Raw genomic sequence first — 43,116 nt, 5'->3', positions numbered from 1 at the left:
TGATCCACCTCCGCTTCGTCGACGAGCGCACCCAGCAGGAGATCGGCGAGGAGCTCGGCTGCTCGCAGATGCACGTCTCCCGGCTGATCTCCCGCGTCGTGAAGAAGCTCCGCGAGGGCCTGCTCGCGGCCGAGTGACCGGCTTGTGAACGCGCGGCCCGTACGGCGATGAATCCCGCCGTGCGGGCCGGTCTGCATCTCCGACAGTGCCGCCGCCGCACCCGAGGAGAGCACCATGACCGTCACCTACACGTACGACGTCTTCGCCAGCCTCGACGGCTTCGCCGCCGCCGGCGGGAACTGGACGGGATACTGGGGCAAACAAGGCCCCGAGCTGCTCGAACACCGCCTCGGCCTGTACGAGGAGGACCAGCGCATGGTCTTCGGGGCGCGCACGTACCGGCTGTTCACGCAGATGCTCGCCGCGAGCACCGAGGACTCCGACGTCCGCGACCCCTGGGTCACACGTATGCGGGACCTGCCCGCGACCATCGTGTCGAGCACCCTCGACGCGGCGCCCGACTGGCCGGACGCCACCGTCGCACGCGGCGACGCCGTGGACGTCATCGGCCGGCTCAAGGAGAAGTCCGAGGTCCCGCTGCGCTCCCACGGCAGCCTCTCGCTCAACCGGGCGCTGATGGCCGCAGGGCTCGTCGACCGGGTCCAGGTGACCCTCTTCCCGGTGATCACCGGGCGGACCGGCCTCGAACCCGTCTTCCAGGGAGCGGCCGACTTCGACCTCGAACTGATCGAGCGCCGCACCCTGGACCGCGACATCCAGGAGCTGGTCTACCGGCCGACCCTGCACCCGTAGCCGTAGCCGTAGCCGTAGCCGTAGCCGTAGCCGTAGCCGTAGCCGTAGCCGTAGCCGTAGCCGTAGCCGTAGCCGTAGCCGTACAGCGGAGTGACCGGTTCTACTTGTCGTACGCCTTCGTGTAGAGGTCGCCCGTGTAGTAGTCGGCGGGGTCGGGGTTCTTGTCGAGCTGCTTGTTGCGGACGAAGAAGTCACCCAGCTTCTTCAGCCACTCGTCCACCTCACCGCTCCTGGTCTTGTCGGCCAGTTCCTCGGTGGAGAGGGTCTGGACGTGCGAGGCGTCGGCCTTGGTCTGCGCCTCGGTGACCTCCAGCATCCTGGCGGTCAGCGTGATGGTCTCGTCAGGATGCTGTGCGCGCCAGTCGTTGGCCTGCTGCAACACCTTGATGACCTTGCTGTTCTTCGACTCGGGCACTTTGTTGCCCGCGACGAACGCGGTGGGGAAGGAGTCCCCGGTCTCCTTGGTGTCGGCTATCTCCGTCAGGCCCGGGACCTTCTTCTTGATGGTGTCGATGGCGGGGTAGAAGAAGCCCGCGCCGTCGATCTTCCCGGAGGAGAAGGCGGAGACGATGGTGGACGGGTCCATGTTGACCTTGTCGATGTCCTTCGTCGTCATTCCGGCCTCCGCCAGGGCGATGTTGAGGACCATGTCGCCCGAGGTGCCCTCGGGCACGCCGACGCGCTTGCCCTTCAGGTCCTTCATCGACTTGATGCCGGGCTGGCCGATCACCCGGTCCGCGTAGGTCAGGGTGTCGATGGCGATGACCTTCGACTTGCCGGAGGCGGGCAGCCACATGGCGCCGGGGCCGATGTAGCCGTAGTCGAGGTCGCCCGCGCTGAGTGCCTGGATCTGCACGGGGCCGTTGTTGAACGTCGTCACCTCGGCGGTCAGGCCCGCCTTCTTCCACAGGCCCTGCTTCTCGGCGATGGCCAGGAGGCTGGCTCCGTTGTAGTCGCCGATGTAGCCGAACCGGACCGTGGCGTCGTCCCCGGAGGCGTCGCCGGAGCAGGCGCCGAGGGTGAGCGAGAGCGCGAACGCGACGGGCAGCGCGACGAGGGCGCGGCGGGCCGTGCTTCTGGGCATGCGGGAGTGTCCTCTCGGGGTGGTGCGCGAACTCGGGAAGTGAGGGGAGGGCGGGGCGTGTCAGGCGGCGCTGGGCGGTGCTTCCTGGTGGTACACGGACGTCCACACCTCGTTGCGGATGCGCCGGAACTCGGGCGAGAGCCGGATCTCCTCGGTACGGGGATAGGGCAGGTCCACGTCGATGACCCGGTGGATCCGGCCGGGCCTCGCGGCCATGACGACGACGCGGCTGGCGAGGTAGACGGCCTCGTCCACGTCGTGGGTGATGAAGAGGACGGTGCGCTTCTCCTGGCTCCAGGTGGCGAGGAGCTGGTCCTGGAGCTGTACGCGGGTCAACGCGTCGAGCGCCCCGAACGGCTCGTCCATCAGGAGGACCTGGGGGTCGACGGCGTACGCGCGGGCGATGGCGCAGCGCTGTTTCATGCCTCCGGACAGCGTCTTGGGCAGCGCGTCGGCGAACTCGCCGAGGCCGACGAGCGCGATGGCCTGCTCGGCCCGGCGGCGCCGTTCGCCGGCGGGAAGCGAGGCGAGCTTGAGCCCGAACTCCACGTTCTGCCGGACGGTGAGCCAGGGGAAGAGGGCGTACTGCTGGAAGATGACGCCGCGGTCGGGGCCCGGCCCGGTCACCGGTGTGCCGTCGACCAGGACGGTGCCCGAGTCGGGTTCCTGGAGCCCGGCGGCCATGCTCATCAGCGTCGACTTGCCGCAGCCCGAGGGGCCGACGACGGTGACGAACTCCTGGTCCGCGATGTCCAGGCGCACCCCGTCGAGCGCGGTGAACGTCGCGCCCTTGAGCGGGAAGGTCTTCACCACGTCCCGGAAGCTGATCTTGCTGTTCATCGTCGCTCCTGCCAGCCGGTGAGGCGTCGCTCGGCCAGCAGCAACAGCCGGTCCATGACGAGCCCGAGGATGCCGATCGTGATCAGGGACACGAAGATCGTGTCCATTTCGAACCAGGTGGACGCCTTCTGCATGCGGTAGCCGAGGCCCTCCTGCGCGCCGATGAGTTCGGCGGCGACCACCGTGGCCCAGGACGCGCCGAGGCCGATCCGCATGCCGACGAGGATGAACGGGGTGGAGGCCGGGACGACGACCTTGGCGAAGATGGTGCGGTCCGAGGCGCCGAGCACCCGGGCCGCGTTGATGAGCGTCCTGTCGACGTCGATGACGCCCTGGAAGGAGGAGAGGACGCACGCCATGAACGACGCCAGGAAGATCACCGCGATCTTCGGCACCTCGCCGATGCCGAGGAGCACGACCGCGAGCGGGATGAGCGCGAGCGGCGGGATCGTGCGGAAGAACTGGATGTACGGCTCGACCAGGGCGCGCACGGTCGGGTACCAGCCCATGAGGAAGCCGACCGGCACGGCGACGACCACGCCGAGCGCGTAGCCGAACAGGACCCGGCGCAGGCTGGCGAGCGTGTCGGACACGAGAGTGCCGTCGGCGATCATGTCGCCGGCCTTCTCCGCGACCGCCGCCGGCGCGGGCAGGTTCTCGACCCAGCCCAGGGCGGCCACGACGCCCCACACGGCGATGCCCGCCGCCACCGCGACGACGTTGAGCACCAGGGGCCTGCGCCGGGAGCGGCGCGGCTGCCGCCTTCGTGCGTCGGTGGCGGTCTTGTCGACCGGAGCGATCACAGCCATGGGTACCTCGCCGGTGACTTCACGCGTTCTCCTCGGATGCGGGCCGCGGGTAGTGGGAGAGCAGGGGGGATTCGTGGAGGACGAGGGCGATGCCGCCCAGCGCGCTGCCGGTGTCGCCGAGCGTCGCGCGCCGCACGTCCACATGGCGGCGGGCCAGCGGCATCAGCCGCTCGCGCAGGGCGCGCTGGACGGGTTCCAGGAGGGCGGGTCCGGCCTCCGCCAGTTCGCCGCCGACGACGATGACACCCGGGCCGACGGCGTGGCACACCGCGGCAAGGACGCCGCCGATGTCGTGGCCCACACGTGTGAGCACGTCGAGCGCGCACCGTTCACCGGACGCGGCGGCGGCCAGGAATTCGGCGAGATCGTCGGCCCGGCCCCCGGCCTCGCGATACCGGAAGAGGACCGCGTCCAGTGACGCCCGCGTCTCCAGACAGCCGGTGCCGCCGCAGTCGCACGGCCGCCCGGCCGGATCGACGGTGATGTGTCCGAACTCCCCGGACAGACCGTAGCGGCCGCGGTGCAGGGCGCCGCCCACGACGAGGCCGCCGCCGACGCCGTGCGACAGACGCAGGTAGAGCACGTCGCTGCTGTCCTTCGCCGCGCCCCACACCGCTTCGGCGAGCGCCGCGAGCCGGGTGTTGTTGTCGAGGACGACCGGCACGCCGAACCGCTTGCGCAGCAGGTCGGGCAGGCCGTCGATGCCCTGGGAGCGGGCGTTCTCGCTGCCCGGGTCGGTGAGCGGCCCGACCACGCCGACGCCGATCGCGGAGAGCGCGTCGAGGTGGACGGCGCCCGATGTGGCGAGCAGCCGGTCCGCGATGTCGATCCGCTCGGGCCAGGACAGGTCCGCCGCGTGTGCCTCGCTCGCCGAACCGATCACTTCGTGGGCGAAGTTGACCGCCGCGACGTGCACGGCGCGGCGCGCGAAGTCGATGCCCACCGCCGCACCGGCGGCGGGGTTGAGGCTGAGCTTCTCCACCGGCCGCCCGCGCTTGCGCACCTCGGCCTGCGGTGTGCCCGCGACGACCGAGCCGCTGCCGGTCAGCCCGGCGACGATGTCGTGCAGCGTGGTCCGGGACAGGCCGCTGCGGGTGCCCAACTCGGCGCGGCTCAGCGGTCCGTGCCTGCGCAGCAGCTCCAGGACCGCTTGCTCGTGGCCGCGTCGCAGACGTGTCAGCGGGCCGTCGTGTTCGTGCATGGAGGACAGCATGTGAGCGGGACCTATTTTCGTCAATGACTCGAAACAAATTGTTCATATGAACGCGATGTCACAAGTGGCCGTTGGCCCTCACCGAGTTGACCTGCGGCCCCGTACGGTGGGTGAGCGCCCGACGTCCGCCCCTGCGGCCGGTTCCGCTCGATTTATGTACGCACTCTTGACTTAAATCATCGCGGCGCCGGAGCATGCCCGGACCGACTGACCCGAAAGGCCCCCGTGCGCCACAACATGCTTTTCCTGATGACCGATCAGCACCGCGTCGACACCTTGGGCGCGTACGGCAACCCCCACACACGGACCCCGCATCTCGACCGGCTCGCGGCCCAGGGCACACGTTTCGACAGCTTCTACACACCCACCGCGATCTGCACCCCGGCCCGCGCCAGCCTGCTCACCGGCGCGGCCCCGTTCCGCCACAAACTGCTCGCCAACTACGAGCGCAACGTGGGCTATCTGGAGGACCTCTCCGACGGCCAGTTCACCTTCTCCGAGCAACTGCGCTCGGAGGGCTACAACCTGGGCCTGCTCGGCAAGTGGCACGGCGGCGTCCGGCGCACCGCCGCCGACTACGGCTTCGAGGGCCCGGACCTGGCCGGCTGGCACAACCCCGTCGACCACCCCGACTACCTCGCCCACCTGGACGAGAACGGCCTGCCGCCGTACCGCATCACCGACCCGGTGCGCGGCACGACCCCCAACGGCAGCCCGGGAAATCTCCTCGCCGCCCGTCTCCACCAGCCGGTCGAAGCGACCTTCGAGTACTACCTGGCGACCCGCACGATCGAGATGCTGCACCGCTTCGCGGCCCAGGAGGACGGGGGAGGGGGCCCACCGTTCTTCCTGGCCACCCACTTCTTCGGCCCGCACCTGCCGTACATCCTCCCCGAGGCGTACTACGACATGTACGACCCGGCGCTGGTCGAACTGCCCGCCTCCATGAGCGAGACCTTCGCGGCGAAACCGCCCGTCCAGGAGAACTACAGCAAGCTGTGGGCCTTCGACACCATGTCCCTGGAGGAGTCCCGCAAGCTGATCGCCGTCTACTGGGGCTACGTCACCCTCGTCGACGAGCAGATCGGCCGCATCCTCGACGCCGTGGAGGAGTTGGGCCTCGACGAGCGGACGGCGGTCTTCTTCACCGCCGACCACGGCGAGTTCACCGGCGCCCACCGCCTGCACGACAAGGGCCCGGCGATGTACGAGGACATCTACCGCATCCCCGGCCTCCTCAAGGTCCCCGGCGCCCCGCAGGGGCAGGTGCGCGACGAGTTCGTCTCGCTCACCGACTGCACCGCCACCATTCTGGACCTTGCGGGAAGCGAGACCGCCCCGGCGGTGGACAGCCGCAGCCTGCTGCCCCTCGCACGCGGCGAACACCCCGAATGGGACGAGCACCACCTCGCCGAGTTCCACGGCCACCACTTCCCCTACCCGCAGCGGATGCTGCGCACCAGACGCCACAAGCTGGTGATCAACCCGGAGTCCCGCAACGAGCTGTACGACCTCGACGCCGACCCCGACGAACTGCACAACCGCTACGACCACCCCGAAATGCTCGCCGTCCGCACCGAGTTGACGCGGCGCCTGTACGACCTGCTCCGCGCGCGCGGCGACAACTTCTACCACTGGATGACACCCATGTACGACGTGGAGACGGACTACGACACGACGCTCTCCGCGTTCGAGACGAGCAAGTCGAGCGACACAAGCAAGTCGCGCGACACAAGCAAGTCGAGCGACACGAGCAAGTCCAGCGACACAACCAAGTCGAGCTGTACTACCAAGGAGAACTGACGAGATGACCTCACCCGGTGACGCACTTCCCCTCGGCCGACGCGCGCTCATGGCAGGCGTGGCGGGTTCCGTGGGCGCGGTGGCCCTGTCCACGGGCACGGCCCAGGCACAACCCGGCGCCCCTGAAGCGGCCAAGCGGCGCTACCCGGAGAACTGGCCCGCCCAGGAACCGTACGGCCGCGCGGACGCCCGCGAGGAGCTGTGGCCGCGCGACGACAACTCCTTCGTCCTCCCGCTCGAACTGCGCCCGCGCGACGAGGAGCTGGGCCGGGTCTGGATGCGGGACACGTATGTCAACTGCTTCGAGGTCGACGGCCGCCCCCTCTACGTCGCCACCGGCACCACCCGTGTGCCCGGCCTCACCGCCGCCGGCCCCTGGAACGACGGCATCTTCGTGTGGACGGCCCGTTCCCTGCACGGCCCGTGGAAGCTGGCCGACACCACGAAGATCCGGCCGGACGCCGAGCGCGGAAAGGTGTGGTCGCCCGAGTTCGTCGGGGAGAACCGGCCCGGCCGCACGGTCGTCGCCCCGTGGCAGGAGTACTGGTACGACGACGGCCAGTTCGGCAAGCGCGGCAACGCGTGGGCGCCCGAGCTGCACTACTTCCGCGGCAAGTGGTACCTCGTGGCGTGCATGGGCGACCACTCCGTAAAGGTCGGCTCGTTCGTGCTCGTGAGCGAGGGCGGCGTCGAGGGCCCGTACCGCCTCATCGAGGGCAACTACGACAAGCCCTTCGGCGAGTCCTTCATCGGCGGACCGTCGTGGATCAAGCCGGGCGCGTACTTCCACATCGACGGCAGCATCTACACCGAGGGCAAGGACGCCTGGCTGGTGCTGCACAACCACCTGTACGCCAAGTTCCGCCCGGACATGGAGGACATCGAACCGGCGACGAACCTGCCCCTCTTCCAGCAGAAGCCGTACACACCCGAGCCGTACCTCGAAGGTGCGTACGTGTTCAGACATGGCGGCAAGTACTACCTGCTGCACGCCGCGTGGGACCGCACGTCGATCGACGCCTACGGCAGCCCCCGCTACGCCTACGAGGCCGGGGCCGCCGGGCGGACCCAGTACCAGTACGACGTGATCGTCGCCGTGGCGGACCGCTTCGAGGGCCCGTACTCCGAGCGCTGGACGGCGGGCGTCGGAGCCGGGCACAACAACTTCTTCGAGGACCGGGACGGGGAGCTGTGGGCGACCTTCTTCCGTAACCCGGCCGCCGGGTACTGGGCCGATCCCTCCCGGGTCGACGACGCGGCGGTACCCGGCGTCGTACGCGTGGAGTGGACCGGCCCGAAGGGGAACCGCCTGTACGTCAAACGGTGACCCTTCACCGCCCCGGCGTGATCGTCACAGCTCCCTGAGCGTGGGCGCGGGGGCTCCCTCGGAGGTCTCCACCGTCACGGCGCCGTCGCCGCTGTCCGCGTTCCGTCGTACGCGGTACGCGGCGGCCCGGCGGCCGTGGTGGTCGGGGACCGTCACCGTCACGTCCTGCGCGTCCGGGGCGACGAGCAGCGTCAGGCCCTCGGTCCAGTCGCCGTCGGGGCGCTGCTCGTCCGCGCCGAGCGGCAGCACCGCGCCGGGGCGCACGTACAGCGGCAGGCTGTCGTAGCCGTGGGTCTCGCGGCGCCAGGCCGGGCCCTGCACCTGTTCGCCGGTGAGCAGGTGCGTCCAGGTTCCCTCCGGCAGGTAGAACTCGACGGAGCCGTCCGTCGAGAAGACCGGGGCGACGAGGAGGTCCGGGCCGAGCATGTACTGGCGGTCCAGGGCGCGGCTGGTCGGGTCGGCGGGGAACTCCAGGAGCATCGGCCGCATCAGCGGCACCCCCGTCGCGTGGGCGTCGGCCGCGACCCCGTAGAGGTAGGGCATGAGGCGGTGCTTGAGCTTGGTGAAGGTGCGGGCCACGTCGACCGCCTCGTCGCCGAACTCCCACGGCACCCGGTACGAGCTGGAGCCGTGCAGACGGCTGTGCGAGGAGAGCAGGCCGAAGGCGAGCCAGCGCTTGAAGACCGCCGGGTCGGGGGTGCCCTCGAAGCCGCCGATGTCGTGCGACCAGAACCCGAAGCCGGACAGGGAGAGGGAGAGCCCGCCGCGCAGCGACTCGGACATGGCGCCGAACGAGGAGAAGCAGTCGCCGCCCCAGTGCACCGGGAACTGCTGGCCGCCCGCCGTCGCCGAACGGGCGAAGAGGACCGCCTCGCCGGCACCGCGCTCCTTCTCCAGGAGTTCGAAGACGACCTGGTTGTACAGGTGCGTGTAGTAGTTGTGCATGCGCTCCGGGTCGGAGCCGTCGTGCCAGACCACGTCGGTGGGGATGCGCTCGCCGAAGTCGGTCTTGAAGCAGTCCACGCCCTGGTCGAGCAGGACCTTCAGCTTGGCCTGGAACCAGGCGCAGGCGTCGGGGTCGGTGAAGTCGACGAGCCCCATGCCCGCCTGCCACAGGTCCCACTGCCAGATGTCGCCGTCGGCCGTCTTCACCAGGTAGCCGCGGGCGGCGGCCTCGTCGAAGAGGGCGGACTTCTGGGCGATGTACGGGTTGATCCAGGCCGAGATCCGCAGGCCGCGCTCCTTGAGCCGGGCCAGCATGCCCTCCGGGTCCGGGAAGACGTCCGGGTCCCAGGTGAAGTCCGACCACTGGTACTCGCGCATCCAGAAGCAGTCGAAGTGGAAGACGCTGAGCGGGATGTCCCGCTCGGCCATGCCGTCGACGAACGACGTGACCGTCTCCTCGTCGTACTGCGTGGTGAACGAGGTGGTCAGCCACAGGCCGAACGACCAGGCGGGCGGGAGCGCCGGGCGGCCGGTCAGCGCGGTGTAGCGGCGCAGTACGTCCTTCGGGGTCGGGCCCGCGACGACGTAGTACTCCAGGGTCTGGTCCTCGACGCTGAACTGCATCTGGCCGACGGCCTCGGAGCCGATCTCGTAGCTGACCCGGCCCGGGTGGTTCACGAAGACGCCGTACGCGCCGGCGGGGGAGAGGTGCAGGCTGAACGGCACGTTCTTGTACGCCTGCTCGCTGCTGGTGCCGCCGTCGGCCTGCCACATGTCGACGGTCTGGCCGTTCTTGACGAACGGGGTGAAGCGTTCGCCGAGGCCGTAGACCTGCTCACCGACGCCGAGCGTGAGCTGGGCGCCCATGTGGTGCCCGCCGTCGGCGGTGGTGAAGAAGGCGGTGCCCTTGCGGCCCGCGGTGGTCACCTCGCGCCCGTCGGTGCCGCGGAAGGACAGTGTCCAGGGCTCGGCCGTGTCGAGGCGCACCGACAAGGCGCCGCTCGTCAGAGCGACAACGTTGCCATCCCGTGTGACGTCCCCGGTCGGGGTGTCCGCGCCGAGCAGGGCGAAGTCGGGTCCCGGGTGCCGTCTGCCCGCGTGGTGGGTCGTGCGGACGCCGATCACCCCCTCTGCGGGGGAGAAGCACTCGGTGGTCAGGAGCGGGGTGTTGAGCGTGTCGCCGCGGCGCTCGACGCGCTTGACGGACGCGTAGGCGGTGAAGCGGCCGTTGTCCGTACGGACGTCGCGGACCTCGGTGGCGTACGAGGCGTCGACCCCGTCGCGCATCAGCCAGAAGCCGTCGGTGAACTTCATGATCTTCCCTGGGGGCGGAGGGCGGTTCAGACCAGCATTCGACCGCACGGATGGCGAAAGATCAAGGCGTGTGGGGAAAAATTGTCGAAGCGCTTCGACAGTTGTTTTTCCAGGGCGAAAACCATGCGGACAGGGCACGGATCGGAAGCCGGGGTCTAGCGCTTCGACGCCTCATGGCGTATTAGTCAATGCAGAAAACAAACGCCGGGTGGCCGGGCCGTGCGCCCTCTTTCCAGGGTGCGTGGACCCTCGGCGGAACACCGGAGTTCCGCCCGGGGCCGGTCATCCCTCCCACGCAAGGGCAACCACCGTGACAGCAGTTCCCCCGCCGGACGTGCCGCGCGCCAGGCGCCGTCGCCCCGGCCGCCGGGCCCGACGAGCCGCGGCCCCGCTCACCGTTGTCTCCGTACTCGTCGCCGGTGCGGCGCTGGCCGGCTGCGGCGCGCAGCGCGACGACGACGTCTACACCGTCCTCAACTCCTCGACCGACGACTCGTACCACGGCTGGGACGCCGCCACGCTCGCCCGCTGCAGCGAACAGCTCGGCATCCGCATCGAGCAGCAGAGCGTCCCCGCCGCGCAGGTCATGACGAAGTCGCTGCGCATGGCGTCGTCGAAGTCGCTCCCGGACGTCATCCAGTTCGACGCCTCGGAGATGCCGACCTTCGCGGAGGCGGGCGGCCTGGTCGACCTGCGCTCCCTCGGCCTGTCCACGAAGGACATTCCCGAGGGCATCGTCGACTTCGGCTCGTACAAGGGGACGTACTACGGTGCCGCGCGCACGGTGAACACCCTCGCCCTGTTCTACAACAAGGACATCCTCGACAAGGCGGGCCTCGATGTGCCCACCACCTGGGACGAGATGCGGGAGACCGCGAAGAAGCTCACCCAGGGCAAGCAGTACGGCATCGCGCTGAGCGCGGGCGGCGCGGAGGACGGCGTCTTCCAGTTCACCCCGTTCATGTGGTCCAACGGCGGCGACGAGACGAACCTCGCGACGCCCGAGGTCGCCGGGGCGCTCGACTACTGGAAGGGCCTCCTCAAGGACGGCTCGTTGTCCAAGTCGACCGTGAACTGGACGCAGGCCGACGTCAACGACCAGTTCATGGCGGGCAACGCAGCCATGATGATCAACGGTCCGTGGCAGGTCGAGACCCTCAACACCAAGAAGAGCCTGCACTGGGAGATCGCCCAGATCCCCGTGCCGAAGGCGGGCGACGACTCGGTCGGTCCGCTCGGCGGCGCCGTCCTGACCGTCCCGAAGACCGGTGACACCGCGCGCCAGAAGACCGCCGCGAAGATCATCAGCTGTATGGCGAGCGAGAAGGAACAGATCTCCTACGCCCGCAACAGCTGGATGGTGCCGGCCAACGAGAAGGCCGCCGCGCTCTGGCGCAAGGAAGTGCCCGAACTCGACGCCCTCGCCGACCAGGTGGCCACCGCCCGCTCCCGCACCACGAAGGTCGGCGCGCGCTGGTCGTCCGTGTCACTGGCGCTGCAGAGCGCCTTCCAGTCGGCGCTGACCGGGCAGTCCAGCGAGGCCGCGCTGAAGAAGGCGCAGAGCCGCGCCACGAGCGGGAACTGAGGGGACGCACGCGATCATGTCGACCACCACCACGGCGCCCGTCGCCCGCCCGGCCGCGGCCACGCCCGCCAAGCCGCGTGACACGCGGCGCCGCCGCAAGCTCTCGCAGTGGGGCTTCATCGTCCCCGCCGTCCTCTTCATGCTGCTGTTCTTCGGCTACCCGCTCGTCCGCAACGTCGTGATGAGCTTCCAGGACTTCTCCCCGTCCACGTTCTTCGACGGCAAGTCCCCCTTCAACGGCACCGACAACTGGAGCAAGGTCTTCCAGGACGACCTCTTCGGCAAGGCGCTGTGGCACACCATCGTCTTCACGATCGGCTCGCTGATCGGCCAGTTCGGCATCGGCCTCGCGCTCGCCGTGTTCTTCACGAAGCGCTTCCCGCTCAACGGCGTCCTGCGCTCGCTGATCCTGCTGCCCTGGCTCGTGCCGATGGTCGTCTCGGGCATCGTGTGGCGCCGCATCCTCGACCAGGACACCGGTGTCCTCAACTCCTTCCTCGACACCCTCGGCCTCGGCGGCTCCACCCCGTGGCTGACCAGCCCGAGCATGGCCCTGTTCTCCGTGATCATGGTGAACATCTGGATCGGCATCCCGTTCAACATGGTGATCCTCTACGGCGGACTCCAGGAGATCCCGAAGGAGCTGTACGAGGCCGCGTCCCTGGACGGTGCCTCCGCCTGGCGCACCTTCCGCTCCATCACGCTGCCGCTGCTCAAGCCGGTGATCACGGTCGTCCTCGTGCTCGGCTTCATGTCGACGGTGAAGATCCTCGACCTGATCCTCGCCCTGACCGACGGCGGCCCCGCCGACTCCACCCAGACCCTGGGCACGCTCACCTACCAGAACTCCTTCGTCCAGCTCGACTTCGGCGCGGGCGCCGTCGTCGGCAACGTGCTCATCCTTGTCTCCGCCGTCTTCGCGGTGTTCTACCTGCGGGCCAACCGCACCGAGGGGAAGTGACCGGCATGGCGACCGTCTCCGCTGCCACCAGCGCGACCACCGGGCCGAAGCGCCGCTGGGGCGCCACCGTCGCCGGTGTCGTCATCCTCGGCGTGATGCTCTTCCCGCTGTACTGGATGATCAACACGGCCCTCCAGCCCGAGTCCGGGCTGCTCGAAGTCGCGCCCGTCCCGCACTCCCTCGACCTGTCCGGCTTCACCTCCGCCATCAGCGAGCAGGGCGGCCACCTGCTCACCTCGCTCGCCGTCGCCCTCGGCGCCGTCGTCATCTGCCTCGCGATCGCCGCGCCCGCCGCGTACGGGCTCGCCCAGTTCCGGCTGCGCGCGACCCGCGCCATCGTCTTCGGCACGCTCATCACGCAGATGGTGCCGGGCATCGTCATCGCCAACGCCCTCTACAGCGCGTACGTCGATCTCGGCCTGGTCAACTCCTACTTCGGCCTGATGCTCGCCGACGCCTCGCTCGGCATCCCCTTCGCGATCGTCCTGATGCGCTCGTTCATGGTGGCCATCCCCAAGGAGGTCATCGAGGCGGCCGAGGTCGACGGCGCGGGCAAGCTGCGCACGTTCGTCCGGGTCGTGCTGCCGATGAGCCGCAACTCGCTGATCACCGCGGGCCTGTTCTCCTTCCTGTACGCGTGGAGCGACTTCATGTTCGCGCTCACGCTCAACACCACCGACGACGTCAAGCCCGTCACGCTCGGCATCTACCAGTACATCGGCGCCCACGTCGGAGACTGGGGCTCGGTCATGGCCGCGTCCGTCCTGTCCGCGATCCCCGCGGCCGTGCTGCTCGTCCTCGCCCAGAAGTACATCGCCGCCGGCATCACCGGCGGATCCGTCAAGTAAGGCCTGTTTCATGAGCGACCTGCCCGTTTTCCCCGAAGGCTTCGTGTTCGGGGCGGCCACCGCCTCGTACCAGATCGAGGGCGCCGTCACCGAGGACGGCCGCGGCCCGTCCATCTGGGACACCTACAGCCACACGCCCGGCCGCACCGACGGCGGCGACACCGGTGACGTGGCCTGCGACCACTACCACCGCTACCCCGAGGACGTGGCGCTCCTGCGCGACCTCGGCGTGGACTCGTACCGCTTCTCCATCGCCTGGCCGCGCATCCAGCCGACGGGGCAGGGGCCCGCGAACCAGAAGGGCCTCGACTTCTACTCGCGCCTGGTCGACGAGTTGTTGGAGGCGGGCATCGAACCCGCCGCCACGCTCTACCACTGGGATCTGCCGCAGGCCCTCGAAGACAAGGGCGGCTGGCGGGTCCGTGAGACCGCCGAGCGGTTCGGCGAGTACGCGGCGATCGTGGCCGAGCACCTCGGCGACCGCGTGCCGCGCTGGATCACGCTGAACGAGCCGTGGTGCAGCGCGTTCCTCGGCTACTCGGTCGGCCGCCACGCGCCCGGCGCGCAGGAGGGTACGGGCGCGCTCGCCGCCGCCCACCACCTGCTCGTCGGCCACGGCCTGGCGATGAAGGCGCTGCGGGCAGCCGGTGTGCGGGAGGCGGGCATCACGCTCAACCTCGACCGCAACGTCCCCGCCACCGACTCGGCCGCCGACCGCGCCGCCGTGCTCCGCGCCGACACCCAGCACAACCTCGTCTGGACCGAGCCGATCCTCGCGGGCCGCTACCCGGCCTCCGACGAGGACACCTGGGGCGAGCTGATCACCCGCCAGGAGTTCCGCCGCGACGGCGACCTCGAACTCATCGGCCAGCCGCTCGACTTCCTCGGCGTCAACTACTACCGCCCCATCGTCGTCACCGACGCCCCGCACCGCGAGGCGGACCCGGCCGCACGCGTCGCCACCGACAACCGCTACGCGGAGGTCAGCTACCCGGATGTCCGGCGCACGGCGATGAACTGGCCGGTCGTCCCCTCGTCCTTCACGGACCTGCTGACCGACCTCAAGGCCACGTACGGGGACGCCCTGCCGCCGATCCACATCACGGAGAACGGCTCGGCCGAGCACGACGTGGTCGCCGAGGACGGCGCGATCCACGACACGGACCGCGTCACCTACCTCCACGACCACCTCGCGGCGCTGCGCACGGCCATGGACAAGGGTGTCGACGTACGCGGCTACTACGTCTGGTCGCTCCTGGACAACTTCGAGTGGGCGCTGGGTTACGCCAAGCGGTTCGGCATCATCCGCGTCGACTACACCACGCAGGAGCGCACCCCGAAGGACAGCTACCGCTGGTACCAGCAGCTGATCGCGGCGCACCGCTCAGCGGGCTAGCCGCTCAACGGGCTAGCCGCTCAGCGGCGGCGTGCCACCAGCCGGGCGGCGAGGGACCATCGACCTCGGCGCCCGGCTGGTCGGGGCGGAGCCCGAGCCGCCGCAGCGCGTCGGCGCGGACGTGCGCGGCGAACCAGCCGCGCCACTGCCCGTCGCGGCCGGGGCCACAGGCCAGGTCGATCAACACCTCGGACATCGGCCGGGCCGGACCGGCAGGTTCTCGTAGGCGGCGACGGTGATCCAGTCCGTGCTCGGCGCGTCCATGGCGCCCATGATGGCCGAGCCGGGCCCGCCCGTGCTCGCACCGTCACTCCGTCAGACGCGCTACGGACTCGCCGCCGAAGGGATGACGGTCGGTTGCCGGAGGGCGGGTGACCGATATGAATGGAGGTTCCCGACATCTAGGAGGATGTTCCATGTCGTCTCGGCTCCGCCCTGTCCTGGGCACGACCATCGGTGTCTCGCTTCTGCTGGCCGCCCCGGCGGCGACGGCCGCCGAACCGTCCGAGTACGTCAAGGTCGACCCGGTCGGAAAGATCGCCGAGGACGGCACCGTGACCCTGTCGGGCACCTACCGCTGCGTGAAGAGCACCTCCGTGACCTTCGTGTCCTCCTCCGTCAAGCAGGGCACCGGCAACACGCGCTACGGCATCGGCGGGTCCACGGCCCTGTGCGACGGCGCCGAGCACACCTGGAAGAACAGCGGAAAGGCCCACACGCTCACGGGCACGGACAAGATCCAGCCGGGCGTCGCGCACATCGAGGCCACCGTGATGGAGATGCGCATGCACGGACTGGTGCCGCTGCCGCACTTCCACGCCGTGCAGCAGCAGGACGTGACACTGCAGCGCTGAGAGCCTGTCCTCGCGCATTTCCGGCCCGCCATGACCGAGCCCCGGCTCACCGAACGGGTGGTGGACCGGGGCGAGGTGTTCCGAGGCTTTCCGCTGGTGGTTCTGGAAGAGAAGTGAGGGGTGTGCTCAGCGGCGGCCCTTGAGCTGTTCGACGCCTGCCACGCCGACCGCGGCGAGACCGACCTGGATGGCCAGTTCGATCCAGTCGACGCCGTCCGTGTCCGCGACCCCGAAGGCGCCGGCGAGGGCCGTGCCGACGAGCGCGGCGATGATGCCGACCGCGATCGTCCAGAGGACTCCGATGTGCTGACGGCCGGGCAGCACGAGGCGACCCAGCAGCCCGATCACGATGCCGATCACGATCGCGGTGATGATTCCGGAGATCTCCACAGCGCCCGCCTCCCTTCGGCTTCCCTGCGAAGCCGTCCGCGTACGAGTGCCCCGGCGCGGCGGGGCCACTCCGCTGCGCGGCTCAGCGCCTCGCCCCGACACCTCCTGCGCCGGCACCCGGGGTGGGCCGTCACCGCCGCCCACCTCGCCGGTCCGGCCGACGCGCCTCCGCTCGCGGCGTGCCCCTCGCACCCCTGTCTCGTTGGTCTGTGTGTCTGACACCTGTTCGATGAAGAGGAAGGCGACGCATTGACGCGTACGAGCAAGCAGCTCAAGAGGAGCGGCAAGAAGAGCAAGAAGAAGGGCCGCAGGCACCGGACGGTCAACCGGACGCCCCGCCCGGTGGGTTCGTCCGGCCCGGCGGGCCAGTCCCACGCGGCACCGCCGACCCCCACTAAGTCGTCCCCCACTCCGGACAGCGAGCGCAGACAGGCCCCGGCCGTCCCGGCCCCCGCCACCGAGGCACAGCACGACGGTGAGCGGGGCAGGGGCGACGCCGAGGTGGTCGCCAAGCTGAACCGGACCACCCACACCACCTGGTCGTGGCTGCAGCAGGCGGCGCCGGAGCGCGCCTGGACGGTCGAAGAGGTGAGCGAAGCGGTCGGCTTCACCCCGCGCACCGTCTCCCGCCACCTCCAGACCCTGGCCACCCACGGTCTGGCGGGCCAGGACGCCGACGGGGCGTGGAGGACCACGACCCCGGTCGCCGTTCCTTAGCGGCCCCGAGGACGCGTGCTCGGTGGGGCCGGGCCAGACGCCACACGGGGTCCGCCCCGGCCTCACCACCGCACGACGACATCCGATTCCGGCCGGCGGGGCACAGCCGTACCGGTCGGACTCGCCGTACGCGACCAGCTGACCCGACGCACAAATTTGGCCAACTGGTCCACCGCGTCGGCATCGCGCCCGGCCCCGGCCGGGAGGAACTGGCGCGCCGCGCCTTCCGTACCGTGTGCCGACTGGTGGCACGGCCCGCGCGGGGCTGCGTCTGGCGAGGGTCGACGCCGGCTTCGCCTTCGCGCAGGACGGCACGGCCGAGGACGCCTCCGGTGCCCGGCGCCTCCTCGGCCGGACCACCGAGCGGTACTGGCTGAGCGCGAGCGTCTGATCAGGTGGTGGTGGCGCGACGGTTCCCGTCGGCGTCGCACGGGATCTCGCCGGCGGAGCTGTGCGCGAGGAAGTCACGTTCGGCCTGCCGCTCCGTCTCCGTGATCGCGGTCGAGTCCACCGAGGTGATGCCGCCGAAGGGCCGGTCCACGTCCCGGATGATGCACAGGGCCGTCGTGAGGAGCGCCGTGATGACGGCGAGCGTGATCAGCTGGCCCCGGTTGTTCTTGCGGGGCAGGCAGACGCCGAGCGCCATGACGGTGACGATCAGCGTCACGAGGAGGAACCAGAAGATGGCGCTCGGAATGCTGGCCGTCGCCTGGGTGAGCCGTTCGTCGCGCTCCTCGGAGCGCTTGTTGTCGGCGGCCGTCAGCATGCCGAACACCGGCTTGCCCTCCAGCTTGCCGAAGGTGCGCCGCAGGTCCGTCGACCAGACGCTCGGCGCCGCCGAACCGTGCCCGTCGCTCATCGCCGGCCACTCCTGGCGGCTGACGGCGCGCGCGTAGCAGACCGCGTCGGCCTGCACCTTCGACCGCTGTTCCGCGGGCGCGTACTCCGCGCTCTCGACGAGCTGGTCCACCGCGCGGGCCTCACCGCGCGAGGCGACCTCGGCCTTTCCGTACGATCCGGAGGCCGTGACCAGGACGAACGCGAGCAGCAGCACGGTCAGCGTCAGCATGGGGCCGACGAGGTCCTTGACGGCCATGCCTTCGTCGTCGGCGACGCTGAGCAGCCGGGGCCGCAGCCAGCGGTTGGCGGCGAGCCCCGCGAGCAGCGCGAGTACGGCGACGACGATGACGACGACCACGGGACACCTCCGGTGCGGGGACGCCCCGGAACCCGGGGCGGGCGTGATGAAGGTTCCCCTGGCACATGCGGCCGCCACGGCGTGCGCGTCCCGTGCCTTCGAACGGGTTACGCCGCTTGCGCCACCGGCACCGGTGGCCCCGCCGACTGCCTGCGGCAAACATGGGTACCGGGAGTGTTTCCACACATACCGACAACACGTACCGACAACACATACCGGCACCACGTATCGACAGCACATGTCGATCACGCATGTCGACCACGCACAACGACCGCACATGACGTCAGTCCGGAGTGAGACATGGGCAGCAACGACCAGAGCGAGACGGCCACGATGAAGGCCGTCACCTACGACAAGTACGGGGGCAACGGCGTCCTGTCCCTGACCGAGCGGCCTGTGCCGAAGGTGGGGCCGGGCGAGGTCCTCGTACGGGTGCGGTACGCGTCCGTGAACCCGGTGGACTGGAAGGTGATGTCCGGCGGCCTCGACGCGATGATGGACACGTACTTCCCCGTGATCCCGGGCTGGGACGTGTCCGGTGTCGTGGAACGTGTGGGCATCGACACCCCGGAGTTCACGGCGGGCGACGAGGTGTACGCGTACGCCCGTAAGGACTATGTGCACGCGGGCACGTTCGCCGAGTACGTGACGGTCCCCGTACGGGCCGTGGTCGCGAAGCCGCGCTCGCTGAGCTGGGGCGAGGCGGCCGGGGTGCCGCTGGCGGGGCTGACCGCGTACCAGTCGCTGACCCGGCTCGGCACGGGCGGCGGTGACACGGTGCTCATCCACAACGCGGCGGGCGGTGTCGGCACGTTCGGCGTGCAGATCGCCAAGGCGCTCGGCGCGCGCGTCATCGCCACGGCGTCGGAGGGCAACCACGACCGGCTGCGTGAGCTCGGCGCCGAGCCGGTCGCTTACGGGGACGGCGAGGTCGACCGGATCAGGGAGCTCGCGCCCGACGGCGTCGATGTGGTCGTCGACTACATCGGCGGTGTCCTGGACACCACGCGCGCGGTCCTGCGCGAGGGCGGCCGGCACGCCTCGATCGCCGATCCCGATGTCCTCGAGGCGGGCGGCCAGTGGCTGTGGGCCCGCCCGGACGCGGAGGGTCTGCGCGCCTTGGCCGACCTCGCTGACCAGGGAAAACTCCGGGTCCCCGTGGCCGAGACGTTCCCCCTGGAGCGCGTCGCGGACGCCTTCGAACTCAGCCAGGGAGGACACGTCCACGGCAAGATCCTGATCCGGGTCTCGGACGAGTAGGACCCGCTACGAGCCGACGGGGCCGTGAGAGCCGCTACCCCGCCTCGCGGCCCGTGGCGGAGCCGAACCCCAGCCACGTGTGCCGGTTGCCCCACCAGCACCAGCCGACCTTCGGGGCGCCGCGCCGCTCGCGGCCGTCCCGCCCCGTGCCGTTGCTGATCCAGATCGCCGGGGTACGGGCGTCCGGGGCCCCGTCGGCCTTGCGCAGCCGGGAGCCGATGGTCATGAAGCACCGGTTCCGCTCGAGGGCCGCGGGCTGCTGGAGCACCCAGTGGATGCCCTCGGTGAGCAGCAGCGGTGTGCGGTTCTCCTCGGCGAGGGCGGGCAGCGCCTCCTCCGGGCTCCAGTTGGCCATGCGGTCACCCCGGTCGACGCCGGTGACGAGGTAGAGAGGCGCGTCGGGCACCTCGACGCCGCTGGGGACGAACGCGTCGACATCGGCCATGTCGACGACGACGAATCCGGGCTTGCCGTCGCGGCGGAGCAGCGGCGCGAGCGCGGAGGCGGGGGCGCGGTCCGGACGCACGGCGAGCAGAACGTCACCGTCCGCCGCCCCCTCGCTCCCGGCGGGAGCCAGGGCGGAGGCGAACGCGCGCAGTTCGTCGGCGGACATCCCCGCGGTCTCATGCACCCGGAGCTCGATCAGACGCTCCGCCTGGGCGGCGAGCGGCGGAAGCGACGGAAGAGGGGGAACGGTGACGGCGGGCGGGACGGACGAGGTTTCGGGCAAGGCACTCCCTCGGTTCACGGTACGGAGCAGCGTGGGCAGCGGTGGGCAGCGGTGGGCAGCGGTCCTGAGAGGCTGTCCTCGACCCCCAACGGGCCGGACCGCCCCGGCGTTCCCGGTTCCGCTTACCGCGCGGGGGACTTCGCCCTGGCGGCCGGGTAGCGGTACGGGGGCGACGAGGCCGGGATGTCGCGCAGGGGGAGTTGGTCGCGGACGGCGCTGCGGGACAAGGCGGTCTCGACGCAGCGGCTGGGGTTGGCGAGGGTGAGGCTGCCACCCGCTTGGTGGATGGCGTCGCGCATGCCCAGGAGCGTGTAGAAGGTGGCGTTGTCGCACCGGGTGACCGCGGACAGGTCCATGATCAGGTGGCGGCTGCCCTCGGCCAGCACCTCCGACGTCGCGTCGCAGAGCGTGGGGATGCTGCTGGTGTCCAGCTCACCTGTCAGGGCGAACGCCATGAAGAAGCCGGGTGTGTCGGGGGTGCGCCGCACCGCCATGCGCGGGCTCAGGCCGCACCGCCCGCCCGGATCGGCGACCACTCCGCCTCACGCCCGCGCGAGCGCGCGTCGGGGTGGGGCGGCGGCGGCGAAGTCGTGCGCCGGCGCACTCTGTTCGAGATCGGTCTCGGATGTACGCATGAGGCCCCCAGGGGTGCAGCACGTCCATCGTCCCACCGCTCGGAACCGGCCATCCACCCGATGAAGCCCCATCACTCTCCCTGGCACCGCCGTGTCCGAATCGTTATCCCGCCGCGGTTCCCGAAGCAGCCCGGCGGAGCCATTCCCGTCGACGTGCCTGGGGCCCGGGTCCGCGGGATACCGTGCGGGAGAGGTTGGGACCACAGCCTCGGTTTCCCGGGACTGCCAGGCAGTTCCGGGAAACCACGGACCGGCGCCGCGCCGGGTGCGCCCGCCCCGTTCGTGTTCAACGATGGGTGCGGAGCGCGGGCGTCCGGGCAGGCGGCGGCTTCGCCGGAGGGCCCCGTACTCGTACGACGCGTCGGCGGCACGGTCCGGACGGTCCGTGCGCGCGCCAGGCGGCCCAGGGCCTGCGCGACCGCGAGCTGCCCGCCGCCGTCCAGCGCTGCCACCCGGCACACTGCGGCAGCCCCGTTGGGGCCGACGGGAAGCTCAAGGAGTCCTCGACCCTGATCCTCGTCAGCTGAGGACACGGCGGCACGCGGAGGGATACGGCAGGTGAGCACGGGTACACCGGAAGACCTGGTGACGTTCGGACACAGCACGGCGGGCCCCGACGCCCCTGTCGAGCTCCTGCGGAGCGCGGCGGTGCGCTCGGTGGCCGACGTGCGCATCGGTCCCGGCAGCCGCCGCACCCCGCACCTGGCCCCCGACCGCCTCGCCGAACGGCTGCCCGAGGCGGATGTCGACCACCGCTGGGAGAAGGCCCTGGATGGTTTTGGCGAGGCGCCGCCCGACTCCCCGGACGCCATCTGGCGCAACGAGTCCTTCCGGGGTTACGCCGCCTGCACCGGCGACCCCGGCTTCGTGGCCGCCATGGACCGGCTCCTCGCGGACGCCGCCCGTACGCGGGCGGCCGTGATGTGCAGCGAGGCGGTCTGGTGGCGCTGCGACCGGCGGCCGACCGCCGACTTCGCCGTGGTGGCCCGCGAGGTGCCCGTCCACCACCTGACGCATGACGGCCGCCTGGTGCCGCATCCACCGACGCCGGGCATGCGTCCGCGCCGGGACGGTCTGCGGGTCTACGACGACGTGGAAGCAGCCGGGGAAAGACACATGACGAAGAAGGAGCCCCCATGCGCGCGGTGACCGTCCGGCCGAACCATCCGGACTCGCTGGAAGTCGGTGACGTACCCGAACCGGACCCGGGCGACGACGAGCTGCTGGTCGACGGGCTCGCCGTCGGCGTGTGCGGCACCGACAAGGAGATCGTCGCGGGCGACTACGGCTGGGCGCCCGACGGCCACGACCGGCTCGTCATCGGCCACGAGTCCCTCGGCCGGGTGCGCCGGGCCCCGCGGGGGAGCGGGTTCAGCGCCGGTGACCTGGTGGTGGGGGTGGTGCGGCGGCCCGACCCGGAGCCGTGCCCGGCGTGTGCGCACGGCGAGTTCGACATGTGCCGCAACGGCGACTACACCGAGCGCGGCATCAAGGAGCGGGACGGATACGCCTCCCAGGTCTGGACGGTCGAGCGCGACTACGCCGTGAAGCTCGATCCCGGGCTCGACCGCGTAGGGGTGCTGATGGAGCCCACGACCGTGGTCGCCAAGGCGTGGGAGCAGGTGGAGCGGGTCGGGGCGCGCGCCTGGTTCGACCCCCGGCGCGTACTCGTGACCGGCGCGGGCCCGATCGGGCTCCTCGCCGCGCTGCTCGGTGTGGAGCGCGGCCTCGACGTGCACGTGCTCGACCAGGTCGACAGCGGCCCCAAGCCCGCCCTGGTCGGCGACCTCGGGGCGAAGTACCACAGCGACGGCATCGAGCGGGCCGTGGAAGCGGTCAGGCCCGACGTCATCATCGAGGCCACCGGCGCCAGCCACATCGTCTTCGAGGCCATCGCGGGCACCGCCGCCTTCGGCGTCGTCTGCCTCACCGGGGTCTCCCCGAAGGGCCGACGGATCACCGTGGACGCGGGCGCACTCAACCGCGAACTCGTCCTGGAGAACGACGCGGTCGTCGGCTCGGTCAACGCCAACCTGCGCCACTACCGGCAGGCCGCCGACGCCCTCGCCCGCGCCGACCGCGGCTGGCTGGAACGCATGATCACCCGGCGGGTTCCCCTGGACCGCGCCGCTGAGGCTTTCACGGCACAGGACGACGACATCAAGGTCGTCATCGCCCTGGACACCCTTGACGAGAACGCGTAGCGACGCGAAGGAGCACAGACGATGGACCACCACATCATCGCCGAGCGGACCGAACCGGGCGGCGAGAGCCTCAAGGAATGGCACATGGTCCGCGGGGGAGAGCCGACCGCGATGTGCGGCCGGAAGATCGATCTCGCGGAGACGCGACTGCCCGCCGAGGCGTGGGGCACGGAGGAGGCGAAGCCGTTCTGTCACTCGTGCGGCGCGCTGTTCCTGCGTGAGTCCCCGTGAACGGCGCGAATCCCGTGAACAGCGGACGGTATGAAACGTCCCGCGCGGGCTACTGATGCGTCATGGCACATCATGATCTCGCCGTGATCGGTACAGGCTCCGGGAACGCCGTCGTCGACGACCGCTTCGCGCATCTGGACGTGGCGATCGTCTCCGAGGGCCCCTTCGGAGGCACCTGTCTCAACGCGGGCTGCATCCCCAGCAAGATGCTGTCCGTCACGGCCGACGTCGCCGACGCGGTCCGGGACAGCGAGCGGCACAACGTGACGGCCCCGCTCCAGGACCTCTCCTGGCCGCAGGTGCAGGAGCGGGTGTTCGGCAGGCTCGACGCGCACGCCGTGGAGAGCGAGCAGGGCAGGCGCGACACGTCGTGGGTGACGGTGTACCGGGGGCGGGCGCGCTTCACCGGCGACCGCGAACTCCTCGTCACCACCGAGTCCGGCGAGGAACGGGTGTCCGCCGACCGGTTCCTGGTGGCGGGCGGCGGCCGTCCGGTCGTGCCGCCGCCGATCGAGGACTCCGGTCTGCCCTACGAGACCTCCGACACCGTGATGCGGATGCCGTCCGTACCGGGACGCCTCGTCGTGGTGGGCGGCGGATACATCGCGGCCGAGCTGGCACACGTGTTTCACACGGCGGGTGCGGGGATCACGGTCGTGGAGAAGAGCGGCCGGCTGCTCTCGGGCGCACAGGACGAAGAGGTCTCCCAGGCGTACACGGACCACGCGCGGACCCGCTGGGACCTGCGGTTCGGGCGTGAGGTGACCGGGTTGGAAGGCGCCCCGGGCGATCTCACCGTCGTCCTCGACGACGGCACGCGCCTTCCCGCCGACACCCTGCTCGTCGCGGTGGGACGCCGCCCCAACACGGACTCGCTCCATGTCGACGAGGCGGGTATCGCCTGCGACGACAAGGGTTTCATCAAGGTCGACACCCAACTGCGCACCAGCGTCGACGGGGTGTGGGCGCTCGGTGACATCACCGACGGCGGCCCTCCGCTCAAACATGTCGCCAACCGCCAGGCGGAGGTGGTCGCACACAACCTCCTCCACCCGGACCGGCCGCGCGAGATGTCCTACGAAGTGGTCCCCTCCGCCGTCTTCGCGCATCCGCAGATCGGACAGGCCGGCGTCACGGAGCAGGACGCCAGGGAGCAACGCCTCGACTATGTCGTGGGCCGCTGCGCCTACGAGGACGTCGCCTACGGGTGGGCCCTGGAGGACACCCAGGGTTTCTGCAAGGTCCTCGTCGACCGGGACACGGGGCTCATCCTCGGCGCACACGTGCTCGGCCCGCAGGCGGCCACACTCGTCCAGCCGCTCAACCTCGCCATGTTCCACGGCATCTCCGCCCACGACCTGGCCGAGGGCCCGCTGTGGATCCACCCGGCGCTGACGGAGGTCGTCGAGAACGCGCTGCGCGACGCCCTCGACCGCCTGGGGTAGGGGAGCTACTCGGCGACCGCTCCGGGTGTGTCGCGGATACCCATGCGCAGGTGCTCGACGTGGTAGAGCGCCTGGTCGAGAAGTTCGGCGACGTGGTTGTCGTAGAGGGCGTAGATGATCGAGCGCCCGTGCCGTTCGCCGGTGACGAGGCCGAGGTTGCGCAGCAGGCGCAGTTGGTGGGAGCAGGCGGACGCCTCCATGTCGACGGCCTCCGCCAGCTCACCGACCGAGCAGGACCCTTCCTGGAGGCGGGCCAGGATCCGCAGCCGTGAGGGGGTGGCGAGGGCCTGGAGGGTGGCGGCGACGTCAGCCGTGCCGACGGCGTCGAGGCGCTCGCGCGTGGTGGCGCTGCTTGCGGTGTCCGTTCCGTGGCCCATGGAGGCATCATACCGGCCACATGTGAAGACCTGTTCAGGTATTCCTGTATGGTGTGCGCGTCGGCCGGCCCCCACCCGGCCTCCCCACGGTCCCCACCCGCGAAGGGTTGCCCCGCCATGCCTTCAGTCCTCGATCAGCGGCCCGCACCGGCCGCCGCGGGGCCACGCCCCACGACACCGCGCCGGCGCACCCGCGCCCTGGCGCTGCCCGAGGCGCGGTGGGCCCTCGCCGCCCTGGCCCTGTTCCTGCTCGCCCTCCCCCTCGACCTGCTCGGCGCCCCCGCCTGGACGTGGGGCCCGCTGTACGCGGCCGTCTACGTCACCGGTGGCTGGGAGCCCGGCTGGGAAGGGCTGAAGGCGCTCAGGGACAAGACCCTGGACGTCGATCTGCTGATGGTCGTCGCGGCGCTCGGTGCCGCCGCGATCGGCCAGCTCCTCGACGGCGCCCTCCTCATCGTCATCTTCGCCACCTCCGGCGCCCTGGAGGCGCTGGCGACCGCCCGTACCGCCGACTCGGTGCGCGGCCTGCTCGACCTCGCCCCGACCACCGCCACCCGCCTGCTGTCCGGCGGCGCCGAGGAGAACGTGCCCGCCGACGCGCTGGCCGTCGGCGACACGGTCCTGGTGCGGCCCGGCGAGCGGATCGGCGCGGACGGCCGCGTCCTCGACGGCACCAGCGACGTGGACCAGGCCACCATCACCGGCGAGCCGCTCCCGGTCGCCAAGGGGGCGGGCGACGAGGTCTTCGCGGGCACCGTCAACGGCACCGGCGCCCTGCGCGTCCGCGTCGAGCGCGACCCCGCGGACTCGGTGATCGCCCGCATCGTGAGGATGGTCGAGGAGGCCTCCGGGACGAAGGCGCCCACCCAGCTGCTCATCGAGAAGGTCGAGCAGCGCTACTCGCTCGGAATGGTCCTGGCCACCCTCGCCGTCTTCGGCATCCCGCTGGCCGTCGGCGCCGATCTTCAGTCGGCCCTGCTCCGCGCCATGACCTTCATGATCGTCGCTTCGCCGTGCGCGGTGGTCCTCTCCACCATGCCGCCGCTGCTCTCCGCCATCGCCAACGCGGGCCGCCACGGTGTCCTCGCCAAGTCGGCCGTGGTGATGGAGCGCCTCGGCGCGATCGACACCGTCGCCCTCGACAAGACCGGCACCCTCACCGAAGGCACCCCGCACGTCACCGACGTCCGCCCGCTGCCCGGACCGGGGCTGACCGAGGACGGCCTGCTCGCGCTCGCCGCCGCGGCCGAGCACCCCAGCGAGCATCCGCTGGCGCGCGCCGTCGTGCGGGCCGCCCGCGAGCGCGGACTGACGCTCGGCGAGGCGGACGGCTTCAGCTCCGTACCCGGCAAGGGTGTCACCGCCGTCATCGACGGACGCACGGTCGAAGTGGGCTCCCCGGCACGCCTCGCCCCGGCCCTCACCGACGCCGTCGAGTCCCTCGAGGAAGCGGGCCGTACGGTGATCCTCGTGACCCGCGACGGAGAACCCGCCGGGCTCCTGGGCATCGCCGACCGGCTGCGCCCCGAAGCCGCCGCCACCGTCGCCGCGCTCACCGCGCTGACCGGGCGGGCACCCGCCCTGCTGACCGGCGACAACGAACGCGCCGCGCGCCACCTCGCCGCCGAGGTCGGCATCACCGACGTACGGGCCGGGCTGCTGCCTCAGGACAAGGTCGCGGCGGTCCGCGCGTGGGAGGCCGAGGGGCGCCGGGTGCTCGTGGTCGGCGACGGGGTCAACGACGCCCCGGCCCTCGCGGCGGCGTACACCGGGATCGCGATGGGCAAGGCCGGCTCCGACCTCGCTCTGGAGACCGCCGACGCCGTTGTCGTACGCGACGAACTGGCCACCGTCCCCGCCGTCGTCACCCTCGCCCGCAAGGCCCGCCGCCTGGTCGTGCAGAACCTCGTCGTCGCGGGGGTGTTCATCACCGTCCTGGTCGTCTGGGACCTGGTCGGCACGCTGCCGCTGCCGCTCGGCGTCGCCGGACACGAGGGCTCCACCGTCCTCGTCGGCCTCAACGGGCTCCGCCTGCTGCGCGACTCCGCCTGGCCCGGGTCGCGGGGCGGACGGGCGTGACGCGTCATGCTGGACGCATGATGATTCAGCCCGCTCTCGTTTTCGACGGTGACTGTGGTTTCTGCACCACGTCGGTGAAGTTCGCCGAGCGGTGGGTCCGGCCACGCTGCGAGATCGTCCCGTGGCAGTTCGCGGACCTGGACGCGCTCGGCACCACCCAGGAGCGCGCCGAGTACGAGGCGCTCTGGGTGACCCCCGCGGGCACGGTCTACGGCGGCTCCCGGGCCGTGGCCAAGGCGCTCCTGAGCGCGGGCGGGGCCTGGCCGGTCCTCGGCGCGCTCCTCACACTGCCCCCGGTGAGCTGGGCCGCGCACGGCGTCTACCGGCTGATCGCGGAGAACCGGCACCGGCTGCCCGGAGGGACGGCGGCCTGCGCCGTGGCAGGCCGCCGTCCCTCGGAGCGGCTGTAGCCCCGGGGCTGCCGTGGACCGGTCACGCCTCGGCCCCGTACGTGCCGTACTCCGGGCGCCCGGTCGAGGCGTACGTGTGGATCGCGAGGCCGCCCGGGGTCGTCGTGCTGCTCAGGAGCCGCAGGCCGGCCGGGGCCCCGCCATCGGGGAAGAGGCGGCGGCCGGTGCCGACGACGACCGGGGCGATCACGAGGCGCAGTTCGTCGACGAGGCCCGCGGCCAGCAGGGACTGCGCCAGGCGGCCGCTGCCGTGGATCTGCAGTTCGCGGCCGGGGCGCCGCTTCACCTCGGCGACCTGGGCGGGGACGGCGTCGGCCAGGATCGTCGTCGGATTCCAGCCGGCCCGGGTGAGGCTGCGGGACGCGACGTATTTGGGCAGGCCGTTCAGGTACTGGGCGCAGGGGTGCTCCGTCATCTCGGGCCAGTCCCGGGCGAAGCTCTCGTAGGTGCGGCGCCCGAACAGGAGAGCGTCGGCCCGGCCGAGCCAGTCCACCGCCTGCTGTTCGAACGCGGCGTCCAGATGCGGCACGAACCAGCCGCCCCGGGTGAACCCGTCACTGGTGTCCTCGTCCGGGGACCCCGGGCCCTGGCAGACGCCGTCGAGGGACAGGAATTGCTGCACCACCAGTTTCATCGCGCGCCGCTCTCTCTCAGGAAGGGGACAGCTCCGCCCCACCTTGCAGACAGCGCGCCGCGCGGAAACTCATCGGTGTCTTCTGCCTCGGCTCAGGCCGCAAGGAGGGAATCGTCCTCGGGGCGGGCGCCGGGAAGGCGGTGGCGGGCGGCGATGAGGGCCGCGTCGATGTCGGCGGTGCCGGTCGCGATGCACAGGGTGTACGCCACGTCGTCCATGCGCTGCTGCACCCCTTCGCTGCCCTCGGCGGCGTTGAGGGCCTGCAGCGTCTCGTACTGCTGGACGAGGTCGTTGAGTACGGCGGGGTGAGCCATCAGCATGGCGGGGGTCTCCTTCGGGTGCGGAGCGCGGGGGCGCGCCGGGCGGTTCGACGCCCCAGTGCCCCCGCCCGCCCCCCTCACACCCGCATGTGCCGACTCGGATGCCGTCGCACTCACAGGAGTTGCAGCCCGAACCCGCGGCACTCCGGCTTGAAGTCCTTCGGCCCGTCGGCCAGGGCGTTCATGGTGATCTGCAGGGTCGGATCGTCGTTGAAGAGGCCCATGTGCCCGGCGCGGTCGGTCGGGCAGGCATCCTGCAGGACCACGTTGTCGACGTCCTCGCCCTTCAGCGCCTGACTGGTGTACGGCGTCACGACGGTGTCGTACTTCGTCATCACGACCGTGTAGCGCGGACCGGCCGGGACGGTGTCGCCGTCCGCCCACATCTCACGGGTGTACGTGGAGGTGTTCGTCTGCTCGACGACGCCCGGGAACCGCGCCACGTTCGACAGGTGTGTCACGAACCCCATGAGGTTCAGCTTCTCGCCCAGGTCGACGATGCCGTTGAGGTTCGTGCCGTGCGAACTCGGCGCCCAGCCCACGTACTTGTCGACCTTGCGCGCGCCGTCCATCTTCTTCATCCACCACATCGGCACGCTCCCGCCGAGCGAGTGCCCGACGATGTTCACCTTCCCCGCACCCGTCGACGCGAGGACCCTGTCCACGAACGCGTCGAGCTGCGCCGCCGACTCCCGGTTCGGCCCGAGCCCCCCGACGCGGTTCAAGGACACCGGGGTGAAGCCGTAGTTCATCGCGTAGACGCAGTATCCGGCGTTCTTCAGCCGGGGCGCCGCCTTCACGAAGTTCGCGCCGAAGTTGAAGAACGTGCCCGGCAGCAGGACGACCGGCTCGGGGTGCTCGGCGCTCGGCCGGCACGACCAGTCGTTGGCGCCGGGCACGGCGTCCGGCGAACTCACGTAGTTCCACAGGGCCTCGGCCACACCCCCTTCGCGCAGCGGGGCGGACTCCCGGGCCTGCGCCGGGGCGGCCGACGCGACGGTGAGGACGGTGGCGGCACAGACGGCCGCCGAGGTCAGCCCCGCGCGGAGCGTGCGCGCGGACGACATGGTCACTGGCATGGGGTCTCCCGAGTGCGTGGTGGGGTGGCGTGTCCCAGAAGACTGAGGGACCAGCCGCCCCACGGACCCCGGCTGTCGTCCAGACATCAAGGGCACCGTTTGTGAGCCGTCACAAAGGAGGATCCGCTCCGAGACCTCCCTCACACCAGCCGCCACGCCCTTGACGCCCCGCACGGGGCCAGCGACTTTTGCTACCGCCACGCATGGAACGATCTCGGACCGGACGGGAGGAGGGCGGCCGTATGGAGCGGGAGAACGGCACACCGCTGCCCCTCGCCTTCGACGGTGTCGTCCTCCACCAGCGCCTCAGCGACGCCCTCCCCGTCCTCGCGGGGCGCGTGCTCGAGCGGCTCGTCGACCATGTACCGGTCTACGACACGATGCCCGCCGAGCAGCTCAGAGGGGAGATCCGCCGCGTCGTCGAACAGGGCATCGGCTCCTTCGCCGCCATGCTGCGCACCGGGCGGCTCCCCACGGAGAACGACCTCCTGGCACTACGGCAGTCGGCCGCCAAACGGGCGGAGGAGGGGGTGCCCGTCGAGGCCGTCGTGCGCGCCTACCACGTCGGCGCGCAGGAGTGTCTGCGGCAGATGCTCGGCCACGCCACGGCCGGCGACCTGGAACACGTACAGGCCGTCACCGTCCTCGTGCTGCAGTTCCTGGAGCGGATGACGGTCACCGTGGTGGCCGGTTTCTTCGCCGAGCGCCAAGCCGTCCTCGGCGAGGAGCAGTCGGCACGGCAGGCGCTCCTCACCGCGCTGGTGGAGGGCGCGGACGCGGCGGTCACCGCCGCCCACTGGGGCCTCGACGTGCCTCCCTGCTACCTCGTCCTGGACCTCGCCCTCGGCGCGCACCCGGACGAGGCGCTCGACGGGGTCAGCCCGGTCATCGCGGGGAAACGCAAACTGCGCCGCATACGTGTGGAACTCGACCGGCACGTCGACGGCACCGTCCTGTCCGCCCTGTCCGGTGACGGCGGCCTCGCGCTCGTCCCGTGCCGCACGGCACCCGACCAGGTCACCGAGCAGGACTGGGCGCGGGTCGCCGCCGCCCTCACCCATATGCGGCGGGTCGCGGGTGTCGACGTCACGGCGGGCGCGGCGGCCGCCGCGCCCGACGACGTCCCCGACGCCGTGGCCCTCGCCCAGGAGGTGCGCCGGGTGGCGGCCGCCTCGGAGCGGCCACCGGGCCTGTACCGGCTCCCGGACGTGCTGCTCGAGTACCAGCTGATGCGTCCGGGACCGGCGCGGGACGAACTGGCGCGGCTCGTGCGGCCCCTGACGGCCCGCCCCGAACTCCTCGACACGGTGCGCGCGTATCTACGGTGCGGGCTCAGCCGGCGCTCCGCCGCACGGGAGTTGTGCGTGCATCCCAACACCGTCGACTACCGGTTGCGCCGCGCCGCCGAGATCACCGGGCTCGACGTGACGAGCGGCCCGGACGCGCTGCGGGTCCGGGCCGCTGTCAGCGCCCTCGACGCGGCGGAGGGCGCTATCGGGACGTCACCGTCGGCAGCGAGATGAAGTCGGCGAGCGCCTGCTGACCGGCCACGTTGACATGGACCCCGTCCCCGGTGTCGTAGGCGGGATCGATGCTGTTCGGCTTCACCGGGTCCTTGAGCACCTGGTCGAAGTCGAGGACTCCGTCGCAGGTGCCGGAGCAGTTCCCGTACTTCTTCACGAAGCCGCCGACCGTCTGCCGGTCCCGGTTGTTGGCGTCGGTGTAGCCGGGGCGCGGGGTGATGGGGGTGACGTAGACCTTGATCCCGGCTTCGTGCAGCCGGGCGAAGGTCGCGCGGTAGCTGCTGATGATCTGGCCGGCGTCGCACCCGGCCGCCAGGTCGTTGGTCCCGTAGTAGAAGAGCACGGCCTTGACGCCGTGCAGCGACAGGACATCGCGGTCGAGGCGGGCCAGGGAGTCCAGGCCGCGGACATCGGCGCCCATGCCGGGACAGTCGGCGTAGCTGGTGGTGCCGCTCACGCCCGCGTTGGCGACGGTGAACTGGCGGCCGGCGGGCAGTTCGGCGCGGATGCGGCGCGCGAGGTCGTCGGTCCAGCGCCGGTTGTTGCCCAGCTCGGTGCAGCCCGGGCCGCAGTTGGTGGATCCCGTGCCGTCCACGACGGAGCTGCCGTAGGCGACGAGCGTGCCCTTGAGGCCGCTGTTGCGTACGTCGACCGCGCTGACCAGGTAGGTCGACTCGGTCGTCTGCGTGTAGGCGCCGCCGCCCGTGTCACCGGTCCGGTCGCCGGAGCCCGGCGCGGAGAGGTAGTTGGTGCGGAAGGCGGAGCCGTGGCGGCCCGCGTCCGCCTGCCCGGACACCGACAGGGACACCGCCACATCGCCCTGGGCCCGGGCCCGCATCGGGACCGGATCGCTCCACACCTCGGCCCCGGCCGGCACCACGACCGCTCCGCGCCCCTTGAACGTGACCGTGCGGGCCGGTCCTCGCAGCGCCGCGCTCTTGCCGTCGCTGTCCGCGACGGTGGCCGCGCCGATGGACAGCGGGCTCTTGGAGAAAGTGTTCTGCACGCGTATCCGCAGCGCGTCCCCGCCCTGGCTCAGGTGACTGATCATCCGGACGGACTGATCGCGCAGCGGCGTGGGCGCGAGGCTGTGCTGGGAGTTGGCCCACGAGGTGTGCCAGGAGCCCTTGGACGCGGGCCGCTCGGCGGCGGTGTCCGGTGCCTCGGCTGACGCGACGGTCGCGGTGCAGGTCAGCGCGGCGGCGAGCAGTAAGGCCGATGCGGCTCGGAACATGAGCGCTCCTTCGACGTGATGGGGGAGGGGAAGGCCCGGCTCACGGGGAGCCGTGGGCGGCATGAAAACACACGGGTCCCTGGTACGAGTAGGGCGCGTGTGTCGTCCTGCCGCCGTCGGGGCCGGTGCAGAGGTGACATCGGCTCCGTCGCGACACCCGCTGTAGGCGGACCGGCAAACATGCGGGGTGACCTTGGTGGTGGCGGCCGTTCAGGGCCGCCCAGCGCTGCTGGGCGACACGGACCGCGTAGCGCCGGGCGGTGCTGTCGCCCCCGCCGTTGTACGGGTTGGTCGCGTCCTGTTCACCGTGGACGGAGAGGACCGGGACCGCGCGCGAAGGTGTGCACGACGACGGGTCGGGACGGGTCCCGTCGGCGGGGTCGGGGCGGCCCGCCCTGACACCTGCCCGGACGGCGGAAGGCGCGGCGGGCGTGGCGGACGCCCTGGGTGCGAGGCAGGTGGCGGGCGCGGCTCGAGTACGCCGTCCGGCCCGCCGCCGCGCCCCACGCGCCATCCGAGGAGCGCCCGTGCGACAACTGGGCCGAGCACCCCTTCGACTTCAACGCGCACGTCGAGGCGGGGGAGGACCCCGAGCCGCGCTACCCCTTCGACCTCCTGAAGCCAGCGGCCGCGAAGTGGATCTCGGGCACCGTCACCCTCCGCGGTGACCCTCGCCGTGCACGGCGAGCAAGGGGTGTCCGCCCGCACTACGCTCTCCGCCATGCACCACGACGTCTTCTCTTCGGCGCCGACGTGACGGAGACCCTCTTCGCCGTCATGCTCCGCAAGGAGGCGGCCTCCCACCCGGCCCAGGCACCCAGCCTGATACCGCGCGGATCGACCGCACCGCCGACCGGCTAGGGCCGACCCGCTACGTCCGGCCGCAGGACCACCGGCAGCTCCATGTGCCCGTTGGAGATGAACGACCCCGCCGAACGCAACGTCCCGGCGGGGACCGCGAGGGCGAGGTCCGGGTAGCGGGTGAACAGGCCGCGCAGCGCCGTCTCGGCCTCCATGCGGGCCAGTGCCGCGCCGAGACACACGTGCACACCATGGCCGAAGGCGAGATGGGCCTTGCCGACCCGGGCCACGTCGAAGGTGTCGGCGTCGGTGCCGTGGAGCGCGGGGTGGCGGCCGGCCGCGGCGTAGGACGCGAGGATCGCCTCGCCCTGCCGGATCACCAGGCCCTCCGCCACCTCGATGTCCTCGACCGCGTACCGCATGGGCAGGTGCGCGACGGGCGCCTCGTAGCGCAGCGTCTCCTCGACGACCTCCGGCCACATCTTCTCGCCGTCCCGCACGAGGGCCAGCTGGTCCGGGTGGGCCAGGAGCGCGGCGATGGCCTGGTCGAGGAGGTTGACGGTGGTCTCGTAGCCCGCGCTGATCACGAGGAGCAGCGTGTCGAGGAGTTCCTGTTCGGTGAGTGCGGATCCGTCGTCGTCGCGGGTGGCGATGAGTACGGAGGTCATGTCGTCGCCGGGCCGTGCGCGCTTCGCCGCGACCAGGCCGGCCATGATCGCGTACAGCTCCTCGGCGTTCGCCGCGGCCTCCTCGGCGTCGAGCCGGGTGTCGAAGACGTTGTCCACGGTGCGGCGGAAGCCGCGCTGCGCGTGTTCGGGCAGGCCCATGAGTTCGCTGATGACCCGGATCGGCAGCGGATACGCGAACCGCTCGCGCAGATCGGTGACCGCACCGGCGGGGGCGGCGGCGAGCTCGTCGAGCAACGTGTGCGTGATCTCTTCGATGCGCGGCTGGAGCGCCGTCATGCGGCGCGCGGCGAAGGCCGGGCTGACCAGCCGCCGCAGGCGCCGGTGGTCGCCGCCGAACGCGGTGAACATGTTGTCCACGGCCACCCACAGGGCGAGGGGCCAGCTGCCGACGATCTTGTCGGGGAACATCGGCCAGTGCCGCCGGGGGTCCTTGGAGACCCGCGCGTCGGTGAGCAGCTGCTTGAGCAGGGCGGGATCGGTCACCGCCCATGCCTCGACGCCCAGGACGTCGACGCGGGTGGCCGGGCCGCGCGAGCGCAGCTCGGCATCCTCCGCGTGCCGGTCGGTCCCGGCGGCGTCCAGGACAAGGATCTGCGGCTGGTGCATGCGAGGCTCTCCTCAGAACGCGGCTGAGTGGCGGACGTGCACAGCGGGCCGGTCGCGGCCGGCGCACACCTCGGAGGAACAACTCGGAGGAATAACGCGGAAGAACAACTCGGAGGAGCAACTCGGGCGCAATCCACAGTAGTTGGCCGTCGCGAGCCGGTGAAGGGCGCTTCGCGGTGTGGGGCGGGAGGGACGAGGACGCGTGCGGCCGCGCCGACGAGGCCTGGCCCGACCCGACCTGGCCCGACCCGACCCGACCCGACCCGAAGCGACCCGACGCGATCGGGCACAAATTGTCGGGTCCGGGCAGGCGGCCGCTGCCTAGCGTGGTGAACGCCGAAAGGAAGGAGGCCGGGAGTGCTGGAGCGGCTCAACCAGGCCCTGGAGTACATAGAGCACCGCCTCGATCAGCGGATCGACGCGGCGGAGCTGGCGCGGATCGCGGCCACGTCGGAGTACCACCTGCGCCGGATGTTCTCCGCCCTCGCGGGGATGCCGCTGTCGGAGTACATCCGGCGCAGGCGCCTCACCGTGGCGGGCGCGGAGGTGCTCGCCGGACGGGGATCGCTCCTGGAGACCGGGGTGCGCTACGGCTACGGGTCGGGCGAGGCGTTCGCCCGCGCGTTCCGTGCCATGCACGGGGTCGGCCCCGGCGAGGCCCGGCGCGACGGCGCGGCGCTCGTGTCACAGCCCCGGCTGACTTTCCGTCTCACCGTCGAAGGGAGCAGCAGCATGCGCTATCGCGTAGTGGACAGGCCGGACTTCTCCGTGGTCGGTCCGATGACCCGGGTGCCACTCGTGCACTCGGGGCCCAACCAGGCGATCATCGACTTCGTCCGCGGGATCGACCCGCGGGTCCTGGAGCGCCTGGAGAAACTGTCGGACCAGGAGCCGCGCGGCATCGTCGCGGTCTGTGACGATCTGGACCCCAGCCGCGCCGAGGGCACGGAGCTCGACTACTACCAGGGGGTCGTCACCTCGGCGGCCGCCCCGGAGGACACCGCCGTACTGGCGGTGCCGGCCGGAACGTGGGCCGTCTTCACGACGTCGGGCCCGGCCCCGCAGGCCATCCAGGAGCTGTGGCGGGACGTGTTCACGGAGTGGTTCCCGTCGAACCCGTACCGCAGCAGGCCCGGCCCGGAGATCCTGCGGACCGACATGTCGGCGGACAGGTCGCGTGCCGACGCCGAGCTGTGGCTTCCGGTGGAACGGGAGCAGCTCTGACGGCGTCGGCCGATGTGTCGGCCGACGCGGTGACGGTCGCCGCGCCGGATGCGGTGCGGTGACCGGCCGCGGTGACCGCACCGCGACGGCCCGGTCGGCGGAGGGCCGGTCAGTCCGTGGAGAGGGCCTCGACCAGACGGCCCGCCTGCGGCTCCTTCAGGGCCCGCGCCGCGTCCGCGAGGGCGACCATGCCGACGAGGTCGGTACCGTCGATCACCGGAAGACGCCGCACCTTGTGCCGGGTCATGGTCGCGAAGATCTCGTCGGCGCCGTCGTCCGCGCCGATCGTCACCGCCTCGCCCTGCGCCAGGGTGCCGGCCTCCACCTCCGCCGGGTCGAGCCCCTCGCCGAGGACCTTCACCACGATGTCGCGGTCGGTCAGGACGCCGACGAGCCGGTTGTTCTCCCCACAGATGGGCAGGGCGCCCACCCCGTACTCCTTGAGCTTGTGCGCCGCGTCGCGGACGCTCTCGTGCGCCCCCACACACTGCGCTCCGCCGGTCATGATGTCGCGCGCCGTAGTCATGATGTACAGCCGTCCCTTCGTCACGTTCGCGGATGTCGTGGGTCTGCGGGTGACCGTGTGGGCGACGGCTGAAACAAGGGGATTCCAAGGGACGGCGGCAAGGGTGGGCCGACAGGTGTCACACGCGCCAGGTCGAGCACTCGGTGCGTATGACGCACTGGAAGATCGCCATAGAGACGGAGAACGAGGGCGGCCTGGTCACGGCCGTCGAGCCGGACGCCGTCGCCCACGCCTTCGATGTCGACGGGGGCGAGATCCCGCACCGGGTCTCGTCGCCGTACGCCCTCAAGCAGAACGTCGACTGGGAGATGCCGCTGCAGCGCGGCAAACGCTGTCCCGTCTGCGCGGACACGGTTCCGCCGAGCAGGGATTCCTGACCGGGCTGACGTGGAGAGCGGCCGAACGGCCTGAACGGCCGCCGCCACGATCGTCGGATCCGACGGTTCGGGGCGAGCGGCCGCTCAGGAAGGGCTACCTTCGACGCCGACTGTGTCAGTCGTCGTCGTGACCGTTGTCGAAGTCGTAGCCGTGCTCCCAGTGGTACCCGCCGGCGTTCTCGAAGCCGGCCGCCGCCATGCCCATGTTGGTGACGCCGAGCGGGCCACCGACGTTGGACGCCCACTGGCCGGCCGAGTGGCCCTCGTTGTAGTAGACAGCGTCGCCGCGCGAGCCGCCGTCGTCGTCCGAGTCGGCCATGGCCGGTCCGGCCGCCAGGAACCCGGCGAAGGTGGCGACGGCGAGGGCGGTTGCAATGCGATTCAGCACAATTTTCTCCTTGTGTGCGAGTGGAGTGGATCCCTTACACAAAAAGCCGTCCTGAGCTGCGCCGCATCTTCTCTGGACCAGTTGGCTGACCCTGCGGCCACGGCTTGCGCGGGTGCTGGTGGTGCAGGATGGCGCCATGACGACGACGGAAGACGCGGGCGAGATCGTGCTGAGCAAGCCGGAGCTCCGCGCGGTCACCGGGTTCGCCGCGGTGTGCGCCGAAGCGGTGCTCGACGTGTTCGAGGCGGACCGGCCGGACGACGCCCGCCCTCGCGAAGCGATCGACGCCGCGCGGGAGTTCGCCCGGGGCGGCGAGCGCGGAAAGGCGTTGCGCGACACCGCGTCGGCCGCTCTGAAGGCGGCGAAGAGCGCGGAGAGGCCGGCCGCCCGTGAGGCCGCGTGGGCGGCGATGTCCGCGGCGGGCTCCGCCTATCTGCATCCGCTGGCCAAGGCCACCCAGGTCAGGCACATCCTCGGAGCCGGTGCCTACGCGGCCAGGGCCGCCGAACTCCGCGCGGGCGACGATCACGGCGTCGGCGCCGACCACGTCGAGCGGGCGGTACGGCGTGCGACGACCGTCGTCATCGACGTACTCACGCGCTATCCGGCGGCTCCCGGCGGAGGCGGACGCGTGGGGGAGCTGGTCCGGGCGCTGGATGCCGGTCTCCGCTCACGCGACTTCGGCGAGCAGGTCATGCGAGCGCGCGCCGGTACCGCACTTCCGTCAGCGTGATCCCGTCGTAGACGTCGTCCTGCGCGCCGCCGTCGGCCCGGTAACCGGCCCGCTCGTAGAAGCGCCGCGCTCGTAGGTTGTCGCGGAGCACCCACAACGCCGACACGTCGAAACCCAGCGCCTTCATGTGTCCGTGCGCCTCGTTCAGGAGGCTGGTTCCGGTGCCCTGCCCGAGCAACTCCGGTGCGACGTACAGGGCGTAGACCTCGCCGTCCCGCCCCGCCGCGCCGGGCACCGCGCCTCGGTACGGTCCGAAGCGGACCCAGCCCACCGGTCCGCCGTCGCCGAGCGCGACAAGGTCTTCCGAGTCCGGCCGGGGCCGGGCGAACATCTGCCGTCGCCGCACGGCATCGGCCTCGACCGTCATCGCGTCCAGGTACGTCCCGGGGACGAGGCCGGCGTACGCCGTCTGCCAGCCACGGACCCGGATCGCCGAGACGGCCGCGATGTCGGCTTCTCTCATCTTTCGCACCCGCGTCATCGCGCCAAGGTACGGCCGTGAGGTGCCGCGAGGCGAGCACTTAAGTGTCGCCGGCGTCCGGACCCAGGAAGTGAGGTCACTCGAAGAACTTGAGGCTCCATCCTGTGTCGGTCTCGGCGCCCGGCACGTTGGCGCGCTTGTAGGTGGTGTCGCCCCACCAGACGAACGAGCCGCTGTACCAATGCCGGTTCTCCCAGGAGTACGGGGTCCCCTTGGGGACCGCGTGGAACATCGAGGGGAACTTCTGCCCGGCCGGCGGGCTCGTGCCGATGTCGCCGTCGAGGAGGACGAAGCTGTGGTGGCCCGGGCCGTCGACGTACAGCGTCGGGTCCCAGCCGGTCATCATCGTCTCGCGGTGCGAACCGAACAGGCAGCCGTTCGACTTGTACCAGTCCCATACGTACGTCGGGTCGCCGCCCGCCCGCAGCCGCAGGTCGGCCAGGCAGTACTGGTCGCTCCAGCTGCCGTTGGCGGAGTAGACGATGTGCAGCTGCCCGTTCGGGTCCTTGATGGCCTCGGGGGCCTCGTTGATGTACGGGTTGCCGACGACGCGCTCCCAGCCCTCACGCGGCTGCGAGATGATCGACCGGCCGCCGGTCGGGGTGGTCGGGTCGCTCATCCTGGCGATGTACAGGTTCTGCTCGACGTTGGTGTCACCGGCCCAGCCCGACCAGACGAACCAGCGCCGGCCCTGGAACGTGAACAGGGTGCCGTCGATCGCCCACTTGTCGTCCGGCAGCGCCAGCTTCTTCGCGGCCGAGTATCCGCTGTCCGGCGAGGCCGAGCTGATCACGTACATGCGGCGGGCGCCGGCGCGCTCGGCCGCGAAGTAGATGTAGTACCGGCCGCCGTCCCGCACGATCTCCGGCGCCCAGACACCCCCGAGCCCGCCCGTGTCCGACCAGACCTTCTTGGCCGGGGCGGACGCGAGGCCGTCGAGCGACGACGCCTGCCGTACGACGATCCCGCCGTCGGCCGACTGAACGGCGGTGTAGGTGCTGCCGACGCGCAACACGCTGGGATCGGCGGCCCGCAGCCCGGTCGCGCCCTGCACTGCCCCGGCCCGCTCGGGCGCCGCTCCTTGCGCGGTGTCGGGCACCGACAGGGACAGCGGGACGGCGAGCGCACCCGCCAGTACGAGAGCGGCGACAGCGGAGGAGCGTCTGAGGATTCCCATGGGCTTCTTCCCTTGTGGGGGCGCGTGTGGGGGACGCGCGTCGGGACGTGGGCGGGGATCGATTACATCGTTGGAAGAGCGCCCCCACAGGCTCCCGAAGCACATGAGCCATGTCAACGGCGGCGCTGTCCCGGACCTGCACATCGATCTTGGGGCCGTAGAACGCGGCTTCGCCCTCCGCCGCCCCGTACGGGAGCCCGGAGCGGTCGAGTACGTCGGTGAGCAGCGCGGTCGAGCGCTGACACTTCTCCGGGCGGCGACGTACTTCCCGCCGGGGCCCGGGAGGGAGAGGCGGTAGCGGGCCGGGACGATGCCGAGCGCCTCGTACGCCCGGCGGATCAGTCCGAGCGCGGCCCGCGCCTCCTCTGCGGCCTGGTCGAGGGTGCAGAAGACATGGGCGTCGTTGAGCTGGAAACGGCCCGTCTTGCTCGCGGTCGGCTCCGCTGATTGGCTGGCCCGCACGACCTGCAGGCCGCCGGCCTTGACTCTCACACCGTGTCAGACGGTCAGCTCGGAGACCTCATGTTCACCATCGGAGATTTCGCCCGCCACGGCCGTGTGTCCGTACGGATGCTGCGGCACTACGACGCCACCGGCCTGCTGCGGCCGGCCCGCGTCGACGCGGTCAGCGGCTACCGCCACTACACCGCCGCCCAGCTCGCCCGCCTCAACCGGATCATCGCGCTCAAGGACCTCGGGTTCACCCTTCAGCAGGTCCGGGACATCGTGGACGAGAAGGTCGGCGTCGAGGAGCTGCGGGGCATGCTGCGGTTGCGGCAGGCCGAGCTGGAGACGGCGGTGGCCGCCGCGGAGGCGCGGCTCGTCCAGGTCGAGGCGAGGCTCCGAGCGATCGAGAGCGAGGGGCACATGCCCACCAACGACGTTGTCCTCAAGAGCGTTCCACGGGTCCGGGTGGCGGAGCTGACCGCGACCGCCGCGGGCTACGAGCCGGCCGACATCGGCCCGGTCATCGGCCCGCTCTACGACGAGCTGTTCCGGCACCTGAAGGAGGCCGGGATCGCCCCCGCGGGGCCGGGGATCGCCTACTACGAGGACGCCCCGGAGGGCGGTGGCCGCATCAGCGTCCACGCCGCCGTCCAGGTCTCCGCGCCGCTCCAGGACGGCGTTTTCCGCGTCCACGACCTGCCGTCCCTCGACCGGACGGCGACGATCGTGCACCGCGGCTCGATGGAGACCGTGCTGCCCACCGCCCAGACCCTGGCCCACTGGATCGACGCCCACGGGTACCGGTCGACCGGGTACCCGCGCGAGATCAGCCTGGAGTGCCCGGAGAACCGCGACGACTGGGTGACGGAGCTGCAATCGCCGGTGACACCGATGAGCTGACCCTGAGCCGCTCCAACGCGGCGCGCAGATCGCCGGGGTCGCGGTAGAGCAGGCCGCTCATGCCGAGCGCTGCCGCGGCCTCGACGTTCTCGGACCGGTCGTCCACGAACAGGCACCGGTCCGCGGCGACCCCGGCGCGACGGGCCGCGATCTCGTAGATCTCCGGGTCCGGCTTGGCCACCCGTACCCGTGCGCTGCTGACGACGTGGTCCGCCAAGTCCGTGAGCCCCAGCGTCTCCAGGTCGTCCTCGAGGTCCAGGGTCGCGTTGGTGACCAGCACCAGCGGCACAAGCGCCCTCGCCGCGAGCAGCAGCTCGACCACGACCTCGTCGGCCCGGAACGGCGCACGGGCCAGCGCCGTCGCCAGCTCACGCGCCCGCGCGCGAGGCACCCGCCCCACGAGACCGGCCGTGACCGACTCCACCCACTCCTCCGTGGTGATCGCGCCGAGCAGCAACGGCAGATCCGTCTCGGGCGCGTAGGCCACGCTCTCGGTCGTCCCGACCGGCAGCCCGGCCGCCCGCTCCAGATCCGCGAGCTCCGTCGTGTCGTAGAAGCGGATCACGTTGTCGAGATCGCAGAGCACCGCGTCGAAGGGTCTGCGGGGAGCTTCGATGGTTGTCACGCTCATGATCTAACACGGACCCGCCCCGGCCCCTGTACTGCGCGTCGCGGGGCCGCCGTTCGCGGCTGTCCGGGACGGCAGTCGGCGCAACGCAGGCGCACAGGCATGACGTCCCAGCTGCCGGCGGTATGCACCGACGCGAACCCGCGCTGCTCGCCGACCCCGAGGGCAACGAGTTCTGGCTGGTGACAGCCGTATGACCGGCCGGTCATACGTCGCCGACGGCGGGGCGGCAGCGCCGTAGTTCGCGGACGGGCGCACCCGTCACGAGTTCCTCCGCGACGAGCCGTCCGACGGTCGGCGCCAAGGTGACGGCGGAGTGCATGACGGCGACGTAGACGGACCGGTCCGGCGTGACGTGTCCGATGACGGGCCCGTGCGGCGGGACCGGCCGCCCACGTGTGCGGCAACTCAGCAGGCGGCACTCCTCGGCGCCCCGGAAGAACGTCCGCAGGCGGTGGAGCGCGTCCCGCGCGGCCGACTCGGACCCGATCGTTCCGCCGCCGCCCAGGCCCTGTGCCAGCGGCATCCACAGCTCACCGTCCCGGACCTCCCGGACCTCGAACTCCGGTGTGGCCACGATGGACTTGACCAGTCCGGGCGGGGCGCCGACCCGTACGAGGGTGGCGGGGGAGGAGGTCACAGCCAGCCCCGGCGCGACGGGTGCGCAGAGACGCGGAACATCGGTTCCGGCGGCGAGGACGACGGTCGCGGCGGTGTGGTGACCCGCCGACGACACCACGCCCCTCACACGTGTGCCGGACAGGTGCAGTGCGGTCACCGCCGTGTCGTGGAGCACGGTCGCGCCGTACGCACCGGCCGCGGTCACGAGTGCGCGGGTCAGCGCCGTCGGGTCGACGCCCACGTCGCCCGGTGTGTGGATCGCCTGCTCGGGAGGGTTTTGGAGGTGGGGTTCGAGCGCCGCGATGTCGCTCCGCCCGACACGGAAACGGCCCGGCGCGAGCCGTGGAGCCGCACCCGGCACTGCGTCGTCCGCGTCCCAGGTCAGCGAACCGGTCCGGCGAACGGTCACGTCCGGCAGTTCCGCCTCCAGACGGCTGTGGTCCGCCAGAACGTACTCGCGCAGTTCCCGCGCCCCGCCGGGCCGGTCGCCGCCCGCCCCGCTGATCCAGGCGAAGGAGTCCCCGGTGACGTCGGCGGCCGGTGCGGGCCCGCGCTCGATCAGGGTGACCGGGACGCCTCGACGCGCCAGGTGGTACGCGACGGAGGCACCGACGATCCCCGCACCCACGACGACAACGGCTGACATACGGTCCTTCCGGTCGCGCTGGAGAGCCGGTCTTCGAGGGTACGGGCTAAGGTCTCCGCCCGGCCGGCCCGCGCTGACCCGGGGCCGACACCTCCCTGCCCCACGCCTCCAGCAGCTCCCGCTCGCGCGCGCCGCTGAGGCCCGCGCGGCGGGGGCGGTCCAGACCCTGCTCGCGCTCCCAGCGCAGTGTGTCCGCCAGCATCTCGGGCCGGGGACGGTGCCGGAGGCCGGCCGCGCGGGCGGCGGCGCCGGTGCGGGCGCTGAAACCGGCCCAGTCGGGGTCGGCCATCCACATCGCCAGCGACTCCGGGCCCATGAACTGCGCGACCTTCCGCCCGAGCAGCCAGTCGGCGTCCGGTTCCACGACGGGGCCGGTGTGGCCGCCGATCTCCAGCGACAGCGCGACCCACTCCGCGAAGGGCATGACCGGGCCGACCGCGTCGTACGTACCGGTCGTTCCCTTCTCCGCACAGTCGAGCAGCCACGCGGCGAGGTCCCGGGCGTCGACGGCCTGGGTGAGGATGCCGTCCGGAGCCGGTACGAGCAGGGGTGCCAGCGGCTCGCGCGCCGCGCGCCCGACCCAGTACCCGGTACGGCAGCTGTGGTCGCCGGGG

47 protein-coding genes and 1 pseudogene (1 of these 48 cut by a window edge) are annotated in these 43,116 nt (G+C 71.3%); 24 read left to right on the top strand and 24 right to left on the bottom strand.

The window, feature by feature from the left end; all coding sequences use genetic code 11:
- Positions 1–137: sigma factor-like helix-turn-helix DNA-binding protein (locus tag ACH4RC_RS27820; RefSeq protein ID WP_398205790.1), on the top strand; the 137-nt coding region annotated here is incomplete at its 5' end.
- Positions 138–234: 97 nt separating this feature from the next.
- Complete coding sequence (locus ACH4RC_RS27815) at positions 235–813, top strand: dihydrofolate reductase family protein (RefSeq protein ID WP_398205777.1); 579 nt, start codon at positions 235–237, stop codon at positions 811–813.
- Positions 814–913: 100 nt separating this feature from the next.
- On the opposite strand, the gene ACH4RC_RS27810 is transcribed toward ACH4RC_RS27815, so the two are convergent.
- From ACH4RC_RS27810 to ACH4RC_RS27795, 4 genes are read right to left on the bottom strand one after another with little or no spacing between them, the layout of a single operon-like run.
- Positions 914–1,897: an aliphatic sulfonate ABC transporter substrate-binding protein gene (locus tag ACH4RC_RS27810; protein ID WP_398205776.1), complete on the bottom strand. Its 984-nt coding sequence runs from the start codon at positions 1,895–1,897 to the stop codon at positions 914–916.
- Between the two features lie 60 nt (positions 1,898–1,957).
- Positions 1,958–2,737, bottom strand: coding sequence for an ABC transporter ATP-binding protein (locus ACH4RC_RS27805; RefSeq protein ID WP_398205774.1), 780 nt, complete (start codon positions 2,735–2,737; stop codon positions 1,958–1,960).
- Positions 2,734–3,546, bottom strand: a complete 813-nt coding sequence (locus ACH4RC_RS27800; RefSeq protein WP_398205772.1) for an ABC transporter permease — start codon at positions 3,544–3,546, stop codon at positions 2,734–2,736. The genes ACH4RC_RS27805 and ACH4RC_RS27800 overlap by 4 nt, the downstream gene beginning before the upstream one ends.
- A 19-nt stretch (positions 3,547–3,565) precedes the next feature.
- Positions 3,566–4,759 carry an ROK family protein gene (locus ACH4RC_RS27795; protein ID WP_398205771.1) on the bottom strand — a complete coding sequence of 398 codons (1,194 nt, stop codon included), beginning with the start codon at positions 4,757–4,759 and terminating at the stop codon, positions 3,566–3,568.
- A 249-nt stretch (positions 4,760–5,008) separates the two neighbouring features.
- Between ACH4RC_RS27795 and ACH4RC_RS27790 the strand changes: the two genes are divergently transcribed.
- Positions 5,009–6,562: a sulfatase-like hydrolase/transferase gene (locus ACH4RC_RS27790; RefSeq protein ID WP_398205770.1), complete on the top strand. Its 1,554-nt coding sequence runs from the start codon at positions 5,009–5,011 to the stop codon at positions 6,560–6,562.
- 4 nt (positions 6,563–6,566) lie between these two features.
- On the top strand, positions 6,567–7,889 hold the full coding sequence (locus tag ACH4RC_RS27785) for a family 43 glycosylhydrolase (RefSeq protein WP_398205768.1): 1,323 nt from the start codon (positions 6,567–6,569) through the stop codon (positions 7,887–7,889).
- A gap of 24 nt (positions 7,890–7,913) precedes the next feature.
- Here ACH4RC_RS27785 and yicI read toward each other — a convergent pair whose 3' ends face one another.
- Positions 7,914–10,148, bottom strand: a complete 2,235-nt coding sequence (gene yicI, locus ACH4RC_RS27780; RefSeq protein ID WP_398205766.1) for an alpha-xylosidase — start codon at positions 10,146–10,148, stop codon at positions 7,914–7,916.
- Between the two features lie 310 nt (positions 10,149–10,458).
- On the opposite strand from yicI, the gene ACH4RC_RS27775 reads away from it, so the two are divergent.
- Genes ACH4RC_RS27775 through ACH4RC_RS27760 form a run of 4 tightly spaced genes read left to right on the top strand, consistent with a single transcriptional unit; the run spans position 10,459 to position 14,938 of the window.
- On the top strand, positions 10,459–11,733 hold the full coding sequence (locus ACH4RC_RS27775; protein ID WP_398205764.1) for an ABC transporter substrate-binding protein: 1,275 nt from the start codon (positions 10,459–10,461) through the stop codon (positions 11,731–11,733).
- A gap of 16 nt (positions 11,734–11,749) precedes the next feature.
- Positions 11,750–12,694 (top strand): carbohydrate ABC transporter permease, encoded by a 945-nt coding sequence (locus tag ACH4RC_RS27770; protein ID WP_398205763.1) that lies wholly within the window; start codon positions 11,750–11,752, stop codon positions 12,692–12,694.
- 5 nt (positions 12,695–12,699) lie between these two features.
- Positions 12,700–13,542, top strand: coding sequence for a carbohydrate ABC transporter permease (locus ACH4RC_RS27765; RefSeq protein WP_398205761.1), 843 nt, complete (start codon positions 12,700–12,702; stop codon positions 13,540–13,542).
- A gap of 10 nt (positions 13,543–13,552) precedes the next feature.
- Positions 13,553–14,938 carry a GH1 family beta-glucosidase gene (locus ACH4RC_RS27760; RefSeq protein WP_398205760.1) on the top strand — a complete coding sequence of 462 codons (1,386 nt, stop codon included), beginning with the start codon at positions 13,553–13,555 and terminating at the stop codon, positions 14,936–14,938.
- A gap of 4 nt (positions 14,939–14,942) precedes the next feature.
- On the opposite strand, the gene ACH4RC_RS27755 is transcribed toward ACH4RC_RS27760, so the two are convergent.
- Entirely contained in the window at positions 14,943–15,134 is a 192-nt protein-coding gene (locus ACH4RC_RS27755) for a hypothetical protein (RefSeq protein ID WP_398205758.1), read from the bottom strand.
- Between the two features lie 220 nt (positions 15,135–15,354).
- On the opposite strand from ACH4RC_RS27755, the gene ACH4RC_RS27750 reads away from it, so the two are divergent.
- Positions 15,355–15,792, top strand: coding sequence for a DUF6299 family protein (locus ACH4RC_RS27750; RefSeq protein ID WP_398205756.1), 438 nt, complete (start codon positions 15,355–15,357; stop codon positions 15,790–15,792).
- A 126-nt stretch (positions 15,793–15,918) separates the two neighbouring features.
- Here the strand turns inward: ACH4RC_RS27750 and ACH4RC_RS27745 are convergent, their stop codons facing one another.
- On the bottom strand, positions 15,919–16,182 hold the full coding sequence (locus ACH4RC_RS27745; RefSeq protein ID WP_398205755.1) for a GlsB/YeaQ/YmgE family stress response membrane protein: 264 nt from the start codon (positions 16,180–16,182) through the stop codon (positions 15,919–15,921).
- A 249-nt stretch (positions 16,183–16,431) separates the two neighbouring features.
- Between ACH4RC_RS27745 and ACH4RC_RS27740 the strand changes: the two genes are divergently transcribed.
- Both ACH4RC_RS27740 and ACH4RC_RS27735 read left to right on the top strand, forming a co-directional pair.
- Positions 16,432–16,899, top strand: a complete 468-nt coding sequence (locus ACH4RC_RS27740; RefSeq protein WP_398205753.1) for a winged helix-turn-helix domain-containing protein — start codon at positions 16,432–16,434, stop codon at positions 16,897–16,899.
- 235 nt (positions 16,900–17,134) lie between these two features.
- Complete coding sequence (locus ACH4RC_RS27735; protein ID WP_398205751.1) at positions 17,135–17,290, top strand: hypothetical protein; 156 nt, start codon at positions 17,135–17,137, stop codon at positions 17,288–17,290.
- Here the strand turns inward: ACH4RC_RS27735 and ACH4RC_RS27730 are convergent, their stop codons facing one another.
- Positions 17,291–18,097: a hypothetical protein gene (locus ACH4RC_RS27730; protein WP_398205750.1), complete on the bottom strand. Its 807-nt coding sequence runs from the start codon at positions 18,095–18,097 to the stop codon at positions 17,291–17,293.
- Positions 18,098–18,430: 333 nt separating this feature from the next.
- Here ACH4RC_RS27730 and ACH4RC_RS27725 point away from each other — a divergent pair, with 333 nt between their 5' ends.
- Positions 18,431–19,357 carry an NADP-dependent oxidoreductase gene (locus tag ACH4RC_RS27725; RefSeq protein ID WP_398205789.1) on the top strand — a complete coding sequence of 309 codons (927 nt, stop codon included), beginning with the start codon at positions 18,431–18,433 and terminating at the stop codon, positions 19,355–19,357.
- Positions 19,358–19,391: 34 nt separating this feature from the next.
- On the opposite strand, the gene ACH4RC_RS27720 is transcribed toward ACH4RC_RS27725, so the two are convergent.
- Both ACH4RC_RS27720 and ACH4RC_RS27715 read right to left on the bottom strand, forming a co-directional pair.
- Complete coding sequence (locus ACH4RC_RS27720) at positions 19,392–20,087, bottom strand: DUF5701 family protein (protein ID WP_398205748.1); 696 nt, start codon at positions 20,085–20,087, stop codon at positions 19,392–19,394.
- A gap of 122 nt (positions 20,088–20,209) precedes the next feature.
- Entirely contained in the window at positions 20,210–20,623 is a 414-nt protein-coding gene (locus ACH4RC_RS27715) for an STAS domain-containing protein (protein ID WP_398205746.1), read from the bottom strand.
- Positions 20,624–21,280: 657 nt separating this feature from the next.
- On the opposite strand from ACH4RC_RS27715, the gene ACH4RC_RS27710 reads away from it, so the two are divergent.
- The 4 genes from ACH4RC_RS27710 (at position 21,281) to ACH4RC_RS27695 (ending at position 24,602) form a co-directional block, all read left to right on the top strand.
- Complete coding sequence (locus tag ACH4RC_RS27710) at positions 21,281–21,871, top strand: DUF488 family protein (protein WP_398205745.1); 591 nt, start codon at positions 21,281–21,283, stop codon at positions 21,869–21,871.
- Positions 21,859–22,926: a glucose 1-dehydrogenase gene (locus ACH4RC_RS27705; RefSeq protein ID WP_398205744.1), complete on the top strand. Its 1,068-nt coding sequence runs from the start codon at positions 21,859–21,861 to the stop codon at positions 22,924–22,926. Before ACH4RC_RS27710 ends, ACH4RC_RS27705 begins: the two co-directional genes overlap by 13 nt.
- Positions 22,927–22,947: 21 nt before the next feature.
- A complete protein-coding gene (locus tag ACH4RC_RS27700; RefSeq protein WP_398205743.1) occupies positions 22,948–23,157 on the top strand; it encodes a hypothetical protein in 210 nt (69 codons plus the stop codon).
- Positions 23,158–23,219: 62 nt separating this feature from the next.
- A complete protein-coding gene (locus ACH4RC_RS27695) occupies positions 23,220–24,602 on the top strand; it encodes a mycothione reductase (protein ID WP_398205742.1) in 1,383 nt (460 codons plus the stop codon).
- Positions 24,603–24,607: 5 nt separating this feature from the next.
- Here ACH4RC_RS27695 and ACH4RC_RS27690 read toward each other — a convergent pair whose 3' ends face one another.
- Entirely contained in the window at positions 24,608–24,979 is a 372-nt protein-coding gene (locus tag ACH4RC_RS27690) for an ArsR/SmtB family transcription factor (RefSeq protein WP_398205741.1), read from the bottom strand.
- A gap of 117 nt (positions 24,980–25,096) precedes the next feature.
- Between ACH4RC_RS27690 and ACH4RC_RS27685 the strand changes: the two genes are divergently transcribed.
- Entirely contained in the window at positions 25,097–27,058 is a 1,962-nt protein-coding gene (locus tag ACH4RC_RS27685; protein WP_398205739.1) for a heavy metal translocating P-type ATPase, read from the top strand.
- A 17-nt stretch (positions 27,059–27,075) separates the two neighbouring features.
- A complete protein-coding gene (locus ACH4RC_RS27680) occupies positions 27,076–27,468 on the top strand; it encodes a thiol-disulfide oxidoreductase DCC family protein (protein WP_398205737.1) in 393 nt (130 codons plus the stop codon).
- Between the two features lie 22 nt (positions 27,469–27,490).
- On the opposite strand, the gene ACH4RC_RS27675 is transcribed toward ACH4RC_RS27680, so the two are convergent.
- The 3 genes from ACH4RC_RS27675 to ACH4RC_RS27665 form a co-directional block, all read right to left on the bottom strand.
- Positions 27,491–28,102 carry a dihydrofolate reductase family protein gene (locus tag ACH4RC_RS27675; protein ID WP_398205735.1) on the bottom strand — a complete coding sequence of 204 codons (612 nt, stop codon included), beginning with the start codon at positions 28,100–28,102 and terminating at the stop codon, positions 27,491–27,493.
- A 92-nt stretch (positions 28,103–28,194) separates the two neighbouring features.
- On the bottom strand, positions 28,195–28,422 hold the full coding sequence (locus ACH4RC_RS27670) for a DUF5133 domain-containing protein (protein ID WP_398205734.1): 228 nt from the start codon (positions 28,420–28,422) through the stop codon (positions 28,195–28,197).
- Between the two features lie 113 nt (positions 28,423–28,535).
- Complete coding sequence (locus ACH4RC_RS27665) at positions 28,536–29,501, bottom strand: esterase/lipase family protein (RefSeq protein WP_398205733.1); 966 nt, start codon at positions 29,499–29,501, stop codon at positions 28,536–28,538.
- A gap of 242 nt (positions 29,502–29,743) precedes the next feature.
- On the opposite strand from ACH4RC_RS27665, the gene ACH4RC_RS27660 reads away from it, so the two are divergent.
- Positions 29,744–31,024 (top strand): PucR family transcriptional regulator, encoded by a 1,281-nt coding sequence (locus ACH4RC_RS27660; protein ID WP_398205731.1) that lies wholly within the window; start codon positions 29,744–29,746, stop codon positions 31,022–31,024.
- Here ACH4RC_RS27660 and ACH4RC_RS27655 read toward each other — a convergent pair.
- Positions 30,993–32,258 carry a GDSL-type esterase/lipase family protein gene (locus tag ACH4RC_RS27655; RefSeq protein ID WP_398205729.1) on the bottom strand — a complete coding sequence of 422 codons (1,266 nt, stop codon included), beginning with the start codon at positions 32,256–32,258 and terminating at the stop codon, positions 30,993–30,995. The genes ACH4RC_RS27660 and ACH4RC_RS27655 overlap by 32 nt on opposite strands.
- Before the next feature lie 447 nt (positions 32,259–32,705).
- Between ACH4RC_RS27655 and ACH4RC_RS27650 the strand changes: the two genes are divergently transcribed.
- Positions 32,706–33,119 (top strand): hypothetical protein, encoded by a 414-nt coding sequence (locus ACH4RC_RS27650; protein ID WP_398205727.1) that lies wholly within the window; start codon positions 32,706–32,708, stop codon positions 33,117–33,119.
- Here the strand turns inward: ACH4RC_RS27650 and ACH4RC_RS27645 are convergent.
- On the bottom strand, positions 33,116–34,354 hold the full coding sequence (locus ACH4RC_RS27645) for a cytochrome P450 (protein ID WP_398205725.1): 1,239 nt from the start codon (positions 34,352–34,354) through the stop codon (positions 33,116–33,118). The two genes, ACH4RC_RS27650 and ACH4RC_RS27645, sit on opposite strands and share 4 nt — an antisense overlap.
- Before the next feature lie 357 nt (positions 34,355–34,711).
- On the opposite strand from ACH4RC_RS27645, the gene ACH4RC_RS27640 reads away from it, so the two are divergent.
- The gene (locus tag ACH4RC_RS27640; protein WP_398205724.1) at positions 34,712–35,578 is read left to right on the top strand and encodes a GyrI-like domain-containing protein; all 867 of its coding nucleotides are present in this window, start codon (positions 34,712–34,714) and stop codon (positions 35,576–35,578) included.
- A gap of 109 nt (positions 35,579–35,687) precedes the next feature.
- On the opposite strand, the gene ACH4RC_RS27635 is transcribed toward ACH4RC_RS27640, so the two are convergent.
- A complete protein-coding gene (locus ACH4RC_RS27635; protein ID WP_398205723.1) occupies positions 35,688–36,104 on the bottom strand; it encodes a CBS domain-containing protein in 417 nt (138 codons plus the stop codon).
- 149 nt (positions 36,105–36,253) lie between these two features.
- Here ACH4RC_RS27635 and ACH4RC_RS27630 point away from each other — a divergent pair, with 149 nt between their 5' ends.
- A complete protein-coding gene (locus tag ACH4RC_RS27630) occupies positions 36,254–36,481 on the top strand; it encodes a hypothetical protein (protein WP_398205722.1) in 228 nt (75 codons plus the stop codon).
- A 115-nt stretch (positions 36,482–36,596) separates the two neighbouring features.
- On the opposite strand, the gene ACH4RC_RS27625 is transcribed toward ACH4RC_RS27630, so the two are convergent.
- Positions 36,597–36,869 carry a hypothetical protein gene (locus ACH4RC_RS27625; protein ID WP_398205721.1) on the bottom strand — a complete coding sequence of 91 codons (273 nt, stop codon included), beginning with the start codon at positions 36,867–36,869 and terminating at the stop codon, positions 36,597–36,599.
- Positions 36,870–37,005: 136 nt separating this feature from the next.
- Between ACH4RC_RS27625 and ACH4RC_RS27620 the strand changes: the two genes are divergently transcribed.
- A complete protein-coding gene (locus tag ACH4RC_RS27620) occupies positions 37,006–37,602 on the top strand; it encodes a putative immunity protein (RefSeq protein WP_398205719.1) in 597 nt (198 codons plus the stop codon).
- Here ACH4RC_RS27620 and ACH4RC_RS27615 read toward each other — a convergent pair.
- The 3 genes and pseudogenes from ACH4RC_RS27615 to ACH4RC_RS27605 form a co-directional block, all read right to left on the bottom strand.
- The gene (locus ACH4RC_RS27615) at positions 37,562–38,083 is read right to left on the bottom strand and encodes a GNAT family N-acetyltransferase (protein WP_398205717.1); all 522 of its coding nucleotides are present in this window, start codon (positions 38,081–38,083) and stop codon (positions 37,562–37,564) included. The genes ACH4RC_RS27620 and ACH4RC_RS27615 overlap by 41 nt on opposite strands.
- Before the next feature lie 76 nt (positions 38,084–38,159).
- Positions 38,160–39,260 (bottom strand): glycoside hydrolase family 43 protein, encoded by a 1,101-nt coding sequence (locus tag ACH4RC_RS27610; protein WP_398205715.1) that lies wholly within the window; start codon positions 39,258–39,260, stop codon positions 38,160–38,162.
- 121 nt (positions 39,261–39,381) lie between these two features.
- A pseudogene (locus ACH4RC_RS27605) lies at positions 39,382–39,737 on the bottom strand (hypothetical protein); the annotation flags it as partial.
- Between the two features lie 45 nt (positions 39,738–39,782).
- Here ACH4RC_RS27605 and ACH4RC_RS27600 point away from each other — a divergent pair.
- Positions 39,783–40,607, top strand: coding sequence for a MerR family transcriptional regulator (locus ACH4RC_RS27600; protein WP_398205787.1), 825 nt, complete (start codon positions 39,783–39,785; stop codon positions 40,605–40,607).
- On the opposite strand, the gene ACH4RC_RS27595 is transcribed toward ACH4RC_RS27600, so the two are convergent.
- From ACH4RC_RS27595 to ACH4RC_RS27585, 3 genes are all read right to left on the bottom strand, one after another.
- The gene (locus ACH4RC_RS27595; protein ID WP_398205714.1) at positions 40,534–41,232 is read right to left on the bottom strand and encodes an HAD-IA family hydrolase; all 699 of its coding nucleotides are present in this window, start codon (positions 41,230–41,232) and stop codon (positions 40,534–40,536) included. The genes ACH4RC_RS27600 and ACH4RC_RS27595 overlap by 74 nt on opposite strands.
- A 208-nt stretch (positions 41,233–41,440) precedes the next feature.
- Positions 41,441–42,502 carry an NAD(P)/FAD-dependent oxidoreductase gene (locus tag ACH4RC_RS27590; protein WP_398205712.1) on the bottom strand — a complete coding sequence of 354 codons (1,062 nt, stop codon included), beginning with the start codon at positions 42,500–42,502 and terminating at the stop codon, positions 41,441–41,443.
- A gap of 46 nt (positions 42,503–42,548) precedes the next feature.
- A protein-coding gene (locus ACH4RC_RS27585) for an NAD-dependent epimerase/dehydratase family protein (protein WP_398205710.1) crosses the window boundary here: on the bottom strand, positions 42,549–43,116 show its 3' portion. Its footprint extends 467 nt past the window's final position; only the last 568 of its 1,035 coding nucleotides appear in the window; its start codon lies off the right edge, out of view; the stop codon is at positions 42,549–42,551.

Source organism: Streptomyces sp. NPDC016845, assembly GCF_044332585.1.
Classification (GTDB): Bacteria; Actinomycetota; Actinomycetes; order Streptomycetales; family Streptomycetaceae; genus Streptomyces.
The sequence above is the reverse complement of the archived record's forward strand: the minus strand, read 5'-3'. Positions and strand labels throughout refer to the sequence as shown.

What these genes read in the sequence shown, in the direction of transcription:
- ACH4RC_RS27815 (WP_398205777.1), top strand. Translation starts at nt 235, where the DNA reads ATGACCGTCACCTACACGTACGACGTCTTCGCCAGCCTCGACGGCTTC.
- ACH4RC_RS27810 (WP_398205776.1), bottom strand. Translation starts at nt 1,897, where the DNA reads ATGCCCAGAAGCACGGCCCGCCGCGCCCTCGTCGCGCTGCCCGTCGCG.
- ACH4RC_RS27805 (WP_398205774.1), bottom strand. Translation starts at nt 2,737, where the DNA reads ATGAACAGCAAGATCAGCTTCCGGGACGTGGTGAAGACCTTCCCGCTC.
- ACH4RC_RS27800 (WP_398205772.1), bottom strand. Translation starts at nt 3,546, where the DNA reads ATGGCTGTGATCGCTCCGGTCGACAAGACCGCCACCGACGCACGAAGG.
- ACH4RC_RS27795 (WP_398205771.1), bottom strand. Translation starts at nt 4,759, where the DNA reads ATGCTGTCCTCCATGCACGAACACGACGGCCCGCTGACACGTCTGCGA.
- ACH4RC_RS27790 (WP_398205770.1), top strand. Translation starts at nt 5,009, where the DNA reads ATGACCGATCAGCACCGCGTCGACACCTTGGGCGCGTACGGCAACCCC.
- ACH4RC_RS27785 (WP_398205768.1), top strand. Translation starts at nt 6,567, where the DNA reads ATGACCTCACCCGGTGACGCACTTCCCCTCGGCCGACGCGCGCTCATG.
- yicI (WP_398205766.1), bottom strand. Translation starts at nt 10,148, where the DNA reads ATGAAGTTCACCGACGGCTTCTGGCTGATGCGCGACGGGGTCGACGCC.
- ACH4RC_RS27770 (WP_398205763.1), top strand. Translation starts at nt 11,750, where the DNA reads ATGTCGACCACCACCACGGCGCCCGTCGCCCGCCCGGCCGCGGCCACG.
- ACH4RC_RS27765 (WP_398205761.1), top strand. Translation starts at nt 12,700, where the DNA reads ATGGCGACCGTCTCCGCTGCCACCAGCGCGACCACCGGGCCGAAGCGC.
- ACH4RC_RS27760 (WP_398205760.1), top strand. Translation starts at nt 13,553, where the DNA reads ATGAGCGACCTGCCCGTTTTCCCCGAAGGCTTCGTGTTCGGGGCGGCC.
- ACH4RC_RS27755 (WP_398205758.1), bottom strand. Translation starts at nt 15,134, where the DNA reads ATGTCCGAGGTGTTGATCGACCTGGCCTGTGGCCCCGGCCGCGACGGG.
- ACH4RC_RS27750 (WP_398205756.1), top strand. Translation starts at nt 15,355, where the DNA reads ATGTCGTCTCGGCTCCGCCCTGTCCTGGGCACGACCATCGGTGTCTCG.
- ACH4RC_RS27725 (WP_398205789.1), top strand. Translation starts at nt 18,431, where the DNA reads ATGAAGGCCGTCACCTACGACAAGTACGGGGGCAACGGCGTCCTGTCC.
- ACH4RC_RS27705 (WP_398205744.1), top strand. Translation starts at nt 21,859, where the DNA reads ATGCGCGCGGTGACCGTCCGGCCGAACCATCCGGACTCGCTGGAAGTC.
- ACH4RC_RS27700 (WP_398205743.1), top strand. Translation starts at nt 22,948, where the DNA reads ATGGACCACCACATCATCGCCGAGCGGACCGAACCGGGCGGCGAGAGC.
- ACH4RC_RS27695 (WP_398205742.1), top strand. Translation starts at nt 23,220, where the DNA reads ATGGCACATCATGATCTCGCCGTGATCGGTACAGGCTCCGGGAACGCC.
- ACH4RC_RS27690 (WP_398205741.1), bottom strand. Translation starts at nt 24,979, where the DNA reads ATGGGCCACGGAACGGACACCGCAAGCAGCGCCACCACGCGCGAGCGC.
- ACH4RC_RS27685 (WP_398205739.1), top strand. Translation starts at nt 25,097, where the DNA reads ATGCCTTCAGTCCTCGATCAGCGGCCCGCACCGGCCGCCGCGGGGCCA.
- ACH4RC_RS27680 (WP_398205737.1), top strand. Translation starts at nt 27,076, where the DNA reads ATGATGATTCAGCCCGCTCTCGTTTTCGACGGTGACTGTGGTTTCTGC.
- ACH4RC_RS27675 (WP_398205735.1), bottom strand. Translation starts at nt 28,102, where the DNA reads ATGAAACTGGTGGTGCAGCAATTCCTGTCCCTCGACGGCGTCTGCCAG.
- ACH4RC_RS27670 (WP_398205734.1), bottom strand. Translation starts at nt 28,422, where the DNA reads ATGCTGATGGCTCACCCCGCCGTACTCAACGACCTCGTCCAGCAGTAC.
- ACH4RC_RS27665 (WP_398205733.1), bottom strand. Translation starts at nt 29,501, where the DNA reads ATGCCAGTGACCATGTCGTCCGCGCGCACGCTCCGCGCGGGGCTGACC.
- ACH4RC_RS27660 (WP_398205731.1), top strand. Translation starts at nt 29,744, where the DNA reads ATGGAGCGGGAGAACGGCACACCGCTGCCCCTCGCCTTCGACGGTGTC.
- ACH4RC_RS27655 (WP_398205729.1), bottom strand. Translation starts at nt 32,258, where the DNA reads ATGTTCCGAGCCGCATCGGCCTTACTGCTCGCCGCCGCGCTGACCTGC.
- ACH4RC_RS27645 (WP_398205725.1), bottom strand. Translation starts at nt 34,354, where the DNA reads ATGCACCAGCCGCAGATCCTTGTCCTGGACGCCGCCGGGACCGACCGG.
- ACH4RC_RS27635 (WP_398205723.1), bottom strand. Translation starts at nt 36,104, where the DNA reads ATGACTACGGCGCGCGACATCATGACCGGCGGAGCGCAGTGTGTGGGG.
- ACH4RC_RS27630 (WP_398205722.1), top strand. Translation starts at nt 36,254, where the DNA reads ATGACGCACTGGAAGATCGCCATAGAGACGGAGAACGAGGGCGGCCTG.
- ACH4RC_RS27620 (WP_398205719.1), top strand. Translation starts at nt 37,006, where the DNA reads ATGACGACGACGGAAGACGCGGGCGAGATCGTGCTGAGCAAGCCGGAG.
- ACH4RC_RS27615 (WP_398205717.1), bottom strand. Translation starts at nt 38,083, where the DNA reads ATGACGCGGGTGCGAAAGATGAGAGAAGCCGACATCGCGGCCGTCTCG.
- ACH4RC_RS27610 (WP_398205715.1), bottom strand. Translation starts at nt 39,260, where the DNA reads ATGGGAATCCTCAGACGCTCCTCCGCTGTCGCCGCTCTCGTACTGGCG.
- ACH4RC_RS27600 (WP_398205787.1), top strand. Translation starts at nt 39,783, where the DNA reads ATGTTCACCATCGGAGATTTCGCCCGCCACGGCCGTGTGTCCGTACGG.
- ACH4RC_RS27590 (WP_398205712.1), bottom strand. Translation starts at nt 42,502, where the DNA reads ATGTCAGCCGTTGTCGTCGTGGGTGCGGGGATCGTCGGTGCCTCCGTC.